Source organism: Faecalicatena orotica, from assembly GCF_003149245.1.
Lineage (GTDB): Bacteria > Bacillota > Clostridia > Lachnospirales > Lachnospiraceae > Faecalicatena_A > Faecalicatena_A orotica.
This window is the reverse complement of record NZ_QGDL01000001.1, coordinates 328,432-386,102: the sequence shown is the minus strand read 5'-3', so window position 1 is coordinate 386,102 and position 57,671 is coordinate 328,432. Positions and strand designations below refer to the sequence as shown.

Genomic DNA, 57,671 nt, shown 5'->3' with positions numbered 1-57,671 from the left:
AAGAAAGCAAGCGCGTCTTCATCACATGGATGGGTATCCAGAAACAGTTTTACGTCATCGACAGCAAAGCTGACAACATTTATTTTATTCAGAAGATCTTTTTTACATGGACGTTCACTCATCGGTTACAGCCTCCTTTCCCACGGAATGGTTTCCTGAGTTCTTCGAAAATCGTACCGCACTGTAATGCTTTACATGGTTCAAAAATATTCTGCCATCTCTGCCACGGTACGTAAGCCATAGCCAGCGGAAAATCTTCAAGGGCGTCATAGCGGCACTGGCACGGTTCGGGAGTGCGGCGCTTCGGCATCTGGCATTCCGGGATACGGGCCTCCATAGTGTTTCTGGGTTTTGACATACAGTCATTATTACGTGGCTGCGGTTTCGGGCATCCGCATGGTTCCGGGGTGCGGTGCTGGCAGTCTGCTTTTGGCATTGGTGCAGGACAGCCGGTCTGACTGCCGCGAGACGGCATATTGCGGCATTCGGTGTTATTATTTATAGGCATATTGCGGCATCCGCTGTTATTGCTGTTTCCGGCAGGCGTGGCATTGCAGCCGTTATTGAAGTTCATCTGTCTGCCGTAACGCATATTGTTTTGACAATTCGCCATTTTTGCGTTAACTCCTTCCATTAATGTTTACACTAATATAATATGGGAGAAAAAAGAAAAGGTTCCACTTTACATTTGGGCAAAAGTTTTATATAATAGTAAAAGCAAAGGCGGGGTGTGGCTCAGTTTGGTTAGAGCGCACGGCTGGGGGCCGTGAGGTCGCAGGTTCGAATCCTGTCACCCCGATGCAGAGAGGCAGTGCACATAAGGCACTGCTTTTCTTGTTTCACAGCCCCTTTTTTAAAAAAGTTGTTTTTCTATGTAAAAAAAGCTATAATAAGGGGCAAGTTATGTACTGGGGCGTGTTTGATGTACAATCATGTTCCGGCGTACTTGAATAAAGGAGATGTTTATATATGTGTGGATTTGCAGGATTTGTAGGCGAAGTTGAGGATAGAGAACAGGTACTGGTCAATATGATGAACACGATTGTCCACCGGGGACCGGACAGTGAGGGCAGGTATGTGGACGAGGATGCGGCGCTGGGATTCAGGCGTCTGAGCATCATTGACCTATCGGCAGTGGGAGACCAGCCGCTTTATAATGAGGACAGAAGCATGGTGCTCATTTTTAACGGTGAAATTTACAATTATCAGGAACTGAGGGCGGAACTGGTGGATGCGGGGCATATTTTCGTTTCCAACACAGATTCAGAGACACTGCTTCATGGATATGAACAGTGGGGGGAAAGCCTCGTAGACCGTCTGCGCGGGATGTATGCATTTGCAATCTGGGATACAAAGAAGAAAAAGTTGTTTGCTGCCAGAGATATTTTTGGCATTAAGCCTTTATATTATGCACAAATGAATGGCACGTTGATGTTTGGTTCCGAGATAAAATCATTCATGGAGCATCCGAAGTTTGACAAGGTATTCAATGAGGCGGCACTGGGAAATTACCTTTCTTTCCAGTTCGTTCCGACGAATGAAACATTTTTTAAGGGTGTGTTCTGCCTGCAGCCGGGACATTATTTCACATATGAGAACGGTGAGATGGAGATTACCCGTTATTTCGAACCACATTTTACAGGTGACAGTAAGAAATCTTTTGAGGAAGTCGTTGAAGATGTGGAAAAGGTAATGAAAGAATCTGTTGAGATGCATAAGATCAGTGACGTAGAGGTCGCCTCATATCTGTCAAGCGGTGTAGACTCCAGTTATCTGACTTATTTAGGGCAGGTGGACCATACGTTTACGGTTGGATTTGATGAAGGTAAATATAGCGAGATCCAGGATGCGAAGGAGTTTGCAGCCAGCATCAATATGCAGAATGACGCGAAGATCATTACGCCGGAAGAGTACTGGGATAAGCTGTCAGATATTCAGTATTATATGGACGAACCTGTTGCGGACCCGGCGGCTATTGCGCTGTACTTCCTGAGCGGGGAGGCATCTAAAAAAGTGAAGGTTGTTTTATCCGGCGAAGGTTCGGATGAGCTGTTCGGAGGATACAATATTTATTGCGAACCTTTGGAGCATACCGGGTTTAATAAGATTCCATTTTGCATTCGCAGGGTGCTGGGCAAGTTTGCAGAATATTGTCTGCCCCGCGGGGTTAAGGGAAGAGGTTTCCTGATGCGCCACGGAAAGACACTGGAAGAACGGTATTTTGCCAATGCGACGAATATTTTTACGGAGCGCGAGGCCAGCAGGATTCTGAAAAAGGGATGTGAACCGGGCATCCAGAAAGTGACTCATCCGCTTTACGAACGGGTAAAGGGAAAAGACCCGGTTACAAAAATGCAGTATGTGGATCTCCACCTCTGGCTTGTCCATGATATCCTGATGAAGGGGGACAAGATGGGAATGGCAAATTCACTGGAGGTACGTGTGCCTTTCCTCGATAAAAAGGTACTGGAGCTGGCGGAGACACTTCCTCTTAATTACAAGGTACGTGCCCCAAAGACAAAGGTTGCGCTTCGCGCGGCCGCAGAGAAGGTAATCAGGAGTAAGACCGCCGAGAAAAAGAAGCTGGGCTTCCCAATACCGATCCGTGTATGGCTGAAAGAAGACAAGTATTACACGATTGTGAAGGACATGTTTACGTCTGGGGCGGCAAAGAAGTTTTTTAACACCGATATGCTTGTGAAGATGCTGGATGACCACAGAAATGGAAAGAATATGAACGAAAAGACGGACAACAGCCGTAAGATCTGGACCGTATATATTTTCCTCGTGTGGTATGACAGGTACTTTGAACATGGGAAACCGGTGCATCCGGCGATGAATGCCAGATAATATATGCTACAAAACAACAGTAATAAGCGGGATGTTATTCAGACAGGGGAGATACTATGAAGAGCAGAACAGTACGGCCAATCCGCAATAACAGGCAGGAAAAGGCAGTTTCCCGGAACGAAAAGGTAAGACCGATACGAAGCGCAGAAACGGGACGCAGTGTATCCGGGAAAGTACAAAAGAGAAGACTGGACAATACACAGCCGTTACGGGGTGTACCTCCTGTACCACCTCCCGTTTCAGCGGGGAGAAGCAAAAAGGCGGGAGCAAAAAAGGGAACGGCATATTTTGACTTTGATTTACTGCTTGTGATCATATTCCTGATGTGCTTCGGACTGGTGATGTTGTACAGTACAAGTGCTTACAGCGCGCAGTCAGACTTCCAGAACGACATGTATTATTTTACAAAGCAGGGAGTCATCGGTATATTAAGCTTTGTTGTTATGATTGTTGTATCGAAAATCGATTATCATATTTACGGTGCATTTGCATTCGAATGCTATATGTTTTCGATGGTTATGATGCTTCTTGTAAAAACACCGCTTGGAATTGAAGTTTACGGGGCCAGGCGCTGGATACAGCTTCCGGGAAATCTGACACTGCAGCCTTCTGAGATTACTAAAATCGCAGTGATCCTGTTTATTTCCTACGAGCTGTGCAGGATGGGTAAGAAGATTAATACAAGGGACGGTTTCGTGCGTATCATGGCCTTTGGCCTGATTGCTGCCGGCGGGGTCATGTTTTTGACAGAGAACCTGAGTACTGCGATTATCGTTTTTGCAATCACATGTATCCTGTTTTTTGTGGCACATCCGAAGACAAAGCCCTTTATCAAAATCATCGGTGCAGTGGCGGTTGTGGCAGTAGTGGGGATTTCGATTATGGCGGCCACGATTACAACAAGTGAAAATTTCCGCCTCCGCAGGATTATCACATGGCTGGACCCGGAGAATCACGCGGACAGCGGCGGCTTCCAGGTTATGCAGGGACTCTATGCCATAGGCTCCGGGGGCTTCTGGGGAAAAGGGCTCGGAAACAGTACACAAAAACTCGGAGTTATACCGGAAGTACAGAATGATATGATCCTGACAATTGTATGTGAAGAACTGGGGGTATTCGGTGCAATTGTGATCCTTGTTTTGTTCGGGCTGCTTCTGTACCGCCTGATGTTCATAGCAAGAAATGCGCCTGACATGTTCGGGTCACTGATTGCAACTGGGATATTTGCACATATTGCACTGCAGGTAATCTTAAATATCGCGGTAGTAACCAACCTGATCCCGACAACAGGAATCACACTGCCGTTTATCAGTTACGGGGGAACGTCGATTTTGTTCCTGATGACAGAAATGGGAATTGCGCTCGGCATATCCAGAAAAATAAAACTCAGTGAGGGATAGAGGAGGGACGCCAATGTCAAGGCGGGTCCGGATGCAGGCAGGGCGGTGTCTGCTGGCTTAAAGTCGGAGGCGTTTCGCTAAGAAGATGTTAAAGAAAATGGAAGAAAAATAGAGGTACATGCCGCATTCAGCCCAAAAACCGATGTTTTTGCGCCTCAGGCGACAACAGAATTTACTTCGGAAGTAAATTCTGCCCTCTATTTTTCTTCCATTTTCTTTAATATCTTCTACAGCTTACTTAACGGACTTTTCACCAGCAGACACCGCCCTGCCTGCATCCGGACCCGCCTTGCCACTGGCTGGTGCATCCGGCCGGGTATCCGTACACGATAAGAAAATCTGATTGCGGGATACTATGCTCACTGAAGCATAAGAAAACGGAGATTTTGCGGAGATTTTGAAAAAAATCTCTTTCAATACTATATAAAGTGTGTTATATTAGTATGTAGTATTTAAAACTACATATAATAGATGCAAAATGCATCAGGTGTAGTGTGGGAGGAACTGATATGAGTTATAAAGTAATAGTAGACAGCTGTGGGGAATTGACGGAGGAGATGAAAGAGAGCGGGATTTTTGAAACTGCATCACTCAGCATGGAAGTCGGTGGTGTCCGTATCGTAGATGACGAGACATTCGACCAGGCTGATTTTTTGAAACGTGTTGCAGCGAGTCCGGAATGTCCGAAGTCATCCTGCCCGTCTCCGGAAGAATATATGGAAAGTTATCATTGTGATGCCGAGCGTGTATACGCCGTGACATTATCTGCGGAATTAAGTGGTTCCTACAATAGTGCAGAGCTTGGCCGAAAGCTTTATGAAGAGGAGTATGGAAAGAAGGATATCTATATCTTCAATTCACGTTCCGCATCAATTGGAGAAACACTGATTGCGCTGAAGATTCAGGAATGTGAAGAAGCGGATATGAGTTTTCAGGAAATAGTCAGTACGGTAGAAAAATATATCGAATCCCAGCATACTTATTTCGTACTGGAAACATTGGATACACTCCGGAAGAACGGAAGACTTTCCGGGATTAAGGCGATCGTGGCAAGTGCACTTAATATTAAGCCTGTCATGGGGGCAAAGCCGGAAGGTGTCATCTGCCAGCTCGGACAGGCAAGGGGGATGAAGAGGGCTCTTGCCAAGATGGTGGACCACATTGTGGAAGATGTAGAGAATTCAGAAGAAAAGATACTGGCGATTTCACACTGTAACTGCAAAGAAAGAGCACTGGAAGTAGAGAAGAGTCTTCTTGCCCGGGCAAAATTTAAAAGCAGTTTCATCATCGACACGGCCGGAATCAGTACAATGTATGCAAGTGACGGCGGAATAATAGTTGTGGTATAGAACACTTTGTGATAAAATGCTTTATAGAACGTAAAAGCACGAAGGAGTTTATAAAGATGAGTCAGGAAAAAGTAGAACGATATAAACAGGAAAAGGCCAACAGAAAGAAGATTATTAAAAAGCAGCGTATCATGAGTGTTGTACGTAAATGTGTACTCGGACTTGCAGCGCTGGCGTTAGTGGGCTGGCTTGGATTCTCAGCATACCAGACACATGAAGCAAATCAGGAAAGGGCAGTGGCTGAAGTGAATTACGATGCAGTCAATAACTACCTGAGTCAGTTATCTAAATAGGCAGAACATTTCAGGACAATTAAATTATTTTAAACAAAGACGAAAAAGCAGGACCAGAACCATGATATCGAATCACGGTTCTGATTCTGCTTTTTCTTTTTTATGTAAAAAATCAAATCTATAATCTAAAAAAATGGGTCCTAAAAACATCTAAAACCCAAAATACATACAAAAAAGACACACAATCTCAAGAAAAATCCACCATGTCCCCCACTCGCCCCCACTAATGCAAAAAATCCCCCACCATCCCCCACCTGTCGGAAAACGGGAAAATAATTTTTCCATTTTTTTCCTCATCCCCCCGCTTATCCCAGTAAATTGCCCCAAATCCGCGTATTCCCGCTTCCCACGGCATCTCCTTCTCTGGAAATCTGTTCCATCCCCATAAAAAATTAAGAAAAAAATACTTGAAAATGGAGAGAGTGTGGTTTACAATGGTGACAAGTGGTAAGAAAGTGGTAGATAGTGGCACAAAGTGGGGTGGAATGTGGAGGCCCACTTAGCAGAAGGGGTTCCGGATGTTATTAGGAGAGTTTAATCACACAATTGATGAAAAAGGCCGACTAATCATCCCAGCTAAGCTGCGAGACGACTTGGGAGATAGTTTCGTAATCTGTAATGGCTTGGAGGGCTGTCTATTTGTGTACTCTATGGACGAATGGAACAACTTTGTTGCCGAATTGGAAACCTTACCACGTATGAATAAAGATGCCAGAATATTCAAGCGTTATTTCTTCGGAAGTGCTTCAGAAGGCAGTTTTGACAAGCAGGGGAGAGTATTGGTACCACCTTCTCTGAGAAAAGCGGCCAATCTGGAAAAAGATGTTGTCCTTGTAGGGGTACAGGACCGCGTTGAAATCTGGGATAAAGCACTTTGGGAAGAACGGAGCATGGTCAGCGAAGAAGATCTGGATGCAATTGCAGAACGTATGGAAGCAATTGGGATCAGAATCTAAAAGTAATGGCAGCTTTCGGATGAATATGGAGGATTTTATGGCATTCAAGCACACATCAGTTTTACTTGAAGAAACGGTAAATGGTCTGGCAATCAAGCCGGACGGAATTTACGTGGATGCTACACTCGGCGGAGGCGGACATGCCTTTGAAGTGTGTAAGCAGTTAAGCAGCAAGGGGAGTTTTATAGGAATAGATCAGGACGCTGCTGCTATAGAAGCAGCCAGCGTTCGGTTACTCGACTTCGGGGAGAGAGTTACAATAATCAGGAGCAATTATTGTGATATGAAGCCGAGGCTCCATGAGATAGGCATTGACAAGGTCGATGGGATCATCCTGGATCTGGGCGTATCATCTTATCAGTTAGATACGGCAGAACGGGGCTTCTCCTACCGCGCAGATGCCCCTCTGGACATGAGAATGGATCAGAGGCAGAAGATGACAGCGAGGGACATCGTCAATGACTATAGCGAAGCGGATCTTTACCGCGTGATCCGGGATTACGGAGAGGACAGGTTTGCGAAGAACATCGCAAAGCATATCGTAATGGAGCGCGGTAAGGGACCGATTGAAACAACAGGACAGCTGAATGAAGTAATCAGCAGGGCGATTCCGATGAAGATTCAGAAAACATCGGGTCATCCGTCTAAAAGAACGTTTCAGGCAATCCGGATAGAACTGAACCATGAATTGGATGTTCTGAAGGAGACGCTGGATACGATGATTGATTTACTGAATCCCGGAGGCAGGATATGCATCATAACATTCCATTCACTGGAGGACCGGATCGTGAAGAGTGCCTTCCGCAAGAATGAGGATCCATGTATCTGTCCGAAGAATTTCCCGGTATGTGTATGCGGGAATGTATCAAAGGGAAGAGTAATCACAAAGAAACCAATTCTGCCGGGTGAGGAGGAATTGGAGTTCAACAGCCGTTCAAAGAGCGCTAAGCTGAGGATATTTGAACGGGCTTAATTTTCAGGAGTATAGCAAATAGATACCGTCAGGAAGGGGAGAGCCTGACGGAAACAGTATCAAGAAAGGGGCAGACTAGGATGGCTGCAAGGAGACAAGCGTCAGGTTACAGACAGGCATATAACAAAAGCAGCTATAGACAGGCATATGTTTATGGTAATACAGTACCTAAGCCGGAAGTTCTGCCAAAGAGAAGGCCGGAGGCACAGCCGGAGAGTCCGAAGAGGATAAGCCGTCAGGTTCGCAGGAACAGGAAACGTGCAATGAACACGAGTCCTGCATATACGATTTTTCTGGCGGCAGCAGCAATATGTGCGGTTTTGATCTGCGTAGCTTACTTAAAGCTCCAGTCCGATATGGTCAGCAGATCAGAGAATATTTCTGCATTGCAGGAAGAACTCGCAGATTTGACCGAAGAAAATGATACTGCATATAATGCAGCGGAAGATTCTGTGAATCTGGAAGAGATCCGTGATAAGGCAATGAATGAGATGGGGATGGTATACGCTTCCCAGGGCAATGTAATAGAATATAAAAGCCCGACAAGCGATTATGTGAAACAGTACAGTGATATCCCGTCAGACGGAGTTCTGGCCAAGTCGAAGGATGTAACAGATTAAGGATAACGAATATGGCAAAACGTAAAAGACAAAATAGATTTCAATTTTTAACTAAAAAATTCCCGAAGAGGATGCAGAAAAAGCTGGTAATGCTGTTTATGGCAATTATACTGGCTTTTGTTGTTCTTGTAGGCAGGATTACTTATATTAATGCATCCAAGGGAGAAAAGTATACGAAGATTGTACTGGACCAGCAGGAGTATGACAGCCGTGTCATCCCGTATAAGCGGGGGGATATTGTAGACCGTAACGGGACAAAGATGGCAGTCAGTGAGAGGGTTTACAATGTCATACTGGATGTGAATGTCGTGTTGTCTGATGAAGACTACATCGAACCTACGATTAAAGTACTGGAAGATGTATTTGATATTAAGGAATCAGATGTGAGGGAACGGATCAAGGAGAATCCTGAAAGCAGGTATGAGATTCTTGCGAAAGGTGTATCCTATGAAAAGGCCAAAGAATTTCAAAAAATAGAAAAGAATACGAAGAAATACCCGAATGTAAAAGGTATCTGGCTGGAGGACGATTATCAACGGTCTTATCCATATAATTCACTTGCGAGTGATGTGATCGGGTTCAGCGTTGCCGGCAATCAGGGGGCAATAGGGATAGAGAGTGCTTATAATGAAGTCCTGAACGGCACGGATGGACGTGAATATGGATATTTTGACAGTGCGTCGACCGTAGAACGCACCGTAAAACCGGCGAAAAACGGATATACCGTCGTATCCACTATTGATGTCACACTACAGAGTATTGTAGAAAAGTGTATCAAAGAGTTCAATGATGAGCATACCGGAGAAAAACGTGAGGGAGAGCCGGGAAGTAAGAATACGGCAGTTATGATCATGAACCCCAATACAGGGGAAATTCTGGCAGAGGCGTCTTATCCGAATTTTGACCTGAATAATCCGAGAGATTTAACCGGGATTTATACAGAAGAAAAGTTGAAAGCCATGACTGACGATGAAAAGCTGGAGGCCATGAATGAGCTCTGGAGAAATTTCTGCGTCAGTGATGCATTTGAGCCGGGTTCTACTGCAAAACCGTTTACGGTTGCAACAGGGTTGGAAACAGGTGCCTTGAAAGGGAATGAAACATATGTCTGTGGGGGTTACCTCCATGTGGGTGATTATGATATAGCCTGTCATTTGAGATCAGGGCATGGGACAGAGACTATTGAACAGGCAGTCGCGAACTCCTGTAATGTGGCGCTGATGCATATGGTGGAGGCCATCGGGGCAAAGGACTTCAGCCGTTACCAGCATATCTTTGGTTTCGGTGAGTATACCGGGATTGACCTGCCGGGGGAAGCATCAACAGCATCCCTGCTCTATACAGAAGAACAGTTAAACCCGTCGGAACTTGCGACCAGTTCTTTCGGACAGGGCTTCAATGTTACAATGACGCAGATGACAGCGGCGTTCTGTTCCCTGATAAACGGGGGAAATTACTATCAGCCCCATATTGTAAAACAGATTCAGGACGAGAGTGGAAAAGTAGTAGAAACGAAAAATCCTGTGCTGCTGAAAAAGACGATATCTGCAGAGACATCAACACAGGTCAAACAGTATATGAAGGCGGTTATGACAAGCGGTACAGGTCAGGGGGCTAACGTTGAAGGGTATGATATCGGCGGAAAAACGGGGACGGCTGAGAAACTCCCGCGAGGTAATGAGAAGTATGTGCTTTCATATATCGGATATGCACCGCAGGAAAATCCGGAAGTCGTCGTGTATGTCGTAATCGACGAGGCAAATGTAGCCGACCAGGGGACCAGCTCTTACGTACTTGACCTTTCGAAAAAAATTATGTCAGAGGCATTCCCTTACCTGAATATTACAACAATGGAAGGATATACGGGAACGACGAACGGCGCCGTGCCGACCGAGCAGCTCCAGCAGCAGACAGATTATCAGGATTTTGACGCGAATTATGAGGACGATTATGACAAACCGGATGGATCTTATATAGACGATAACTACGATCCGGATCTGGCCGACTGGGCAACCGGTCAGGATGCACAATAGAAATGAAATAGCAGTAACTGGGAACAGATACGAATAACCTTACAAAAGATGTAATATGTTATAAAAACATCTTTTGTAAGGTTTTTATTTATGAAGAACAAAACATATAATAAAAAGAAAATACTCGTTGTGTTCCTATGCGCTTCTGTAGTATTGTTGGCATTGATCGGGAGACTGGTATACCTGATGGTTTTTGACGCAGAATATTATCAGGAGAAGGCAGAATCCCTGCATGAAAGGGAGCGTTCGATTAAGGCTGCAAGAGGCGAAATCGTAGACAGAAATGGGACAGTGCTAGCGACGAATAAAACAGTCTGCACGATTTCTGTCATACACAATCAGATTGAAGACCCGGAACTGGTCATCCAAACACTCATGAAAGAGCTTGAACTGGACGAGGAGACGGTAAGAAAGCGTGTGGAAAAGGTTTCTTCTATGGAGAAAGTAAAAACAAATGTCGACAAGGAAACCGGGGACCGGATCCGGAATTATAATCTGGCCGGAGTGAAGGTGGATGAAGATTTCAAGCGCTATTACCCCTATAATGAAATCGCATCGAAGGTGCTGGGATTCACAGGCGGGGACAATCAGGGCATCATCGGCCTGGAGGTAAAATACGAGGAGTACTTAAAAGGGATCAACGGGACAATTCTAACCATGACTGATGCAAGGGGGATTGAACTGGAGGGAGTTGCGGAAGACAGGATTGAGCCGGTGGCGGGGAATACGCTAAAGGTCAGTCTGGATTACAACATCCAGTCGTATTGTGAGCAGGCGGCACTGAAGGTGATGGAAGAAAAACAGGCGGACAGCGTATCCATCCTGCTTATGAATCCCCAAAATGGAGAAATACTGGCAATGGTCAATGTACCGGAATTTAATTTGAACGAACCGTATATACTGAATACAGGAGCAGATATGGACACGTTGACGGATGAGCAGGTGCAGGACCAGTTAAACCAGATGTGGAGGAACGGGTGTATCAATGATACATACGAGCCGGGATCGGTTTTTAAAATCATTACTGCTTCTGCGTGTCTGGAGGAAGGTGTTGTGAAGCTTTCTGATACCTTTTCATGTCCGGGCTACCGTGTGGTGGAGGACCGGAAGATCAGGTGCCATAAAGTCGGCGGACATGGCTCTGAGACCTTTGTGCAGGGAATTCAGAACTCCTGCAACCCGGTTTTTATAGATATTGGCCTGAGGCTTGGATCTGATCGTTTCTATGATTATTTTAAACAGTTCGGTTTAATGAGCCTGACGAATGTTGACCTGCCCGGGGAGGCCGGGACGATTATGCATAAAAAAGAAGATATTGGTACAGTGGAGCTTGCAACCATGTCTTTCGGACAGTCGTTTCAGGTGACCCCGATTCAGATGGCGACAACTGTCAGTTCACTGATCAACGGGGGGCGGAGAGTGACACCTCACCTTGGGGTGGGCGTTTTGGACAAAGACGGGAATGAGATCGAGACATTTAAGTACAAAGAAAAAGACGGAATCGTATCAGAAGAAACTTCCAAGACGATGCGCGCGCTTCTGGAAAGCGTGGTGTCTGAGGGCTCCGGCAAGAATGCTTATATTGAAGGTTATACGATCGGGGGAAAAACAGCGACGTCACAGACACTGCCGAGAAGTGCCAATAAATATATTTCATCCTTCCTCGGATTTGCCCCGGCAGAGAACCCTCAGGTTCTTGGCATGGTGCTGATCCACAACCCACAGGGTGTCTATTATGGAGGAACAATTGCGGCACCCGTACTTAAGAGCATCTACGATAATGTGCTGCCTTATCTGGGTATCGAAAAAACCGGAACCATACCGGAAAACACAGAAGAAACGGGAGAAAAACAGGAAGACAGCGCGGATTGAGTTAGGGATTAACAGTTGTTTTCTAGTTGAAAAACAGAAGCTAATGAGGTATACTGTATGAGATGTTCTGCTGGCATTTTCAGGCAGGACAGCAGCAATGATAAGAATAAATAAGTTTTTATTTAACAAAAGAGATGAAGAGGTGTATGTATGAGTTATCATGTAGTGATTCCGGTATTGATTTCATTCGTGCTTAGTTTGCTGATGGGACCAGTTGTGATACCGTTTCTTAGAAAACTGAAGATGGGTCAGACCGAGAGAGAGGATGGAGTGAAGTCCCATCTGAAAAAAGCGGGTACTCCGACGATGGGCGGGGTGATCATCCTTGGCAGTGTTGTGATTACTTCCTTATTATATGTAAAAGATTATCCGAACATCATCCCGATCCTGTTCCTGACAATTGGATTTGGACTGATCGGATTTCTGGACGATTATCTGAAGGTCGTCATGAAACGTTCCGACGGGCTCTACCCGAAACAGAAGATGGCGCTTCAGATCGTGGTGACTGCCATCTTTGCCTACTATATTATAAAGGTGGCTAAGATTCCGCTGACACTGCTTGTTCCATTCTCAGGCGGCAAGTACTGGGATATCGGATGGATTGCGATCCCACTTTTATTTATTGCAGTAATCGGTACTGTAAACGGAACGAACTTTACAGACGGCCTGGATGGACTCGCATCAAGCGTAACCGTACTGGTAGCGACTTTCTTCACCGTGGTGGCGATTGGAACGAAGAGCGGCGTTGAACCGATCACCTGTGCTGTGGTAGGTGCCCTGCTTGGATTCCTCCTGTTTAACGTATATCCTGCCAGTGTTTTCATGGGGGATACTGGTTCCCTTGCTTTGGGGGGATTTGTCATAGGAACGGCTTATATGATGCAGATGCCGTTGTTTGTAATTATCGTAGGGCTGATTTATCTGGTCGAAGTCGCTTCCGTTATGATCCAGGTAACATATTTTAAGAAAACGGGAGGGAAACGGTTCTTTAAAATGGCGCCGATTCATCATCATTTTGAATTATGCGGGTGGTCTGAGACGAGAGTCGTTGCTGTATTTTCAATCGTAACGGCGATTCTCTGCCTGATTGCACTCATGGGGGTATAGATTATGGACTTAAGAGAGAAAAAAGTGCTGGTATTCGGTTCTGGTATCAGCGGGATAGCGGCCGGCAGACTGCTTGTGAAACAAGGGGCAGATGTGATTTTATATGATGGCAACGCTTCTCTGGATGCGGGGAGTATCCGCAATGAAATACTGACAGGACAGACAGAAGGGGCTGATATGCAGGTGGTTCTCGGAGAACTGCCGCAGGAGATTCTGGACACACTATCTCTGACAGTCATGAGTCCGGGGGTTCCTACCGATCTTGCAGTTGTAGGGCAGATGAGAGAAAAAGACATCCCCATATGGGGTGAGATAGAGCTGGCCTATGTATTCGGAAAAGGCGATGTCCTTGCGATTACAGGAACAAACGGGAAGACAACGACGACCGCACTCTTAGGTGAGATCATGAAGAATTACCGGGAAAGCACATTTGTTGTCGGAAATATTGGAAACCCTTACACGGCCATTGCATTGGAGACAAAGGAAGAATCAGTGATTGTTGCGGAGATGAGCAGTTTCCAGCTGGAAACCATACATACATTCCGCCCGCGGGTGAGTGCGATTCTGAATATTTCACCGGACCATCTGAACCGTCATCATACGATGGAAGCCTATATCGGGGCAAAGCAGAATATTGCAAAGAACCAGACGGCAGAAGATACATGTGTTTTGAATTATGAAGACGAAGTAACAAGAAAATTCGCGGAAAAAGTAAGTGCAGAGGTTCTATATTTCAGCAGCCGGCGTAAACTAGATAAAGGTATCTATCTGGACGGCGGCAGAATGCTCTTAAATATGGACGGCAAACCGGAGGTGGTCTGCCATATTGATGAGCTGAAGCTTCTGGGGACGCATAATCATGAAAACGTCATGGCAGCAGTTGGGATGGCAGCGGCATATGGAGTTCCGCTGGACATTATCCGCAGGACGGTCATGGATTTCCAGGGGGTTGAGCACCGTATAGAGTTTGTTGCCGAAAAGAATGGAGTTGCCTATTATAATGACTCCAAAGGAACCAACCCGGATGCAGCCATCAAGGGGATTCAGGCAATGAAACGCCCGACGCTCCTGATAGGCGGCGGATATGATAAAGATTCTTCTTATGAAGAATGGATACAGGCTTTTGACGGCAAGGTGAAAAAGCTGGTCCTTTTAGGGGCGACCAGAGAGAAGATAGATGAGACAGCCAGACGGCTTGGTTTCACCGATACGGTTCTGGCTGATACATTTGAGGAAGCAGTGGATATCTGTGTGGAAAATGCTGTTCCCGGGGATGCCGTACTCTTGTCACCGGCGTGTGCGAGCTGGGGAATGTTTAAAAATTATGAAGAACGTGGAGATAAATTCAAAGAACTTGTAAACCAGTTATAAGGAGTGAATTTATATTGGAGCGTCCTGCTAAAAAGAAGCGGTATGATTATACACTGCTGATTGTTGTGTTACTACTGGTGATAATCGGACTGGTCCTTTTATACAGCACCAGTGCCTACAACGGACGGGTTAAGTTTCACGATTCTTTCTATTACCTGAAAAAGCAGGGATTTGCAACTGCACTCGGGATGGCAGGGATGCTGATTGTGGCGAATATCGACTACCATAAATGGGCTCCTCTGGCAAAGCTCGGGTATCTGACAGCAATCCTTTTATCGGTAGCGGTTATGTTTATAGGAGATGAGTACAACGGGTCCAAAAGATGGCTTTCTTTGGGCCCGATTTCTTTTCAGCCCTCGGAGTTTGCAAAGGTGGCGATTATCCTTTTTCTTGCCTGCCTTGTCACAAAGAATGTGAAGCAGATGGGGAAATTCCGTACGCTTGTTAAGGTGATGATACCGGTGCTGCCTATTGTGGCTCTTGTAGGGGCGAGCAACCTAAGTACCGCGATCATAATCATGGGCATCGCGGTAGTGCTGATCTTCGTGGCAAGCCCAAAGTATGCCCAGTTTCTCTGGATGGGCGGTGCCGGGATAGGTTTCATGGGAATCTTTCTGGCACTGGAGAGTTACAGGCTGGAGCGGCTTGCAATCTGGAGAAACCCGGAGCAGTATGAAAAGGGATACCAGACACTTCAGGGGCTGTATGCAATCGGATCAGGAGGCCTGTTTGGAAGAGGGCTCGGGGAAAGTGTGCAGAAGCTTGGATTCCTGCCGGAAGCGCAGAACGACATGATTTTTTCTATCATATGTGAAGAACTGGGGCTGGTAGGGGCCAGCCTGATTATCCTGTTGTTTTTGATCCTGATCTGGCGTTTTTTTGTGATTGCAACCCATGCGAAAGACCTTCTGGGGGCATTGATTGCGGCAGGGGCAATGGCACATATGATGATTCAGGTGATTTTGAATATTGCGGTTGTAACAAACTCCATTCCGAACACCGGAATCACACTGCCCTTTATCAGCTACGGGGGCACCTCGGTCATGTTTCTGCTGTTGGAAATGGGACTCGTGCTGAGTGTATCCAATTCGATTGAAAAAAGCGAGTAAGCGGTTTGGGAAAATAGGTCTTGTATAAAATGGCTTGTATTTGATAGAATAGGGCAGGGGAAGATCTTATTACCGTACGCACCCGAAGGGGCAGACGGCAATAAGATAAGTAATATAAGGAGGACGATCGATGAAGCGCGGAAAGCAGAGTAAGAAGAGCAGACGTGAGAAATATGAACAGTTTGATGATGAAGCATATATAAATGAAGTATTATACAAGGAAGGGTACCGTCCTCCTGAGAGAAAAAAGAAGAAGAGAAAGGGTGTATTTCTGGGACTTTTGACATTTGTCTTAGGGATAGCAATCATCGTTTTTGCTTTTCTCCTCCTCTTCCATATACAAAAGATAGAAGTGAAGGGAAACAAATATACAGCTGAAAATGATGTGATCGAGTGGATCAGGAGCGATAAGTACGGCATGAATTCCGTGTATGCATGGTGGAAGTTCAACAAAGCAGATACAAAGCAGCTGCCAACAATAGAATCGTCCAGGATCACCCTGAAAGCACCCTGGTCCATACGTGTGACAGTAAAGGAAAAGGAAATAAGCGGATACATAGATTATAATAACCAGTATCTTTATTTTGATAAAGAAGGGACGGCACTTCTGACGACAAAAGACAAAGTGGATGGGGCCGCGTATATAGAAGGTATGGATATCGATGCGTCCAAAGTAAAGATGGGAAAAATACTTCCGGTATCAGACAAAAATGTATTCCAGCGGATCGTAGAGATTTCACAGCTTATTGTAAAATACGAACTGACTCCTGACCGGATCACCTGTTCAGGCAGTGAACTGAACCTCTACTTCGGAACTGTGGAAGTCCTGCTCGGCAAGACCAATTATGAAGATCGTCTCGCACAGGTACCGCCGATCCTTGAGAAGCTGGCAGAAAAATATCCGGACGAGGAGGGAACACTCCATCTGGAGAATTTTGACGCCTCGGACAAGGCGGTCCGTTTTGTGCCAAAATCATCTCAGGACAAGTCAAAAGACGACGGTGGGACAGATCAGGATGATACAGGGGACGCTCAGGACGGACAAGACCAACAGGACAGTCAGGACCAGCAGGACAGCCAGAATCAGACGGACAGCCAGTATCAGGAAGATGGCCAGACGGGGGAGGAGTTCCCGTAATCCATACTCCGGCAGGCAGGTTTACAGAAAAGCTGAAAAATAAGCTGTAAAGCCTTCATGAATTGAATAAAAAAAAGAGAAAATAAGCAAAAATCTATTGATTATTTATGTAAAAGACTATATTATATACTTATTGAGTTATATCGTTCAATAAAAACGGCGGCATTGCTGCTGTGTCATTCCGCATTCATAATGAACCCGGAATGTAGATTGAAGTCAAGGTCCCGACAGCTGGCTGCCGGGGATTTGGCCCCGCGGCGGATGTCACAGTCATGCTGGCATGGCGTTGTGTCGATGCCTGTGGGAATAAGGGATGTATAAAATAATATTAATAGGACGACGAAGGAGGAAACACTCTTGTTAGAAATTAAAACCAACGAATCAGAAGCAGCTGCAAGAATTATAGTTATCGGAGTCGGCGGCGGCGGTAATAACGCAGTAAACCGCATGATCGATGAGCAGATTGCAGGTGTAGAATTTATAGCAATCAATACAGATAAACAGGCACTCCAGTTATGCAAAGCACCAACTTTAATGCAGATTGGTGAGAAGCTCACAAAGGGACTTGGTGCCGGGGCACAGCCGGAAGTAGGGGAGAAGGCTGCCGAGGAAAGTTCAGAAGAAATTTCAGCCGCACTTAAAGGTGCTGACATGGTATTCGTTACCTGCGGTATGGGTGGTGGAACAGGAACAGGAGCAACTCCTGTCGTAGCACGTATAGCAAAGGAGCAGGGAGCACTGACTGTAGGCGTTGTCACAAAGCCTTTCCGTTTTGAATCAAGGACACGTATGTCCAATGCCCTTGCGGGAATTGATAAATTAAAAGAAAATGTAGACACACTGATTGTCATCCCGAATGACAAGCTGTTGGAAGTTGTTGACAGAAGGACAACCATGCCGGAAGCTTTAAAGAAAGCTGACGAAGTGTTACAGCAGGGTATTCAGGGTATCACGGACCTGATTAATGTACCTTCTCTGATCAACCTCGACTTCGCAGATATCCAGACCGTTATGAAGGACAAGGGTATCGCCCATATCGGTATCGGCGCAGGACGCGGGGACGATAAGGCATTAGAGGCAGTAAAACAGGCTGTTGCCAGCCCGCTGCTTGAGACAACCATTCAGGGCGCATCCCATGTTATCATCAATATTTCCGGTGATATCACCCTTATGGATGCATCTGATGCAGCAGAATACGTACAGGAACTTGCAGGTGAGAATGCAAACATCATCTTCGGTGCTATGTATGATGATTCCAGATCTGATGAAGCAACAATCACAGTCATTGCTACCGGCTTACATAACGTAGGCGGAAGCTCTTCCAAGTTAAAAGCAAGACTGGAAGGACAGCAGAAGGTCGGTTCCATCCTCCCGTCAGGAGACATGGTAAGCGGCAGGACACAGATTGATCCGGAGCGCAGAACCGCGGCAGCAAGACCGACAGGGGCAACAAGCAGACCGTCAGGCGGAACAATTCCGACACTCGATCAGCCAAGGACACCTTCAAGCAAGGTAAAAGAACAGTCTATAAAAATACCGGACTTCTTCAAGAAATAAGTGGGGGGACGCTAAGCGGACAGACTGGGACCCGCCGTGGGTTTCGATGCCGTTTCAGGGGGCGAACCGTTTACTAAGAAAGTATAACAGCAAAAACGAGAAAAATGAAGGCACTAGCCAATATGCGGAGAAATCTTGATGATTTCTCCACAAGTTGGCTACAGAATTTGGTGTTGGGCACCAAATTCTGACCTTCATTTTTCTCGTTTTTGCTGTAACACTTTCTAAGTGCACTCTAAGCCCCCTTAAAACGGCATCGAAACCCACGCGGGTCCCAGACTGTCCGTCCACTTAGCTGTGCATCCCGGTATGGAGGGTGGGGCAGGAAAGTGGCTGGGAGAAAGCTGATCGCCAGAGAAGCATGTAGGTTAAGTCTCAAAGTCTGGAGTTCTGTCTGATTTCAGTTTTGTCCACCCAGCGAATCAATACGCTGCCACTCCTATAAAGACTTCCGGGGGAATCTTTTACGGCTGGATGCGACAGCCAGTATGGGGGAGGCGGGGGAGGGGTGTGGTGTTTTGAATTGCCTTAAGTGTGACTTAGAGTTCGTTATAGAAAATGAGCCTGCTATGCCGGACGAAATTTGATTCTCAAAATCAAATTTCGTCCGGCATAGCAGGCTCATTTTCTATTACAAACTCTTGTCTAAACGCCCGGCATTCAAAACACCACACCCCTCCCCCGCCTCCCCCATACTGGCGTCCCCTTCCCATAAAACAATTCCCCGTGTCGAAATTATTATTATTTTTCTGTCAGTTTCTGACAAATTTTCTTCCCTTCTTCCCTTTATAATAAATCTTGCTTGAGTGCCAAATCGATTTAGTACCAACGAGAAAGAGGGTGGAGCATGTACTATGAATTATACATAGACGTGTTGTTTCTGGTGAATTTTATGATGGATTCTCTAATACTGCTTACCGTAAATCAGGTGCTGAAATGTCCTTCCACACATGGACGCATTTATTTAGGGGGAGTAGCCGGGGCAGGGCTTACATGTGCTGTGATTGCTGTTCCGGTACCGGGAATTATAAAACTCATTTTGTTCCACACAACAGTCAATACAATAATGATCAAGACAGGATTAAAGGTCAAAGGAAAAAGTCAATTTTGGAAAGCATTTGGTTTGCTGTATGTCGCATCTTTCCTGTATGGGGGGATTCTGCAGGCACTGCACCCATACGTGCGTGCGGGAAGTCTGTTCTTTGCTGCGGCCGTCGGCTGCTATTACCTGATAAGGGGGATCTGGAAATTTCTTACAAGACTTAAGACATTGCAGGAAAAGATTTGCGAGATTACGTTATATACAAGTGCAGGCGAACAAAGAGTAAAGGCGTTAATTGACACTGGGAATGCTCTGGAAGACAATTTGTCGAAAGAGCCGGTAAGTGTTGTAGATAAAGCTCTGGCAAGGTCTATTCTGACAGATGATGACATGAAAAACGGTTTTCATTACATACCATACCGTACAGTAGGAAAAGAGAGTATTATGCCCGTGTTCCGCATCCGGAAAATGTGCATCCACTTAAAGGATGAGAGATGGGTAGAGAAGCCGTTTATAGGAGTTTGCGAAGAGTGTGTTTCAGAACAAGAAGAATATCAGATGATTTTAAATCCTGACCTATTAGGAGGCATATAAAATGGTTGTAAAAGTAGCAGTACCCCAGCAGTTTAAATTAAAAGTAATACCAGACTTTAGAAGTATTTTTTTCCCGAACCATAAAGAAATACATTACATCGGAGGTTCCGAGGTGCTGCCGGCCCCGCTGGAGACAGAGCGGGAAACCGAAGTGATACAGCATCTGGGTTCCGAATACGACGAGGAGGCGAAAAAACTTCTGATCGAGCATAATTTAAGGCTGGTCGTATACATAGCAAAAAAATTTGATAACACAGGGGTCGGTGTGGAAGATTTGATCTCAATCGGTACAATCGGGCTGATCAAGGCCATTAACACATTCAACCCGACCAAAAAGATCAAACTCGCGACCTACGCATCCCGGTGCATTGAGAATGAAATCCTCATGTATCTGCGTAGGAACAGTAAGACCAAGATGGAAGTCTCCATCGACGAACCGCTGAACGTAGATTGGGATGGAAACGAACTTCTTCTGTCCGACATATTAGGCACCGACGAGGATACCATATACAAAGATCTGGAAAACGAGGCAGAAAGAAAACTGCTCGTAAAAGCAATCAACAAACTGTCAAGCAGAGAAAAACTAATCGTAAAAATGCGCTTTGGCCTGGATAACCCCGAGGGGGAAGAAAAAACACAGAAAGAAGTAGCAGACCTGCTCGGCATATCCCAGTCCTACATATCAAGACTCGAGAAAAAAATCATGCAGCGGCTGAAACGCGAAATGGTGCGGTATGAGTAAAGCGGGGGGGAGGGCGGCTTGCCCGGACGCTTCTGAGAATCCGGATATGGCGTGCGGCGGGGCTGTCGGGGAATGGGTAAGCGGCTAAATGAAATCCCGGGGGAAATAGCGGACACCGTGGGCATGCGGCAAAAGTCCTGATGACTTTTGCCTGTAGCCCACTCACTTTCCGGACTTGTGGCCCGTAAAGTGGTCCACCATTTCCCCCGGAATTTCATCAAGCCGCTTATCCCATCCCCCTAAAAGCCCCCGCCGCACGCCATACCCGGATTCTCAGCGCTGTCTCCAGAAAGTCGCGGGGTCCCCATCGCTTTGCTCGGGGAGGTCCTCAATAGGAAGTGATAAAGCAAGTTGCATGACAGGCTTATGCCTGTCATATGACGATACCGTGCAAAGCACATTTGAACCGCGCCAGCCAGTTCAAATGTGCGATATTGGCAGAACTTACCGGCCGGAAGTGTGTGGAGTCCCGATTAGATGAACGTAGCCGTGTGGGAGGGGGGATGTCGTGTCGGGAGGCGTCTTTCAGGGATTACTGCCCTTTATCAAAACGGGAGGGGAATTGCGGGATACACACAGGACCACAAGTCCTGTGTGTAAGAAGGTTGCAGGCCGAACTCATCAGGAGTTCGGCCGAATACCTGCGGTGCCCGCATTTCCTCTCCCGTTTTGATTAGGGGCAGTTTCCCATGAAACCCGCTTCCCGATACGGCATCCCCCCTCCCACACGGCGGCCCTTTACCCAATCCTTCCCCTCCCCACATTTCCAAAAGTTCCTCTGTTAGTTTCGGGGGAAAGATGCTACAATAGAAAGAAAAGGGTTGGTGAAGCTTATGAAATTGACTTTTATCGGAGCAGCCCATGAAGTAACGGGAAGCTGTCATTTGCTGCAGGCGGCAGGGAAGAATATTCTTGTGGACTGTGGTATGGAGCAGGGGCCGGACCTGTATGAAAATCCGGGACTTCCGATTCCGGAGACGGACATTGACTATGTGCTCTTGACCCATGCGCATATTGACCATTCAGGGTTACTTCCGCTGCTGGCTAAGAAAGGCTTCAAGGGCGAGATATTCACGACTTTTGCAACTGCTGACCTGTGCAATATTATGCTTCGTGACAGCGCCCATATCCAGGAATTTGAGGCAGAATGGAGGAACAGAAAGGGGCGGCGTGCAGGACAGCCGGTATTCGAACCAATCTATGTGATGCAGGATGCACTGGATGCCATTGAACGGATTGTCCCCTGCCAGTATTCGGAAAGAATCAGGATCTGCGACGGGGTTGAAGTACGCTTTACGGATGTCGGGCATTTGCTTGGTTCAGCAAGTATTGAAGTGTGGATAACAGAGGGGGATATCTCCAAGAAGATTGTATTTTCTGGTGATGTAGGCAATACCAATCAGCCTATTATCAAAGATCCGAGTTATACAGAAGCAGCCGACTATGTTGTGATTGAGTCCACCTATGGCAACCGTGTCCATTCTACAGAGAAGATAGACTACCTGAAAGATTTTACAAAGGTCCTGAGGGAAACATTTGACAGAAAGGGAAATGTAGTCATTCCTTCTTTTGCAGTCGGCAGGACGCAGGAGATGCTGTATTTCATCCGGGAGATCAAGGAGCAGAATCTGCTGAAAGAGTATCCGGATTTTGAGGTTTATCTCGACAGCCCTCTGGCAATCGAGGCCACGAAGGTTTTTTCAAAAAATATGAGGGAATGTTTCGATGAGGATGCCCTGAAACTGGTCAATGCGGGGATTAACCCTCTTGTATTCCCGGGATTGAAGACATCTACAACAAGTGATGATTCAAGGATGATTAATCTGATTGAAAAGCCGAAGGTTATTATTTCTGCATCCGGCATGTGTGATGCCGGGCGAATCCGTCACCATTTGAAGCATAACCTGTGGAGGCCGGAGTGTACGATTTTATTTGTAGGTTATCAGGCAAATGGAACTCTGGGCAGGAGGCTTCTGGAAGGGGAAAAGAATGTCAGGCTTTTCGGAGAGCCGATCGAAGTACACGCAAGGATAGAGAGTCTGCACGGAGTCAGCGGCCATGCGGATATGAATGGGCTTTTAGACTGGCTTGGCGGTTTCAAGACGCCTCTGGAACACGTGTTTGTCGTGCATGGGGAAGATGGGGTTACAGATGAGTTTGCAGCGACGATAGAAGAGAAATTCGGATGTCCGGCGTGGGCGCCTTTCCCGAACGGAGAAGTAGACCTGGCGGCAAATGAAATCCTCAGCGAGGGTGTAAGGATACCTGTAAAAGCTAAAAAACCTGCACAAAAGAAAGCAGATGCGGCATTCGAAAGACTGCTTGCAGCCGGAAGGCGGCTTCTGGATGTTATCTACAGGAATGAGGGTATCGCCAACAAGGATAAGGCAAAATTTGAAAATCAGATCAATAACCTGGCAGATAAATGGGACAGCTGGGAATAGAGAAGTACGGTTATATATTTTAACAAAACTGGATGTGTTTTTATAACGTAGAAATCTTCTTTCTCCACATACTAAGTGTGCACAGATGTGTATTCATTTATGTGGAGAAAGGAGATTTTTTTATGCAGGAAGAACATTTGGCAATTGCGTCTATTCCGATTCAGCAATGGGGCGCGTTATATGATGAAAAAGAAGCGATGGCTGCAGGTACCATTTTCCGGGATCTGAACAAGCCGTTTTTTGCGGCGGAAATTGAAAAGAAGGATATCAAAGAAGCTGCACCGAAGTCTGAGGAGCAGAGGGAAAGAGAAACGCTGCTAACCAAAATAGCAGAGACAAGTTTTTTACTGGACGATCTGACGTTGTATCTGGATACTCATATGAGTGACACCCAGGCACTCGATATGTACAGTCAGAAAACGAAGGAGAGGGATGAGCTGAAAAAACAATTTGCAGCAAAGTTTTATCCCCTGACGAGAGACTGCATCATTTACTGTGAGAGTGGCGGGAAGTTCTGCTGGCAGGACGGTCCCATGCCTTGGGAAGGAGCGTGTGTTTAAATGTGGATATATGAAAAAAGATTACAGTTTCCGGTTAAAATTACAAAAACCTGTCCGAAGACGGCCCAGATGATCATCAGCCAGTACGGCGGACCCGACGGAGAGCTCTCCGCATCCATGCGGTATCTTTCACAGAGGTATACCATGCCTGTGAAACAGGTGGGCGGTCTTTTGACAGATATCGGTACAGAAGAACTGGCGCATATGGAGATTATCTGCGCGATGGTTTATCAGCTGACAAAGCATTTGACAATTGAGCAGGCAAAAGAGGCAGGATTTGATGCCTACTATATCGACCATACGACCGCTCTCTGGCCGCAGGCCGCATCCGCGCTGCCATTTACGTCCATCGAATTCCAGTCCAAGGGCGATGCCATTACAGACCTGACGGAGGACCTTGCGGCAGAACAGAAAGCAAGAACAGTATACGACAACCTGCTGCGGATGATTCCCGACCCTGAGGTCAGAGAACCACTGAAATTCTTAAGGGCAAGAGAAGTCGTGCATTTCCAGAGATTCGGGGAAGCATTAGAAAAAACGAAAGAAAAATTGGATTCAAAGAATTATTATTACTTCAATCCTGAATTCGATAAAGGAATGATGAAAACAGAGTTGTAAGACAAAAAAATTATAAACTGGCGCTATATAAAACAATTCCCGATTTATTAAATGGCGCCAGTTTATACATATTAATTAAATGAATCTCTAAATTCAACTTGCGTTATCCCACCAGAGCCGAATTGTATTGTCAAGGACTAAAACTTTTTTTAATTTTCTCCCCAAAGAATAACTGCCGGCCAGAATGAGAATGATTTTACTAGATCAAATTTTCGTCTAGGAGGATTTTTATTATGGCTTTGAATAAAGTGGAATTATGTGGTGTCAATACAGCGAAGCTCCCACTCTTGAAAGAAGAAGAGAAGGTGGCTTTGTTTTCCCGTATTAAGGAAGGGGACGAAGAGGCGCGGGAACAGTATATTAAAGGGAATTTAAGGCTGGTCTTAAGTGTGATTAAGCGGTTTTCAAGCAGTAATGAGAATGCGGATGACCTGTTCCAGATCGGCTGCGTAGGACTCATGAAGGCGGTGGACCATTTTGACCCGGACAGGGCGGTGAAGTTTTCTACTTATGCAGTTCCCATGATTATCGGGGAAATCAGAAGGTATTTAAGGGACAATAATTCCATCCGTGTCAGCAGGTCCTTAAGGGATACCGCTTATAAGGCAATCTATGCGAAGGAAGGCTATATGAAGAAGCATTTAAAGGAGCCTACCGTGCAGGAGATTGCTGAGGAGATCGGAATCTCCAAAGAGGATATCGTCTTTGCTCTGGATGCCATACAGATGCCTATGAGCCTGCATGAGCCTGTGTACTCGGATGGGGGGGATACGCTGTATGTCATGGACCAGGTGAGCGATAAGAAGAATAAGGAGGAAAACTGGGTAGAGGAGCTGTCACTGGAAGCCGCGATGGAGCGTCTCAATGAGCGGGAGCGCTATATCATTACCCTCCGTTTCTTTGAAGGAAAGACCCAGATGGAAGTGGCCGAGGAGATCAAGATATCACAGGCACAGGTCAGCCGTCTGGAGAAAAATGCACTGAAAGTAATGAAGCAGTACCTGCTTGGATAAACACATTCAGAAAAAATCCCTATTTATGGTTGAAATTTCCATGACTTCATACTATGATAAACGTAGATTATAAGTAACTGTTCTATACAGATACGATAATAAGGAAGGTATGGAGAGGAACCATGTATAAAGCTTGCATTTTTGATTTAGACGGAACATTGACAGATACTTTGGATTCTTTGACTTTTTCTGTGAATGAGACACTGAAAGAGATGGGACTTCCACCGATCACCCGGGATGAATGCCGGATGTTTGTCGGCAACGGCGCTAAGGTGCTTTTAGAGAAATCCCTGAAAGCGTCAGGTGAGAAGAATCTGGCACGGCTTGACGAGGCCATGCAAAGATATGACCGCATATTTAAGACCGGATGCACATATCATGTAGTACCGTATGACGGGATCATGGAACTGCTATCAAAGCTTAAGCCGGCGGGAATCAGGATGGCGGTACTGTCCAACAAGCCGGACAGAGATGCTTTGAGTGTCGTGGAAGAGATTTTCGGCACGGATACATTTCAGTGGATACAGGGCCAGAAAGAGGGCGTACCAAGAAAGCCGGACCCTGCGGCAGCGCTCGATATTGCGCGGAAGCTACAGGCAGATGCGTCAGAGACGTTGTATATCGGCGATTCTGAAGTGGACATTGCGACAGGGAGAGCGGCCGGGATGAAGACCATAGGAGTATCCTGGGGATTCAGGGGCAGAGAAGCCCTCAGAGAAGCGGGAGCTGAACTGATTATGGATTCGCCGCTTGAGATCTTTGAATTTATCAATGATAGGGAGGTGGAAAGTCATGAATGAATACGATGAGGAATGTTTACTTACATTTTTGCAGAAGCAGTCCCAGCTGTTTGACGAACCTGTGGCTGAGACACTGGAGGAGGCAGAAGCCTTCCTGGAAGACTGCATGGCAGTGGTTGTTGATTCCATTGACGAGGTAAGGGAATATTTTGAGGAGAGCGGGATCGATGTCGATGCGATGACTCCGGAAGAACTGGAAGAAGCGTCAGAAGTTTTCGCACTGCAGAATGGTCAGTATCTGATCGTGGAAGGATAATCCACACATACAAAAGCCGCAGAATTATTTCACTGCGGCTTTTTCTGTGGCTTCTTTTATTGCATCCAGGATCACCTGGGATGTGTACGGGGTATCATCGGATAACGAAATTTCCTCGAGCGACTGCTTATCATAGACCTGATCAGCAATTTCTTCGATTGCCGGCTGGATGAGCGGGAACATGGTTGTCATCGCCTCATCCAGATTGGAGAACCGGATGGAGTTGATATGTGACTCATCCACGGATACTTCGACCTCCAGGTTTGTGTTGTTCAGAGTCAGTGTTGAAGTGTAGACCCCCGGAGTGTACTGTTTTTTCGCATCTGCACTTTTATCTTTCCCTCCGGGACGGAACATAACTACCAGCAGAATGACAAGCAGTATGCCCAGTGCCACAAAAACTGCGGTATAAATGATTTCTTTCATATGCAGAACGATGATTTTAGTTTTAGAACCCATGAAAAAGACCTCCCATGTTAGCCATTTTATTTCCATTTCGCTTTTTATAAGTGTATGACGGGAAACCGAAAAATATTCGCGGCTTTTACGTGACAAATAGGATGCAATCCTGTAAAATGTATGGAGATGCGGCGTATCAGCCACATTTGGAAAATTCAGGCTGTGTTTAATTTTTAATTACGGCCCTGCATGAAGAGGTGAAAGTTATGTATATTATTGCTGGATTGGGAAATCCGGATAAACAATATGAAGGAACAAGGCATAATGTGGGATTTGAAGTCATTGATGCCATTGCTGGCCAATATAATATATCAGTGGACACGAGGAAGCACCGTGCATTCATAGGGAAAGGCATTATCGGGGGCCAGAAGGTGATTCTGGCAAAGCCCATGACTTATATGAATCTCAGCGGTGAGAGTATTATCAGTCTCGTGGATTACTACAAGGTGGATATTGAGCAGGAACTGATTATTATTTATGATGATGTGAGCCTCGGCGTCGGACAGCTGCGCATCCGGGCAAAGGGAAGTGCCGGAGGGCACAATGGGATCAAGAGCATCATTGCACATCTGGGAAGTCAGGTATTTCCACGGATTAAGGTTGGCGTTGGTGAAAAGCCGCCGAGGTATGATCTGGCAGACTATGTGCTTGGGCATTTTACAAAAGCGGAGCATGAATTGATGGAAGAAGGCTACAGTCAGGCGGTACATGCCGTGGAAATGATTACGGCCGGGGAGATTCAGGCCGCGATGAATGAATATAACCGCAAAAAGAAGGAAGAGTAGACTTATGCAGGCTTTTTTAGCGCCGCTTTCCGAGCTGGCGGAGTATAATGAGATTTTTTCAAAACGAAAAAAGGAAAAAGGAATCCTGCAGATCGCGGGATGTGTCAACTCACAGAAGACGCACCTGATGTATGCATTAAGCGATGGTTGTTTTTACAAAATCATCGCTTTTTCCAGTGATGAAAAGGCGAAGAAAGCCTATGAGGAATATCGCTTTCTGGATGAGGATGTGTACCTTTACCCGGCAAAGGACCTGCTCTTTTACCATGCTGATATCAAGGGCAAGTATCTTGTAAAGCAGCGCATGGAAGTGGTAAAGGCAATTTTTGAGACCGGAAATGAAGGCAGTGCTTCAGCAGGAGATGCCGGGGGGACTGAAAACGGGATTACTATCATTACGACGATCGATGCTTTTCTGGATGGAATGTCCCCGCTTAATGACATTTCTGAAAAGAGGATTCATATTTCAGGAGAGGGGGCCGTTGATTTTACAAAACTCCAGAAAAAACTTTCAGCGATGGGGTATGAGAGAGAGACAGAAGTCGAGGGGCCGGGACAGTTTGCCGTGAGAGGCGGGATTCTGGACGTGTTCCCCCTGACAGAAGAGCTTCCCGTCCGTATAGAACTGTGGGGCGACGAGGTGGACTCGATCCGTACGTTTGACGTGGAGAGCCAGCGTTCGGTTGAGAATCTGGACGAGGTCGTGATTTACCCCGCCGCAGAGCTTCAGGGGGACAGTGCAGACTGTGTTTCCTTTCTGGATTATTTCCCGGTTTCAAAAAGTATATTATTTCTGGATGAACCTGTACGACTTCTGGAACGTCTGGACGAGGTGGAGGAAGAATTCCTGAACAGTCAGAAAAACAGGGAGGCCGCGGGAATTCAGGATGAGGAAGAGGATCTGCGTGTGTTTTCCACAAAAGAGCTTGTGGAGAAGATGAACCAGTATTACGGAATCGGACTGACGACGCTGGAGTCAAAATGCGGTTCTTTTCATGTGCGGGATACTTACAGTCTTCAGACAAAGGGTGTAAATCCGTACAATAACAGCTTCGAAATGCTGACGAGGGACTTGAAGAGGCTGAAAAGAAATGGGTACCGCGTGATCCTCCTTTCCGGCTCCAGGACGCGTGCACGGCGTCTTGCAGAGGATCTGCGGGATTATGACCTGAGCAGTTTTTACAGCGAGGATATGGGCCGCATCGTACAGCCCGGGGAGATCATGGTTGCGTACGGGCATGTGGAAGAGGGATATGAATATCCGATGCTGAAGTTCATGGTCATCTCAGAGACCGATATTTTCGGGAAACACAAAAAGAAGAAACGCCGGAAAGTCTATGAGGGGCAGAAGATCCAGAACTTCTCGGAACTGAAGATCGGGGACTATGTTGTACATGAAAACCACGGTTTGGGAATTTATCAGGGCATCGAAAAGATTGAAGTAGACAAAATCACGAAAGACTACATGAAGATTACCTATGCCGGGGGAGGCGCGCTTTATATTCTGGCGACCCAGCTGGACCTGATCCAGAAGTATGCGGGGGCGGACGCAAAGAAACCAAAGCTGAACAAGCTGGGAACGAGCCAGTGGGCGAAGACAAAGAGTCAGGTACGCGGAGCAGTCAGGGAGATTGCGAAGGACCTGGTAGAGCTGTATGCGGCAAGGCAGCAGGCCGAAGGGTATGCCTATGAGACGGACACCGTATGGCAGAAGGAATTTGAGGAGATGTTTCCTTTTGAGGAAACGGACGACCAGCTCCAGGCGATTGCCGATACCAAACGGGATATGGAAAGCAGGAAGATCATGGACCGTCTGATCTGTGGGGATGTCGGGTATGGGAAGACTGAGATTGCAATCAGGGCCGCCTTTAAAGCGATTCAGGAGGGAAAGCAGGTCGTTTATCTTGTGCCGACTACGATTCTGGCCCAGCAGCATTACAACACGTTTGTACAGAGGATGAAAGACTTCCCGGTCAGGGTGGACCTCCTGTGCAGATTCAGGACTTCCACGCAGCAGAAGAAGACGGTGGAAGATTTAAAGAAAGGCCTTGTGGACATTGTGATCGGAACACACAGGGTCCTGTCAAAGGATGTCATGTTCAAAGACTTAGGCCTGCTGATTATTGATGAGGAGCAGCGTTTCGGGGTCACACACAAGGAGAAGATCAAGAAGCTGAAAGAAAATATAGACGTACTGACCCTGACAGCCACACCGATTCCCAGAACGCTCCATATGAGCCTGATCGGAATCAGGGATATGAGCGTGCTGGAAGAAGCCCCGATGGACCGTATGCCGATTCAGACCTATGTAATGGAATACAATGACGAGATGGTCAGGGAGGCCATAGAAAGAGAACTGTCCCGTGACGGACAGGTCTACTATGTATACAACCGTGTCAGCGACATCGCAGATGTGGCGGGCAGGATCCAGAGGCTTGTCCCGGATGCCGTAGTATCGTTTGCCCACGGCCAGATGAACGAGCGGGAACTGGAAAATATTATGTATGACTTCATTAACGGTGATATTGATGTCCTCGTTTCCACGACGATCATTGAGACGGGACTGGATATTTCCAATGTAAATACAATGATCATCCACGATGCGGACCGGCTGGGACTCTCCCAGCTCTACCAGCTTCGGGGGAGGGTCGGGCGTTCGAACCGTATGGCATATGCGTTTCTTCTGTACAGAAGGGATAAGATGCTCAAAGAAATTGCGGAGAAGCGCCTCGCCGCGATCCGTGAATTTACGGATCTTGGTTCCGGGTTTAAGATCGCCATGCGGGATCTGGAAATACGCGGGGCGGGCAACCTCCTAGGCGCCCGGCAGCACGGCCATATGGAGGCCGTGGGGTATGACCTGTACTGTAAGATGCTCAATGAGGCAGTGAAACAGCTGAAGGGGGAGATGGAAGAAGATGTGTATACAACCTCCATCGACCTGAATATCGATGCGTATATTCCAGAGTCTTATATTGCAAATGAATTCCAGAAGCTGGATGTCTATAAACGGATTGCCAGCATTGAGAATGAAGAGGAGATGGACGATATGATCGAAGAACTCATCGACCGTTTCGGCGACATCCCGAGGAAGGTGCAGCAGCTTTTGAACATTGCAGGCTTAAAGGCGCTGGCTCATTCTGCCTATGTAACGGCAGTGGAGCAAAAAGGAGATGCATACCAGCTTACCATGTATGAGAAAGCAAAGGTACAGCCGCAGAAAATACCGGGACTTCTCAAGGCCTACAATGGCAGCCTTGTATTCAAGGCAGACACACCGCCGTATTTCCTGTACCAGAAGAAGGGGCGCAGTGGGAAGACAAAGGACGAGGACGTTCTGGAATTGGTGAAAAAGCTGTTAAATGATATAAAAGGCTTGTTAGAATAATAAAAAAAGGCTATAATAATGAAGTTAGAATGTACGTAGGAGGATATTATGGGACAGTTCAGAAAGAAATTGATAATTATGGCGGCAGCGGGAGCCCTTGCAGTGTCATCTCTGGCAGGATGCAGCCGTTCTATGGATAATGATGCGGTCGTGGCAGAGGTTGGAAAGGATAAGATCACACTGGGTGTTGCCAATTTTTATGCCAGAATGCAGCAGGCTCAGTATGAGACCTATTATGCGGGTATGATGGGGATGACTGGTGAGGACATGTGGAAGCAGGAGGTTGAGGATGGCAAGACCTACGAAGACGGTATGAAAGAAAGCCTCCTTGAGGCTCTGGAGAACATGTATCTTTTGAACCAGCATGCGGCGGATTATGATATTGAACTGACTGATGATGATAAAAAGGCGATTGATAAGGCAGCTAATCTCTTTGTAGAAGATAACACCCTGGAGGACAAAGAGGCGGTTTCCGGGTATGAGAAGAATGTAAAGAAGTACCTGGAGCTTGCTACCATACAGAGCAGGATGGACCAGCCGATGAAGGAAGGCGTTGACGAAGAGGTGTCTGATGAAGAGGCCGCGCAGAAGAGCATGCAGTATGTTTTGTTCTCTTATAATAAGACAGATGCGGATGGTAATTCAGAGGCCATGACTGATGACGAGAAAGCGGCCCAGAAGCAGAAGGCACAGGAATTTGCAGACAGCTTAAAAGCAGGGGACAATCCGGATATAGGGGCTTTGGCACAGGAAGCAGGACAGGAAGTAAAGACAGCTACATTTGATGCCGATTCCACATCTCCGAATGCAGATCTGGTGAAGGCAGCGGATGCTCTTGAGAATGAAGGGGACGTCACAGACATCGTTGATACGGATTCAGGTGTTTATGTGGCAAAAGTGACCAGTTTCCTTGACAGAGAAGCTACCGATGCAAAGAAGGAATCCATTGTGGAAGAGAGAAAGCAGGAGCAGTATGATTCTCTTCTGAAGAAGTGGAGAGAAGACACAGAGATAACAGAACATAAAAATGTTTGGAAGAAAGTCAATTTTGAAAAGCAGGGTGTCACTGTAAAGCAGAGTGAAGACGACTATTCGGATAATGAATAAATAAAATACTTGAAATTGCAGTCTTTGGATGATAGAATACTAATCAGTCCGTGAGGGAGTAATTGGCGCAGGATATGCGTGGTAAGTCAACATACTGACTGGAAAGTCTGGCTTATCTTAATTAATGAGACTCATGTACAGTTTATTTGCTGTACATGTGTCTTTTTTTTGCCCTTTTATTCTAACCCACGTCAGATTCATTACACAGGAGGAAAAAAGAATGGGATTTATAGAATTATTTTTACTGGCAGTAGGATTATCAATGGATGCATTTGCGGTGTCCGTCTGTAAGGGCCTTGCGATGCCCAGGATTACCGTGAAAAAAGTATCTATTGTTGCACTGTGGTTTGGAGGGTTTCAGGCACTGATGCCGCTCATCGGTTACATTCTGGGCGTACAGTTTCAGGATAAAATCACGGCTGTAGACCACTGGATCGCCTTTATCCTGCTTGGAATCATCGGTGTGAACATGGTCAGGGAATCACTCTCGGGGGAATGCGAAAATACAAGTGATTCCCTGGACATAAAAACGATGTTTGTTCTGGCCGTGGCAACCAGTATAGATGCACTGGCGGTGGGAATCACCTTTGCATTTCTCCGTGTGAATATCATCCCCGCCGTATCTTTTATAGGAGTGACTACATTCATCCTGTCGGCCGCCGGAGTAAAGATCGGGAATGTGTTTGGGACAAAATACAAATCAAAAGCAGAGCTCGCAGGAGGAATCATCCTGATCCTTCTGGGGGTGAAGATCCTGCTGGAACATCTGGGGGTCCTGTAAAACGATAGTATTTCCAAATTTTGTTACAGCCTGTATTCTTCCAGAACTTCCCGTGCTACATACAGGGACCTGTCTTCCCGGGTGCGCAGCGTCCACTTGACGAGTATCATCATCCGGTTCTGGATTTCAATACAGGTGATGCACCGGGGGTGTACGCAGCTTCCCGTGTTAAAATAGGGGGCCTGTGAACTGCCAATCATCGGACGGTGTGTATGCCCGGCCACGAGTATCTTATGCTCCTGTATGGCCCAGTCTGTCAATCGTTTCTCCACTTTTTTCTTTTTCGTATAATTTCTTGCCGCACTCGTAGGATCGGACACCCCGATTGCTTCGAGCGGCTTCCAGATATAACGGACGAGCAGCTTTGCCAGAGGGGCGAGTGTGCTGTTTAAAAAGTCTGCCTGATGGCCGTGGATCAGATACAGGTCATTTCCATGCTCTGTATCTTTTAAAATCAGCCCCTGCAGATAGCAGTCACCGGGAAAAAGGGGCGATTCATCGTTCTGGCCGCTTACATGGTAGGTGGAACAGTGCTTCTGGCAATAATGGCAGTGGCGTTTGCTGTGGTCATGGTTGCCGTACAGCAGATAGAGCCTGTTTTCTCTCCGGTATTTTGAAAGCAGCCAGAAGACGTCACTGTGAATATCAATAATCTGGGAAAGCGAACGGTTTTCCCACAATTCATCCCCATCTCCCAATTCCATATAGGTATAATTTTTTTCATAATAATAATTTAGTGCGGCAAAATATACATTCTGGTTTTTCATAAAGTTATCATTGTGATTGCCGACCCCCCTGTGACAGTCGCTCATCAGCACGAAGCGGGACCTGCTGTTTAAGGGGACGACAGGCGCCTGTACAAATGCCCGTGAAATACGCTCATACCAGCTCATTGTCTTTTCCTCCTGTGCTTCTGAAACATTCTGATACAGAGAATCCTCTCAAAAAGGCAGGGATGTGTGTAGTAAAGGTAAAGCAGCCGGTCCACGGTCGTAAAAAAAGGATTGGTGAGCCACAGGAAAAGCTCACAGAAGATATCACCCTGCAGGAGCCTGTATTTTTCCAGAAAGACATCGGGTGCCATGAGCGGAGCTGATTTCGGCCTTGTGAAGTAGAACTGTACTGTATTCTGGTATGTGAGCAGTTCACTGCTTTTGTAGCCGAGGCCGTTCATGGCGCGGGTGAAGGCTGTACACATGTCCGGATCGGGGAATGTTACGGCTGCTTCGAGAATCAGATCCTCTGGGGCGGTGAAAGTACCCATGACAAAGCCGGATACGCGCCATTGTTTTTGAGAAATGGAAAAAAGCGGGCAGTCAGGCCCGGTCAGCCGCAGTTTAACAGGCAGAACCTCATCCTCTGCGGCGGCTGTAAAGACCGTCTGGGGCCGGAGCGCCGGGGGCACGACCGAGTCTGCGTGGTAAATACCGGCTTCCGCGCCTGTATTAATCCCGTACTGTCCCTTACAGAATTCGATCAGCCAGGTTTTCCCATGATAGTTGAAGTATACAGGTTCGCAGTCCAGTATCATGTGCATGGACAATGCATTCAGATCATAAAATTCCCCGTACCCGAACTCTTTCTGCCATGCATCGTCCCTGAAAGTAAAGATATCCTGGACAAATTGATAGGAAAAGCCAAAAGGAACGGCGAGTTCGTTCAGCAGGTCACATTTCCATGCATAAGACATCCGGCCGACTTTCTGGACGGCCTGCTTTTTTCTGTGGTAATACGACAAGAATAAAACAAAAAACAGTACAATTATAATAGGGATAAGGAGATACATACTCAGAGTCCTGAAAAAGTTCTTATTACACTATATGCAGATTCCAGAAAAATGGACTTGAAAAACAAGACGATTCCATTTATAATAGCGAAGTTTAGAGAACCTTTTTTAAGGGAAAGATTTGAAAAGGAGAAGAATGATGGGATACGATTATGGGAAGATATGGGTTGCAGGGGCAGCCGGACGAGTGGGGACCATGATACGCAATATGCTGGATATGCGTGATGTTGAGCTTTTTGAGACGGACATCGAGGACCTGGATATCACCTGTGCCGGGGATGTGAACCTGTTCGGAAGCAGGAACCGCCCGAACACAATCATCAACTGTGCGGGTATGACAGATGTACAGGCGTGTGAGGGAAATGTAGAAGAAGCATATAAAGTAAACGCCCTCGGGGCAAGGAACCTGAGTGCGATTGCAAGAAAGATAGACGCGAGAATCATCCAGATATCCACGGACGATATTTTTTGGGATACAAACGAGCAAAGCCACCATGAGTTTGACACACCCAATCCGAGAACAGTATATGGAAAGTCAAAACTTGCAGGCGAGAACTTCGTGAAAGAGCTGGCGCCGAAGCACCTGATCATCCGGAGCTCCTGGGTTTATGGGGCAGAAGGAAGTAACTTTGTAAATTCGATCATTGAGCAGGCTGGGAAAGGAATGCGGATCGAGGCAGCCGTGGATGACTTTGCATGTCCGACAAGCGCGAAGGAACTATCCAGGGTGATCCTGCGCCTGATTCAGGCGGAACAGGAGGGCATTTACCATGCGGTCTGTGCCGGACACTGCAGCAGATACGCTCTGGCACAGGAAATCCTCAGACTGCTTGGGAGAGAAGAAGTAGAACTGGTCCCGATAAAAATGGGCGGAAGACAGCCGGGATTCGAGGGGCCGGAGTATACAGTACTGGACAATATGATGCTTCGGATGTGCGGCATACAGCAGCCGTCAGGATGGAAGGAAGCACTGAGAGAATATGTGGCGGATTATGTTTCCGATTATAGTACAGCTAATGAGAACAAGAGAAAAGAAAGGGGAATGTAGATGAAAGAAACGAAGAGGAAAAAACCAGGACTTACGACACTGATCTTTATCAGCCTCCTGCTAGGGGCTTTTGCGGGAATCGTTCTGCACTACTGGGTCCCGGAGGGATATGTCAGAGATACAGTGATTATAGACGGAATCTTTTATGTAATCGGGAACGGTTTCCTGCGGGCCATGCAGATGCTGGTCGTGCCGCTTGTATTCTGTTCCCTGATCTGCGGAAGCATGGCAATCGGGGACACAAAGACTCTTGGAAAAGTCGGTGTGAAAACCATAGGGTTTTATCTGTTTACCACGGCGGCAGCGATTACGCTGGCACTGGGAATAGGCAATCTGATTAACCCGGGCGTTGGTCTGGACATCAGCAGTATCGAGACGGCAGAGACTTCGGCCGCAGAGACGGCAGGATTTGCAGATACCCTGCTGGATATCATACCGAAGAACCCGATTCAGGGACTTGCGGAAGGCAACATGCTGCAGATTATTTTCTTTGCTATTTTTATTGGGATTCTTCTGGCTAAAAGAGGTGAGAGGGCTGCATCTGTTGCCCAGTTCTTTGCTGAATTTAATGATCTCATGATGGATATGACGATGGCAGTTATGAAAGCCGCACCATTCGGCGTGTTCTGCCTGATTGCAAAGACATTTGCGGGAATTGGTTTCGACGCGTTTATACCGATGCTGAAATATATGGCGGCCGTCTTCCTCGCACTGCTGCTGCAGGGCTTTGGGGTCTACCAGATACTGCTGAAGTTATTTACGGGATTAAACCCGATAAAATTTATCCGCAAATTCCTGCCAGTCATGGGATTCGCGTTTTCCACGGCAACCTCCAATGCGACGATACCCCTGTCCATTGAAACGCTGGATAAAAAAATGGGGGTATCCAAGAAAATTTCATCTTTCACGGTGCCGCTGGGAGCGACCGTCAATATGGACGGAACCTCCATCATGCAGGGAGTCGCGGTTGTGTTCGTATCACAGGCATTCGGGATCGCACTTTCCCCGGCAGACTATATTACCGTAATCGCCACGGCTACCCTTGCTTCGATAGGAACGGCCGGAGTCCCGAGCGTAGGCCTGATCACACTGTCAATGGTCTTCAATTCCGTAGGGCTTCCGGTAGAAGGGATCGCTCTGATTATGGGAATAGACAGGATTCTCGATATGACAAGAACCGCTGTCAATATAACCGGGGATGCAGTATGCACCACGATCGTTGCCTATCAGAACAAATCCCTGAACCGGGAAGTATTTGACAGAATGGAGTAACCAGATCTTTAGATATATTCCAGCTTTTCGAAGTACTGCATGAGGATGTCCGCACAATTTTCAACGCCGAGCTCTGACGTATCGAGTATCATATGGTAATCGTTCACGTCACCCCATGTCTTGCCGGTATGCTCGTAATAGTATGCGGCACGTTCCTTGTCAGTATGTTCGACCTTTTCCTTCGCCTCTTCATAAGAAAGCGATTCGAGTCCCATGATCCTCTGTATACGGTCTTCTTTATCTGCACAGACAAAAATATTCAGTACATTCAGTTTATCCTTCAGAATATCGGAGGCACAGCGGCCAAGGATGATGCACGGGTTACCAGCCAGTTCACGAATGGCCTCTGCCTCGCTGTCATACATATGGTCGTCTATCTGCTGTTCAATATATGCCTTGTCGTATACAGGGATATCAAGCCTTTCGGAAAGTTCCTTTGCAATCACGCTTGCGCCGGTGCCGAAACGGCGGCTCATTGTAATTACTAATTTCATAATGTATTCCTCCTTCGTGTGTGCCTCTGAGAGTTGCAAAATTTTAAAAATCCACATTTCAGCCTTTTATAAGAACCCAAAATGATACAGAAGCGGTAATGCCGCTTTTGGTGGATATTTGAGTTTTATTATAACACCTATAGAGAGAAAAGTGTATGCTATATTTATTAAGCATTTATAAAAGTGTTTATAAACAGTAAAATAAAGAAAGTCTATCATATATCGTTAACTGAGAAATACACGTTTGCCTCCGCTGATGGAACAACAGAGAGTTTGTCGAAAAATGTCGAAATTGTTTGTCGAAATAATTTTAATGATTCTATTATTTAAAAAATAATAGAAAACATTGCATGTTTTTCGGAAAATGGTAAAATAGAATCATGTAGTCGTGCAACAATTACCGTTAACTCAAGATATAAGGAGGAGTATTATGATTCAAATCAACGAAAAATCAGCAATAAGTTACCCTAAGGAGATAATTTCAGAATGCAGAGAAAATGTAAACAACATAACCCGTAAAAGGAGAGCATCAAGATTGCTGGGAGCTGATTCTGTAAATCCAACTTTATTGGAAGTTGAACGGCCCCAGCTTTATCAATTTTATGATGTATTTGAGATTGAGGAGTTTACATTTTCTGAAAATAGTGCGGCGGGGCATCTCAAAATACAAATATCTCTGCTCAATACATTTAAGGATTTGAAAATATCAGCACAGATTCTGGATTTAGGCAGTGAAAAAGTAATTGCAGAAATTTCTCCGAAGACAGCCTCAGATACGAATTATCTGATTGTGGAGGAAGACTTTACCGTAGGTGCAGATATTGAAATAAAACAGCTAGGGGTGATTGCCTATGGAGACTGGGGAAATATAACGCCTGAGGATAACCAGCTTTCTGCATTTAAAAAAGCAAATTCTACAGACTATGATTATATCTATCGCCATGTATATCCAAAAAAAGAAAAGGAAGCCGTGATTCTGGGAGAACTGGAGAGCAGATATGCGGAGCGTGGAGTTACAGGGGATAAGGATCATATTGTGATAGCTTTAATCAGACGTCCTGATGATGTCAGTGATGTGGATTACATATGTGGATTCGGACGGGATGAAAAAACGGGCAATACTCCGAATTTGTGTGTGCCGGGGCAGGGAGATTTAGTGTTTGATAAAACAGAGATCCCCAAAGAGGATGAGGGTCACAAAAATTCTGCTGTCTGTAGACTGTACAGAAAGGGCGGAGGCGCTGCAGTAGTTGCAGCAACACCGGATTATGAATGTGACCAGATTATAGAAATTATGCCCATGGAACATGGATACCACTATGAATTTGTATCTTGGGGAAAAGGATATCACGACCCGGCAGGATGGAAAAAGACGGAATTTGATTATAAGCTTGAGATGAAGGTCTATACGGTAGTGAAAAAAGAGGAACAGGAAGACGAACAGGAAGACGAACAGGAAGACTGGAGAATCCATGAACTAATTGTTACCTCTTTAAAAGGCCTTGCCAGCTTTACAGAAGAAGTTCCTTCTCTGCAGATTATGTACGGATGTATGGCGCCTGACACTCTGATACGGATGGCGGACGGGACAGAACAAGAAATCCGCTGTATAACTATAGGAGATAGAGTGATGGGCAGGGACAACAGGCAGATGAGAGTGGTTAATGTATGGAGAGGCCCGGAAATGGAAAATATGGTGGAAATTCACGCAGAGGGGATGCCATCAAAAGGTCTGTTCCTTACCAAAGCTCATCCGGTTTGGGTAAAGGATGAGAATGGAACAGAAGGCTGGAAGCAAGCTGGACAGTGTACTACAAAAGATATGGTATTAGTGAAAGAAGGGTATAGAGGCGGAGAGGAAATATATAGACGTATTCTGGAAATTAGGGAAAAAGAACCCAGCAGTGACGTGTATAACCTAGATTTGGAACCTGATGATGGCAGACAGTCAGGGGCTGATTCGGTAAATATGTTCTGTGGCGGAATTTTAACAGGAGATAACAAGGTGCAAAACAACCTTTGGAGGTAATTGGATGGGAATGGTTAACAAGATAGAAATCTATCAGGCAGAGGTGGAAAAAGAGGTATCCGATAATACTTATCAGATTAAACTTTACTGGAAAACTGAAGAATCAGCCCAGAAGTATCAAGGAAAATATCTAGTAGAACTAAAGAAGAGTACAGAGATAGTAAAGTCGGAAGAAGTACAAGATAAGAACTGTGTGTTTAGCAACATTCAGTTAGATGACAAGCTTTATTATACGGTATCTGTTACAGTGAAGGACCAGCCTGACAAGAGCCATTCCACTCCCCTGCTGCTCAAAACATATGAGAGGCTTACAGGGAGTTATGACGGAAGCAGTCTGGAACTATCCTGGGATAAGCCGGATATTAATATAGGCTCAGGAAAATGTATTGTCAAAGTAGATCATTCCGGTATCTATACTTATGAGATTTCCCCATATGTCTGTGGTATGGAGATACCTATGGAGGAAAAGCACTTTGGTGAAAAGATCAACCTGACAGTTACTATGCAGCCGTATATCAATAAGTTTTCTTCAGGGCCGTCCGCAGAGATTCCTTCCCTGTTCTGTCCTGTGTATACTGCGGAAGAGTCAGCAGAGGGAAAGAAGCAGGTATGCTTCAGAAAACAGGGAATGGATGAGAAGATTCTTAGTATCCCCCTTGATGGGGAAATTTATGCTGCAGACCAGGAAGGAAAATTAAAAAAACCAGAATCGCCAATAAGTTCCGGATCTCTGGAACTAGGAATTGTATCTCCTTATATGCTTACTATCCGAAGTGACACTGTTTTGGAAAGAGCGGACTATGATACTTTTATTGCCAAAGTTTTTCAGGTGACAACAACAAAGGCCATGTATCAGATTATGGAGATGATTGCCAGAGGAGCCAGACAGAATATAGAGGATATGCTATATTTTCACTGCGGTCTGAATCCAGATAAAAGATGTACGGATGTGCGTCCAGGGTTTTCGCTGAAACTGGAACAGGAGCTATATATGCCGGAAGATCAGATGTCGGGCGGGGATGCAGCAGGATTTGTGGGAAACCATACAGCCTTCTATGAGGTTTCTCTTGCACGGGGCAAGAATATGGAATATCTGGAGTTTGACAGCTTTGTTCATCTCATGGAAGAGGAAATTTATCCGCCTTCCAGTGAAGAGACGGTAAAGCCGGTAGGAGCTGGCATTATTGACCTTTGTGCTGTGAGGATGCGCCAGCCTTTTTACCGGATTCAATATCCGGAAGCCCTGTTTTCCAGTGAGGCGGAGCCAGATATTTATGCGGGAAATCATGTACTCATGCTTGCTGCGCCTGGCTTTCAGGAAGTGCCTCTGCCGCCGGAGAATTCGACGGTTGTACCTTATCTGCTGTTTCGGGGAAGAAGTGCGCTGACGCTGCAGATTACCGTAGTGGTATGCGGTGTGGAGAGAAAGCTGCCGGCGGGAACTACTGTGGGAAAACTGATGGGGTTTATGGGAATACACGGAAAGGGAACAAAGAAACTGGTACTGTACAGGAGAAGTCCTTCTGGAGAGCAGACGAAAATCTCTTTTTCAGGAGAAGTATGGGAAGACTTTCCTTTGTTTCACGGGGATAGAATAGAGGGATAAGGATGGAACTGAGTCGTATTTATCAAGGAGAATACGGGGTTTATCAAAAGGGAGTCATGTACTGTTTTTTGAAGGGAGACTATGAGCAGTCGGTTATAGGATTGGAAGACAGCTTTTTAAAGGGGGGACGGTATCTGTTTTGCCCCAGGGAGGCGGCTGACGGCCATGTCTTGTCGGAGAAAGGAATCCAATATCTGAGAAGGTGGAACAGAGAACTTTTGTTCTTATGGGTGGAAAATCCAGAAGAAAATTATTTCGACTGGAAAGTCTTTAAGATGGAAAATACAGATGAGGTTAAAAATCTGGCATTTGGTGGATACTCCCTGACGATAAATCCCTGGGAGAGTCTTTCTGTCAGGAATGATACTTTTTTGTTTGTGTTTCCGGGAACGGGAAACTACAGTCTGTCCACTGGAAAAATCCGGCTTCTGGGGGATACCCGGGAGTTGGAATTGCATACAGCCGGAGAGGAGTGCGGAACATTTAAGGGAGCTTTTTCTGTCAGGGAGGATGCATGTGAAGACTTGATGGAGAGGCTGGATGCAGGTATCCGGCATGCTAGAATTATGGAGGAGCAGGAGGAACTGGCAAAGGAACAGGGATTTCTTTCCCAGGCAGTGAGCCGCGTATTGATCCCGGAAACTACGTTTTACACCGAATTTAAGATTACGCCCCAGGCATTGTTGGATACAAAGAGGACCAGACTTTCCTTAGCCGGCAGCAGTTTCCGGTCTTTTTTTACAACCCATACAGGCAGAGCAGTAAAATTGAAGGCGGAAGAGGACTCTGCACTGGTATTCCAGAGAAAGCCTGTCCTTGCCTACAAAAACAAAAAGGGAGAGGTGGTGACAAGAAAAAGGCTGTACCTGGGAATAGAGGGAAATTTTTCTGTGGACAGAGAAGTAAGAAAACTCTTATGTGGCCTGTCTGGAACGGAAAATATCGGACTTCAGGAGGGGGCGATGATTCAGTTTACCCCTTCTATGCCTGCGGTCTTTCCTTATGAAGAGGAGAAGACAATCCTTGGCACCACTTCCTGGATTGGTGTGTTGGGAGAGGCATTTTATTATTGCCAGCCAGAAGGGGCTGCCCTGTTTGCTGCGCCTGAAAATAAGCGACTGTGTTTTCTGGAAATACCGGCTGCCACTTTTCCTAACAAAATGCCTGCCGTTCCCATGACTCTTTTTCGGGAAATACATATGGAATCATGGGAGGACAGGGATGTTCTGGAGAAGGGACTTTATGAAAAAAGAAGAGAAATCTTAAAGAAAAAGGCATCAGAAAGAGGAGGCCTGTGGACGGAATCTATGCGCGGAGTGACACCCCAGAGCCTGATGGCGCAGGTGTCGCCCAAGGGAGAATATGAGTGGATTGGATTGGCTGACTTATCAGGAACAGGTACACTTCCAGATTTACGCTTCACCCATATCTATTCGGAACTGAGGGAAAAGTTTCAGCACAAAGAGTTTTTATATGCTATTCAGGACCCCGGAGAATTTGATAAAGCAGGACCTTCGGATGGATTCTGCTTTCTGGTGGAAGGCATCCGGTTTTTACTTTTGCCGGATTATTGGCGGGGGCAGCACACAGGCAGCAGAACAATGATCTTTCTGAAATATGCAGGAGAAAAAAGCATTGAGGAAGATCAGCGGGAAAATCTGTCATTCAGGGAAACGGCTAAAAATGCATATACAGAAGATGGGGAAGTAAAAGAGGGATGGGAGGAATTTATAGAGGCAGCGGGGGATAAAAAATTTCAGGGAATACTGGCCGTCAATGTATCGGTGTCTATGGAAGAACTGCCTCCTGAGATTGGCGTTATCATGGAGAGTGTGGAGACAGATCAATTTTATGCCTCTTATCTTGTGATCCGGGCCGGACAGATTCACAGGGAGGAACAGAAGGGGATTTATCTGGAGCAGTCAGAGATAAGCGGACTGATTGATTATACGTCAGACAAAAAGCTGGTCTATGAGAGTATGCCGCCGGATTATGATTATCTGACCCGGGAAATCAGGGTGAGGATTCAGGCAGGACATATTGTGTCATTTACAAGCAGTTCGGAAATACTGGTTAACCGGTTGTTTGAGGTCTCTGCGGTTTCAGAAGGAAATACAGACGGAAATTGTCTGATACTTCAGGGGCAGATGGCAGAAGAGGACGGGGTAAGGAAGTATCAGTATCATTTAAAACAGAGTGTCTGTTACGCCCTCTCCGGTTCGGGAATCGAAAAAGTATGGATTCAGAAAATGAACCTGACAGTGGGAGAGGAAGGAGAGGGATGTTTTGATTTGACAGGCGTATTTTCCTGCCGAGAGCTGAGCGAGGCAGATTTGCTGGGATACGGAGGGCAGGGCGCTGAAGAGGGAATGCCTTTTTACCAGCTTTTTATCAGAATGCCCAAGTCAGGCCCTATGAACATGGAATATAGTCATCTGGGATATATCAGGGAAGAAGCATCCTTGAGGGAAAATTCCTTCCCTGAAAAATTTGCAGTTTCCTTTGATTCCCTGATAGTTGAAACTTCAGGCAGGACACCTCAGGAGAAAGGGTTTCTCCCCATTACGGCGCCCCTGTCCCAGGGAGTGCCGCCGGAATGCTATCAGGGTCTGCTGTGGAGAATCCAGCTGGGCTCTCTCGGTGCCCTGGCGGATCAGGATATGATTTCAATACAGCTATTAACTGCTTTCTGGGAAGAGGACGGGATGCCCCAGTATTATGTGGGAGTAAACCTTCCGGGGGCACTATCGGGAGAAGGCGTTAAGCTACAGGGAATCTTTCAGTTAGGATTTGGCTCCATAACCCTGGAAAAGCAGGAAAACCAATACGTATTCAGACTTCACAATTTCCAGATCAAGGTGCTGGGGGCATCTTTTCCAAAAGGCAGCAGTGATATCTTTCTGTTTTCCGACGGAAAGAATGTAGGGTGGTATGCTGCATACCAGAGGGAGGAAACATGAGCGGCGTAAAAGTTACTATGCTTCCGGTTGGCCAGGGGGGCATGAATCTCATTGAAATCTATGATGATATTGGAGGCGAGGAATGTCTGGTGAACCTTACATTGATAGACTGTGGGTTTGATCGTACCAGACCAGTAAAGCTTACGTCCCTTCCGGAGAATAATAAGAAATCGGTAGAATATACAGTGGAAAAAATGAAAGAACGCCAGGATATGGGAGACGGGGTATTCCTGGATAATGTGTTATTTACCCACCGTGATACAGACCACTGGATTATGTTTGATAACCTGTGGGAAGAACTCAGCGGAGGAGAGTATTCCATCAGAAAAACCAGTCCAGGAAAGCTGATAGGTAATAAATTTATAAGTAAAGATAAGGTAGATTTATCCTATTTTATTAATACTGCCCAAAAAACATATGAGTATCAGGCAGATTTCACCAGTCCTTGTATTATGTTCCAGCCATATTATGAAATCTGGGGAAAACTCTCCTATCAGGATGATATCACAAAAACAAGTATTCATTTTATTAATAAAAGAAACAATAACGCCTGTTTGGCGAATTGGATTGACTGGGACATGAAAATCCGTTTGTTTTCAGCGAAGGAAGACTGTGACATTATGCATGCAGAACTTGTGTTTGAAGAGTCTCCAGCCAGGTTTTGTGGAACGTGGCAAAATGAGTCATTTAGCTGGACATCAGATTTACCTTTTCCTGAAAATGAATCTATGAGGAGAGAATTATTTTTGAACTTTATAAATGAAGTGGTGGGGGAAGAACTTGGATTTGAAGGAATCTTGGGTATAGGGGAGTTTCTGGATCAATTTGAGCACATATCCCGTCAGGAGATAAAGGATATTGTAGATTCTGATGATGGATATTGTGATGTAATTGAAAATGCTTATGTGGGCGGAAACCCTAATGCCAATTACACCAAAAATGCCCGTCTGTCCGGTGTTGGACTTATGCTTCAGAGACTGGAGATTCTGACAAAAAATGCAGTGATTGAAATGACGGCAGCGGCAAATATACCGTTATATGACCCTCTGAAACTGTATGTGGTGGAACGCCTTTCTGTAAAAGAATTAACTGAAATAGGGGGAGGCGTAGAAGGAGAAAGTGTATCCAGTCCTGCAATATTAAATAATGGAACTTCAGGTGTAACCGTGTTGATGAACACAGAAGATACGGAATTTCTCAAATTTTTCTTTCCGGGAGATGCCACAGTACATACTTTTTATTCAATTGCAATAAACGATGCCTGTTCAAACTTTATGAACGCAGTCTGGACAGTTCCCCATCATGGCTCTTATACGACTAATTATGGTCAGTGTCAAAATGGTGAGGGACAGACGATAGACCTGTTTCCAGCTATGCTGGGAAATACAGAGCCAGAGGCAATGGTGATATCGGCAGGTTTAAAAAGCAGTCATGGACATCCAAATTATACTATCGTGGAATGGATGGTAAATTATTGTGAGGCGATGGGTAAATCGGCGGACAGCCATAACATTTGCTTTAATAAAAGCGATACAAAATTGGGGGATTGGGCATACACTTCAAAAGAGCTTCCAATCTACACAATTCTGGAGGCAGTTGATGGGAAGCGGGAGATAGCTTATCAGGCACACTGCTTTACCTGGGACGGGGATTGTTATGAAATAGAGTATTCTAAAACAGAATACTGCAAAGCCTCTTGTTCTGAATATAAGAAGCTGGGGGAGGGTAACCAGTCACAGGATACAGAATTGCTTCGGACTCAGGGAGATGGTTCCGGCGTTCCGGTTCCGCCGGAGCGTCTGTTTGTGCGAAGACATTAGAGAAGGAGGTAGGGTATGAGGCTGGAGGAACTCTATGAGATTTTGGAAGCAGAGAAAAGGGGAGGAAGTCTGAGCGTTGGCCCGGAAATCTGTCAGGGGGCATTTATTAGATTGTTTCTGGCAGTTGGTGTCGTTACTCTGGAGGACTGTGTGATTACATTACAGTCTGAACGGGTAGTGATTAAAGGCAGGGCACCTGTCCAGAACTGGAATCACGGCGAATATTTTTCTGCAGAAATAGTATGCAGGGAGCAGGAAAAAGAGCGGATAGAGTATCAGGTGACTTTCTGGTGTGATTTAAAGGGAACCCTTCAGGATTTCTTCGGAAATGTAGGCCCTACACTCATATGGGATGAGAGGGGGCGCAGGGAGGAAAGTTATCTGGCAGCAGATTTTCCGATTTTTATGCCTGTTTTATCTTTTGACAGCGCAGCATATGATTCTTATTTTCCCCTTACTTTTTCTGGAAAAACAGAGATGCCTTCAGAACGCCATTGGGAAAAGTACGGAAATTTTCTTACAGGAATCCAGTCTGTTGAGGGAGTCGTGAATAAAGAAGGGAAGTTTAAACTGGACATTCCTTTGTTAAAATCAGTATCCGGCCTGTTTCCCTGTGGGAGGATGTCATTGCTTCTGCAAAATGGCGGGGAGTATGAGGAAAGTTTTGATTATTCTGTGATTTCAGAAGCAGGCTTGAAAATCATCCTGACACTTCCCCGGGTTTCACAGGTAGAGTTTACGCTGCCACTGTTTTCTGTTTCCCGACAATGGGACCTCCATACTTATTTCCCGGATGGATTTGGAATAGCGGATATAGTGGGTTTTTTCATGGACGTATTTGGGATTGGGGGAAGTGCAGCCTCCCTGTGTCTGCCCACGGATTTGCCGCTGAATGAGTTCAAATTATACCGGATGGACTTGGTGGCGGATCAGAAGGACCTGAGTCTGACCATGAGACGTCTGCTCATAGAATTTGCTCTCTCACAGCCCTGGAAGCTGCCCGTGCCTTATGTGACGCTGGAACACCTGAACGTAGGGTTTCAGGTGTCATTGGGGAAAACGGGGAGTTTGGGGAATATGCTGACCGCGTCAGTGGCAGGGGGCCTCAGTATTGCCCTTGGCCGCTACAGTCTGCTTATGGATCTGGAGATGAATCTGCCGAGTCTGGACTTTGTGGCACAGGCCAGGCTGGAAGGAAAATCCGCGTCGGGTCCGGGAATCCGGGATCTGGCGGAGACTTTTGGTGCACAGTTTCCGGTTTCGTGGAAAACAGATGAAAATTTATTGGGGCAGGTTACTGTTTATGGTTCCGGCAGCAGCAGAGAGTTTTCTATAGAGGCGGAAGTAGGGAACATTCTGTCCTTTTCCATCGGAAATCTGCCTGTCAATATATCCAGAATAGCGGCAGGTGCCAGGGCAGCAACTTTCCATCACAGCTTTTATTTCCAGGGGGAGATGGAATTTGGGGAAGGAGAAGATTTCTTTTCCATTTTCCTGAAAGCAGTATATGAGAATCCGGGATGGATCTTTGAGGGGGGACTATACCGTGGAGAAGTCAAGATTGGAAATCTCCTTTCCCAGATGTTCGGCGTATCGCAGACACCGGACGATATCTTTTCTTTAAAACTTAGTGTACTTAATGTTTCCTATGCTACCCAGGGAGGCATATTTTTGGTGAGTACTGCTTTTGAAGCCGGATGGAATATTACTATCCTTCAGAAGAAATTAACTCTGGGAGGCAGAATTTTGGTTGAAAAACAGGAGAAGACTGAGACAGATGTCTCAGCTTTGGCCTATATGTCTCTGGGAAGTTTCAAGATTCTGGTTCAGATTGACCATATACAGACAAAGGAAAACAGAAACTTTCTTTTCCGGGTAGAGTATGAAAAGGTGTATCTTAAGGCCGCCTGGTTTTGGCGGGAACAACATGAAATTCTATGTATCAGTCTGGGGGGAATGACTCTGGGTGACCTGGTGGAATCCCTGGTAAATATGATAAACCCAAACAAAAAGTTTTCTTTGGATGCGCCCTGGAATCTGCTGAATAAAATTGATTTGGCAAGGTTTCTTTTTGAACTGGATGCTACAGACAATCAGGCCTGGTTTTTATATCAGGCAGAGCTGGATATTGCGGGTCTGATGTACATAGATAAGCTGGGGGTCAGGTATGACATGAATACCCGGAAGATTTTCTTTGTCTTAACAGGGAAAATGCTGGGTGTCACTTACGATGAAAATAACCCTGTCACATGGGACGCCATTGACGGCCAGCCACCCCGGGAAAGCGTGGAAAATGAAAAAAAATTTGTCCTGGATTATCTGGGGATGGGCCAGCACCTGAAAAATGATGGGATTTCAGAAGCAGACAGTATAACAGAGGCAGTCCAGGCTCTGAAAGACCAGATTACGCCTCCAAAAGAACCGGGACTTCTGCCGGGGGATGTGTCTTATGATGGAGAGAGCAAATGGCTGTTTGGTGCTGACTTTACTATTAATGAAATGCTGAATATTAAGATTGTCTTAAATGATCCTGTACTCTACGGTATTCTTGCTACAGTGAAGGCAAAACCGGGAAGTGCTATGGCCTCTTTTGATGGATTTGGAATCGAACTGCTCTATAAACGGGTGACCAGTGAGGTATACATGTTCCGCGGCGAGATGATAGTTCCCCAAAAGTACAGGAGTTTTCAGCTTGGGGTGATAAGTCTCACTTTGGGGACAATCCGCGTGGAAGTCTATACAAATGGTGGTTTTTATGTGGATCTGGGATTTCCTCATAATCTGGATTTTTCCAATTCTTTTGTACTTCAGTGGAGCATTTTTACGGGAAGAGGAGGGATTTATTTTGGTGTCCTTAAGGACATTACAAGACCAAACCTTCCGTCTGTCGTAAACGGAAACTTTTCTCCCATTGTGGTTCTGGGACTGGGACTTTCTGTGGGATTGGGACGCTCCTTTGATTTGGGTATTGTAAAGGGAGGGGTATCCTTAGAGGTTTTCGGTATCTTTGAAGGAGTGGCGGCTGTTTTCCATGAAAAAGATACAGGAAAAGAAGATACTTATTATTATGTAAAAGCAGTGGCCGGAGTAGCCGGACGCCTTTTTCTGAGTGTTGATTTCAAGATTATCACTATACAGGCTTCCGCAGAGGTATCAGCTTGGGCAGCTCTCACCCTGCAGGCGTATAAAAAGACTCTGGTGGAGGTGGATTTGTCACTTAAGCTGCAGGCAAGCATTAAAATATTGTTTATAAAAATTAAATTTTCTTTCTCTTTCCATCAGCATGTGACTTTTACAATGGGTGAGGACCAGCCGGCCCCCTGGATAGAAGAAGGGGATAATAGAATGCTTCAGCCGGTGCAGGCCCGTCGGATGGCAGGGCGCCTTCAGGTGAGGCAGATAGAGGCGAGAGTAGTTCATCTGGAAATCGTCCCTATGTTTTATATACAGGAACCTTCCATTAACGGAGAACAGCAGTACGGGGCAGCATTTTTAATGATGATGGATACTGAGGGACTAAGCCGGCTTACCTCTCTTCTGACAGAGTGGATTTTATCACATTTTCCAGGTGATTCTGTGGACAGCCATGAGGCTTATGGATTATCAATGGAGCTGGCTGACACTATGACATATGAGGTTTTGGAAGGGTTTCTGGGGAAAAATCTCTCTGTGACCTATGATATCTGCAGGTTAGAGGAAAGTGGCTTACAGGATGAAAGGGAGGGGTATATATTTCCCATGCTTCCTTCACTGGCGCTTACTTTTGGTTCAGAGGGACATGAAAAAACGGTCAGGTACTGGGAAGAAATTCTGGTGGATGAGAATTATTTTAATGAGATGACCAGATACTTCACACAGTTAAATCCAGACCCCTCTTATAAAGAGGACGGAAGAAGGGAAACAGGAAGTACAGATGGTACTATGTCTGTTGCGAAAGCATTTTTTCAGGATTATTTCCGTATGTTTTTAAGGGAGATAATCGGAAGAATCCATGATATTTACCAGCAGTGCAGTACAGAAAAAGGAATTCTGGAGACTTCGGAAGAATTTCAGGTTTCTGTATCAGATTTGCTGTATCAAAATCAAAATCTTGTATTTTCAGATGGGAAAATTTTACGTTTTCCATCGCTTGAGTATAATGTGAAGGATGGAGATACCCTTGAAGATATTCGCAGGAGATATGGGGCAGACATAAATGAAATCTGGGAATCTGTGAAACATGTTACTTTTCTTCTGCAGCAGGGAAGCGGGATCCTTTTTGGAGAGGGGATTTTTGACAACAGTGTGGCGCAGCTTTCTTTGAAGGAGGCGGCGGCTGTGATTTTTGTACGCTTTTATGAGGAGTACATTCCGGAGGATATGTTCTATGCACAAGAGGTGCTGAATATGAATCCAGGGTTGGCTATGGACTGGGAAGAGACAGCTTATGGAGGAAGGAAGCTGAATCTTCCTGGCAGAGAAAGGGGGTATTATACCCTGTGCGGAGACACACCTGTGAGAATCGGTCAGTACTTGTCTTTGTTTCATGCAGAGAGAGGAGAATGGCAGAAGTGGGATGATTTTTATGATGATATCTGTAACCGGAATCCGAAAGAGGAGTACCATCCAGAGGTTCATTTTTATGTGCCAGAGGTTATAGTATACCGGGATTTAGACCTTGCCGGACTTTGTGCCAGACTTTATCCGGACAGCAAAGAGGGAAGCGGACCCCAGAATAAGATTTTTCAGGCCAGAATATTAAAAGCCAATACTCCTGTCATCATTCCCAATGCAGTATATCATACGGCAGGTACGGTTACCGTGTCCCAGGTGTTGGAAGAGCTTCCCTGTACTCTTATTGAACTGGAACAGGCTGTATCAGAGAACGGTGTATTAAAACCAGGACAGAGAATACAGGTTAAGGAAGCTGCCCTCATCAAAAAGGAGGAGATTGAAAGGCAGATCGGGGAACAGGCATCTGTGGTTGGTTCCATGCTTTCCCGCTTTTTGCTGCAGGGTCTGAAAGTGTTAGATCCGTGTACCCAAAACCGTGTGGGGGAGAGGCTTGTACCCCTCTATCAGGCACTTGGACAGCAGTTTGCCATAGAAAATAAAGATGTGGCTTTGAAGGTGGCTTCTTTAGAGCCAAATTGTACATGGGTGGAACAGGGAGAGAAGCAGATAACCATGTTATGGGAGGAGATTGCCAAAAAGCTTCCTGCCGGGGATTTTTCAGCCTTGCCAAAGGCGTTCATCCAAATGGAGGATTTTTTAGTGTCACCCCAATATTTTACTATTTCAAAGACGGCATCTTATTACAGAGGGCAGGAAGTCTTTACCATTCAGAAATTTTCCGAAGCTATGGAAGAAGTGCTGCATACAGGCAAGAGCGCACCGCAGCTGAGGGATGAAGAAGGTATCCAAAAGAGTGCCATGTGGGGATGTCTGATCCCTTTGGAAATCGGGTTGTGTCAGGAGGAAGGAATATTTAACGTCTATGGTGCAGATGCCGGGAAACGTCTGATTCTCCATGAACTTCTGGGACTTACAGGAGCAGAACTTCATTTTATGTATCAGGCATCTGAGGTCAGTAAAGGAGAGCAGAATTTTCAGGAATATGAGTGGTCTGCCGAGGAATCTTTTCTGGCTAAGACAAATCTTTCTGTGGAAACCCATATGGAGCCTCTGGGTGTTCTGTCAGAGGCAGGAACAGGTTCTTATACTGCTGATTTGACGCAGCCAAAAGATATGCTGCGGCTTTTGTGGGAGTGCAGTACAGTAGGCGGCGGAGGTTATTATTTCAGGCTGAAAACGGCAGATAATGGTACACTGCCCAGAGATATTTTCAATGAAGACGGTGGGGGGACTTTGTGGCTGCTGGTGGAATGCATGGAATATTCCCCAATTGCGGCATATGTAAACTGTGCTGTTACCAGAGTCTCTTCGGGAAAGAAAAAGACTCTTACGTTGATGACAACGGATTTGGAACAGCAGATAATGATTCCCCGGTTTCCTGTGGGATGTATCGGCCTTTCAACTGATGCGTCTGTTCCTCCTGAAGAAGATACCCCGGAAGCTTATATGCGCAGGTTGTACCAGATAGTCGGTTATCAGCTGCGGGAAGTATCCGGGCGGTATGAGGGAAGCAACTTATCGGCGCCCATAGTTCCCAGTGAAGAGAATGGGAGGTGGATATACCGTCCTGTTGTACCTGTTTACAGGTATATTTCAGGAAAAGGGCAGGAAAATCCTTATCTTGCTGTGGGAAAACCGGGAAAAATCGCTCTGGAAGTCAGAGATGTTCTGGGAAATTTCCTGGAAATGGGAGAAACGGGATTTGTACCCAGTTACAATGATGTCCTGATTGGTACAGGCCAATGGGCCGGAGCAGGTCTTTCTTATGAGATTACAGGGACTGTGGAGTCCCCTGTACTTCGTCTGTATTTTGAAACTTCTTTTGAAGAAAAGTGGGGAGAGGAGCTGGCACAGTTTCAGAGGAAAGCCTTCTGGCAGCTTCAATGTGAGGATATTGAAGTGGAACTGGATTCTCCAGTTAATGATGCCTCCTATCGGTTCTCGGAGCTGAAGCAGGGAGATAAGACGTACCTGGAACTCCTCAGAGAATATGCAGATGCCCTTGCATGCTATTTAGAGGGAGAAGAAATTCCAAAACCGGAAACATGGCATCTTGATTTTTTATTGGATTTGGACAAATACCCGCTGCCGGACAGTGTTTTTAAGTTAAAGGGAGTACTGACAGTGAAAAGAGATGCGGGATTGGCAAAAGAACCTGCGGTGAGAGAAGGGAGTTCGGTAGTCTGGCCTCGCTGTGAAGAGAGTTCGATTTCTTTCTGTGAGGAAGCATCCAGAGTGCTCCCGGGCCTGCTGTTTGCCCGGAAAGCCCAGGGAGATAGTGAATTCTACGGGATTACATATGGCAGGGACGGCTTTTTAAAAGAGTTGGGAATACAAAACTTTACTTATTATTATGGCGAAAATCAGGAAAACAAGGTGGAGGCACCGGAATTTTATGCGCTGAGACCTTTATACCCTGGCCTGCTCAGCCGCAGGGCAAAAGTCAGGAGCCTTCTGGGGGATAAAACTTTTGACATTTTGTTTACTAACCGGGACATTTCGGATGTGGATATGGAAATCTGGGCTGTCAGCTTTTTAGAAGATTTGGAGTCGCTTCTTCTGCCAGAACAGGTTCTGAGAGCCGGTCTGCTTTGCAGAGACAGTATGAACCGCCTTGTAGAGGCAAAAGGCAGGCTGGCGGAGGCCATAGCAGAACAGGTTATGCCGCTCAGGCCGGAAGGACGTCCAGGGGGGACAGAACTAAAAAAGAATGTGGCGGACAGGCTGAAACGTTCTTTAAAAGACGGATATCTTATGGATGTTATCGCTGGATTCCATTTAACTATGAAGGCAAAAGAACACTGCCGGTTGACGGCTATGACGAAAGAGGGACTCACAGATACGCAGGTCACAATGGGGAAGGCAGATACATCAAAAGAAGAGATTTATTTATTTTTCACTAATAGTTTTCGAGGGAAGAGTATTCCTTTGACAGCGGATATCCTAATGCCTGAGCTGGAATATCATATCGAGAAGGATGGAGGATATGAAAGCTCAAAGTGGCTGAAATTTGTAACCCCTATAGAACTTCCGGTGCCAAAAGACAGAAAACATTTGTTGGAATCTGACATTGATCTTCCCAATCCGTTGAAGTCATGTCCCCAGCCTCCTGTTTTGGAGCGACATAGTTGCAGAATAGGATTTTCAGAGTCAGAAATGGACAGGGGGAGAACGTTAGACCATATGAGTCCGAGAGCAGGATGGGATTACAGTTTGTCTTTGAGATATCTCTGGAGAGAACAAGATACCTTGCTTATCCGTGTTGTGTTTGAGAGTCTTTCCACTCTTAAGTATGCGCTTTTGGAACAGGATTTATTTGATGTTTTAGCAGAATATAGTTTGGTAAAAGAGGCACTCTGGGATGGACTTAAGTCACCGAATGAGATTCTTTACAGGAACGCATATACCAGCTTTGCAGAGTTGGCGGAGCATGCAGCTGGGGTGTGGAAGGAATGGCTGGAAGGGGGAGCACAGATATTAAACGGGGACAATCCTGCTGGCGGGCAGGCATATTCATGCAGTGTCCGGGGAACCATGACACCTTCCGGATTTCAGTTCAGGCTGGAATCAAGTGAGGAAGGTCTGGAATTTTTAGAAAAGATGCATATACAGACTCCTCTTCTGGAAATTGAGAGAGAGGAAAGTTCAGGAGAGACAGAGATTCGATTTGTAATGAAATGTCTTCCTCTTTACCAGTGCGCCCAGGCAGAGCCTCAGGTGAGAATTGTACGCAACCAGAATTTGCTGTTTGACAAAACTAGGGGAAAATATCTCCCTGTCTGTGAAGAATTTATATACCGGACCCCGTTTGTCTCCATTCCTGCATTGGGGGTTTCAGGTGAGTATACAGGAGAATACCTTCTGGGAACCGTGGAGTCAGAGGCAATCACACAGAGCCATATGGAAAGGGCAGTATCTCTTCTGTTTGATGCCCTGCAGTTGGAAAATGAATATCTGACGGTGGTGCTGTCGGTATCGTACTATTACGGTCTGGATAAAGGGAAAGAGCAGCCCAGGATACTGCTTCCTGTGACACTTCTTCCCATGACAGAAACCACAGACGAATCAGGCAGATCTCGGATATTTATAGAGAATCTGGGAGCAGATTTGTATTTCTGGTATAAAGAAGAAAAACCTGTTACTAACTGTTGCGGGCTTCTGTTCGATTTAAAAGTATATCAGCGCAATGGGGAGCGGCAGATACTGCACTTTTCAAACCTGAATGTAAAATTCATTCTTAGGTCGGATTTCAAGGTAAGTGCAACCTTATTAGAGTAAAATAATCATTGCACACCTATAGTGGGAAGAGTGTATGCTATTAATTAATAGTTGTGCGGAGAGGGAAGACTCGTTATAATGAACCTATAGATCGAATAAAAAGGTAAAGGAGGAGCACTATGAAGACTAAGGCAATAAAATTAATGAAAATTATAGTTCTGGTACAGATTGTGCTCCTATGCCTTTTTATTGAGAGTGACCGCAGGCCGCATAATGTAACAAACCATGTGCAGTCTGAAACAGGCTCCGGCAGTGAGCAGACGGTTCTAGATTCAGGGAACCGTTTGGCTTCGGGCATGCCCGATGTCCTGCCGGCAGCAGAATCAAGAAATGTCTCAAGTATCAGAACGGGCAGACCGGAAGAAGAGTCTGTCCTGATTTTCTTTAATCTTTTTTTAGTTTTCTCAATGCTTTTATTTCTGCCGGATGGAAGAGTGTGGTCTGCCATTCAGTCTGTCAGCATGGCTTTTCAGAGCTATGCCATGCATCAGATACGAATACTCCAGTTAAGGGATGGAAAAAAGAAGGGGTTCTTTTATTCTTAAAATGAAAATAGAATAGGAGGACTTTACTTTGAAAGTAAATAAAAGAAATATATGGATTGTGCTGTGTGTAATTGCAGTATTCCTTTATGCTGCCATTTTCGGGCTGGGCAGTGACTTTAAGGGCGCAAAAGATATGCGTTTCGGGATTGATATCCGGGGCGGTGTAGAGGCTGTTTTCGAGCCGGAAGGAGTGAAAGGAATTCCGTCAGCGGAAGATATGGAGTCCGCCAGAACTGTTATAGAAAACAGGCTGGATGCACAGAATATTCTGGATAGGGAAGTTACGGTTGATAAAGAGCATGGAAATATCATCGTCAGGTTCCCGTGGAAATCGGATGAGAAAGAATTTAATCCGGAGTCTGCAATCGCAGAGCTGGGAGAAACGGCGAGGCTGACTTTCCGTGATCCGCAGGGGAAGGTTCTGGTAGAAGGTCAGCACGTGGCAGACAGTTCCGTTGTAAAGAACCAGCAGACGGGAGCCTATGAGGTATCTCTCCAGTTTGATAAAACAGGGGCCGATGATTTTTATAAGGCAACAAAAGAACTGACAGGGCAGCCAATTGGGATATATATGGATGAAGATATGATCTCCAACCCAGTCGTGCAGGAAGCAATTCAGGGAGGAGAAGCTGTTATCAACGGCATGAAATCTCAGGAGGATGCCAAGGCACTTTCGGAGAAAATCAATGCTGGTGCGCTGCCGTTTTCCCTGAAGACAACCAACTATAATACAATCAGTCCGACTCTGGGAAGCGGTGCATTGAGAGCCATGACAATGGCGGCCGCGACTGCATTTATTCTCGTCTGTATCTTTATGATCCTGTATTACCGGCTTCCGGGATTCATTGCGTGTCTGGCGCTGGTATTCCAGATGAGCCTTCAGGTACTGGCACTTTCGGTTCCGCAGTATACCCTGACTCTTCCCGGGATCGCCGGACTGATTTTGTCCCTGGGAATGGCCGTGGATGCCAATGTCATCATAAGCGAGCGCATCGGTGAGGAAATCCAGAAGGGCAGCAGCCTGAGAACGGCCGTGAGAAAAGGATATAAAAATGCTTTTTCATCGGTGCTGGACGGAAATGTAACAACGGCGGCAGTTGCGGTGATCCTGATGATATTTGGTTCAGGAACGATGCTGAGCTTTGGGTATACCCTGCTGTCAGGGGTACTGATCAATTTAGTAGCTGGTGTCTGGCTGTCAAGGACGATGTTGAGTTCAGTACTCCTTTATCCGAAGTTCCAGAACCAGAAGTTGTTCTATATAAAGAAAGTGAAAAAGCCGATTGATTTTCTTGGCAAAAGAAAGGCCATCTTTCTCTTTACTGCCGCTGTGCTTCTGACGGGCACGGTCATCAGTGCAGTCCGGGGTGTGACACTGGATACCCAGTTTACGGGCGGAGTCATCTTAAAATACACGTGTGACAAGACTCCGGATATCAGTAAGACATCTGCGGCGGTGGAGGCGGTTCTGAGCCGTCCGGTCAGTGCACAGGCAGGAGAAGATTTTGTCTCCGGGCAGAAAAAACTGGTACTTAATCTGGGAGGCAATCAGGGAATCACACCAGAAGAACAGGCGAAGGTACTAAAAACGATACAGGAAACAGAGCCGGATCAGAAATACCAGTCATCCGAGACTTATGCGGTGGAACCGTATATTGGGGCACGCGCACTGAAAAACTCAGTGATCGCCATCGTCCTTGCTGCATTGTTTATCGTGGTGTACATCAGGATCCGTTTCTCTGCGCTGTCAGGGCTTTCTGCGGGCGTGTCCGGAGTGATCGCACTGATGCACGATGTGTTTATTGTATTTTTAGTATTCGGTGTGTGCAAAATACCTTTGAACGATGCGTTTGTATCGGTAACCCTGACGATCATTGGATATTCGATCAATGACACCATCGTCCTATATGACAGGATCAGGGAACATATGAAAACACACACGAAAGAAGGGCTTGTGCCTCTGGTCAACAGAAGTATCACGGAAACACTGGGGCGGTCAGTG

General features: G+C 46.0%; 41 protein-coding genes and 1 tRNA gene (2 of these 42 only partly in view). 36 read left to right on the top strand and 6 right to left on the bottom strand.

What is annotated here, in order from left to right; all coding sequences use genetic code 11:
• Both A8806_RS01665 and A8806_RS26820 read right to left on the bottom strand, forming a co-directional pair.
• A protein-coding gene (locus A8806_RS01665; RefSeq protein ID WP_109729415.1) for a spore coat protein CotJB crosses the window boundary here: on the bottom strand, positions 1 to 122 show its start. It extends 148 nt beyond the left edge of the window; only the first 122 of its 270 coding nucleotides appear in the window; the start codon lies at positions 120 to 122; its stop codon lies off the left edge, out of view.
• Positions 119 to 613: a spore coat associated protein CotJA gene (locus A8806_RS26820; RefSeq protein ID WP_330405222.1), complete on the bottom strand. Its 495-nt coding sequence runs from the start codon at positions 611 to 613 to the stop codon at positions 119 to 121. The genes A8806_RS01665 and A8806_RS26820 overlap by 4 nt, the downstream gene beginning before the upstream one ends.
• Positions 614 to 724: 111 nt before the next feature.
• On the opposite strand from A8806_RS26820, the gene A8806_RS01655 reads away from it, so the two are divergent.
• From A8806_RS01655 to A8806_RS01540, 23 genes are all read left to right on the top strand, one after another.
• A tRNA-Pro gene (locus tag A8806_RS01655) sits at positions 725 to 799 on the top strand.
• A 170-nt stretch (positions 800 to 969) separates the two neighbouring features.
• Positions 970 to 2,850 carry an asparagine synthase (glutamine-hydrolyzing) gene (asnB, locus tag A8806_RS01650; protein ID WP_109729414.1) on the top strand — a complete coding sequence of 627 codons (1,881 nt, stop codon included), beginning with the start codon at positions 970 to 972 and terminating at the stop codon, positions 2,848 to 2,850.
• A gap of 56 nt (positions 2,851 to 2,906) precedes the next feature.
• Positions 2,907 to 4,250 (top strand): FtsW/RodA/SpoVE family cell cycle protein, encoded by a 1,344-nt coding sequence (locus A8806_RS01645; protein WP_109729413.1) that lies wholly within the window; start codon positions 2,907 to 2,909, stop codon positions 4,248 to 4,250.
• Positions 4,251 to 4,759: 509 nt separating this feature from the next.
• Complete coding sequence (locus A8806_RS01640) at positions 4,760 to 5,599, top strand: DegV family protein (protein ID WP_109729412.1); 840 nt, start codon at positions 4,760 to 4,762, stop codon at positions 5,597 to 5,599.
• Positions 5,600 to 5,655: 56 nt separating this feature from the next.
• Positions 5,656 to 5,892, top strand: a complete 237-nt coding sequence (locus tag A8806_RS01635; RefSeq protein ID WP_109729411.1) for a hypothetical protein — start codon at positions 5,656 to 5,658, stop codon at positions 5,890 to 5,892.
• Positions 5,893 to 6,410: 518 nt separating this feature from the next.
• Entirely contained in the window at positions 6,411 to 6,848 is a 438-nt protein-coding gene (mraZ, locus tag A8806_RS01630) for a division/cell wall cluster transcriptional repressor MraZ (protein WP_109729410.1), read from the top strand.
• A gap of 37 nt (positions 6,849 to 6,885) precedes the next feature.
• Positions 6,886 to 7,821 (top strand): 16S rRNA (cytosine(1402)-N(4))-methyltransferase RsmH, encoded by a 936-nt coding sequence (gene rsmH, locus A8806_RS01625; protein WP_109729409.1) that lies wholly within the window; start codon positions 6,886 to 6,888, stop codon positions 7,819 to 7,821.
• Positions 7,822 to 7,901: 80 nt separating this feature from the next.
• Positions 7,902 to 8,441: a hypothetical protein gene (locus A8806_RS01620; RefSeq protein ID WP_109729408.1), complete on the top strand. Its 540-nt coding sequence runs from the start codon at positions 7,902 to 7,904 to the stop codon at positions 8,439 to 8,441.
• A gap of 11 nt (positions 8,442 to 8,452) precedes the next feature.
• Complete coding sequence (locus A8806_RS01615; protein WP_109729407.1) at positions 8,453 to 10,474, top strand: peptidoglycan D,D-transpeptidase FtsI family protein; 2,022 nt, start codon at positions 8,453 to 8,455, stop codon at positions 10,472 to 10,474.
• A 90-nt stretch (positions 10,475 to 10,564) separates the two neighbouring features.
• Positions 10,565 to 12,346, top strand: a complete 1,782-nt coding sequence (locus A8806_RS01610) for a peptidoglycan D,D-transpeptidase FtsI family protein (RefSeq protein ID WP_109729406.1) — start codon at positions 10,565 to 10,567, stop codon at positions 12,344 to 12,346.
• A 150-nt stretch (positions 12,347 to 12,496) separates the two neighbouring features.
• Positions 12,497 to 13,453, top strand: a complete 957-nt coding sequence (mraY, locus tag A8806_RS01605) for a phospho-N-acetylmuramoyl-pentapeptide-transferase (protein ID WP_109729405.1) — start codon at positions 12,497 to 12,499, stop codon at positions 13,451 to 13,453.
• 3 nt (positions 13,454 to 13,456) lie between these two features.
• Entirely contained in the window at positions 13,457 to 14,824 is a 1,368-nt protein-coding gene (gene murD, locus A8806_RS01600) for a UDP-N-acetylmuramoyl-L-alanine--D-glutamate ligase (RefSeq protein ID WP_109729404.1), read from the top strand.
• Positions 14,825 to 14,838: 14 nt separating this feature from the next.
• Positions 14,839 to 15,933, top strand: coding sequence for an FtsW/RodA/SpoVE family cell cycle protein (locus A8806_RS01595; protein ID WP_109729403.1), 1,095 nt, complete (start codon positions 14,839 to 14,841; stop codon positions 15,931 to 15,933).
• A gap of 130 nt (positions 15,934 to 16,063) precedes the next feature.
• Entirely contained in the window at positions 16,064 to 17,071 is a 1,008-nt protein-coding gene (locus A8806_RS01590; protein ID WP_109729402.1) for a cell division protein FtsQ/DivIB, read from the top strand.
• Between the two features lie 357 nt (positions 17,072 to 17,428).
• Positions 17,429 to 18,628: a cell division protein FtsZ gene (ftsZ, locus tag A8806_RS01585; RefSeq protein ID WP_109729401.1), complete on the top strand. Its 1,200-nt coding sequence runs from the start codon at positions 17,429 to 17,431 to the stop codon at positions 18,626 to 18,628.
• Between the two features lie 847 nt (positions 18,629 to 19,475).
• Positions 19,476 to 20,264 carry a sigma-E processing peptidase SpoIIGA gene (locus tag A8806_RS01580; protein WP_109729400.1) on the top strand — a complete coding sequence of 263 codons (789 nt, stop codon included), beginning with the start codon at positions 19,476 to 19,478 and terminating at the stop codon, positions 20,262 to 20,264.
• Position 20,265: 1 nt separating this feature from the next.
• Positions 20,266 to 21,006 (top strand): RNA polymerase sporulation sigma factor SigE, encoded by a 741-nt coding sequence (gene sigE / locus A8806_RS01575; RefSeq protein ID WP_109729399.1) that lies wholly within the window; start codon positions 20,266 to 20,268, stop codon positions 21,004 to 21,006.
• An 833-nt stretch (positions 21,007 to 21,839) separates the two neighbouring features.
• Positions 21,840 to 23,450 carry an MBL fold metallo-hydrolase RNA specificity domain-containing protein gene (locus A8806_RS01565; protein WP_109729836.1) on the top strand — a complete coding sequence of 537 codons (1,611 nt, stop codon included), beginning with the start codon at positions 21,840 to 21,842 and terminating at the stop codon, positions 23,448 to 23,450.
• Positions 23,451 to 23,572: 122 nt separating this feature from the next.
• Positions 23,573 to 24,010, top strand: a complete 438-nt coding sequence (locus A8806_RS01560) for a spore coat protein CotJB (RefSeq protein WP_242995920.1) — start codon at positions 23,573 to 23,575, stop codon at positions 24,008 to 24,010.
• The gene (locus tag A8806_RS01555) at positions 24,011 to 24,628 is read left to right on the top strand and encodes a manganese catalase family protein (protein WP_109729397.1); all 618 of its coding nucleotides are present in this window, start codon (positions 24,011 to 24,013) and stop codon (positions 24,626 to 24,628) included.
• Positions 24,629 to 24,861: 233 nt separating this feature from the next.
• Entirely contained in the window at positions 24,862 to 25,641 is a 780-nt protein-coding gene (gene sigG, locus A8806_RS01550) for an RNA polymerase sporulation sigma factor SigG (RefSeq protein ID WP_109729396.1), read from the top strand.
• A gap of 122 nt (positions 25,642 to 25,763) precedes the next feature.
• Positions 25,764 to 26,441, top strand: coding sequence for an HAD family hydrolase (locus tag A8806_RS01545; protein WP_109729395.1), 678 nt, complete (start codon positions 25,764 to 25,766; stop codon positions 26,439 to 26,441).
• Entirely contained in the window at positions 26,434 to 26,697 is a 264-nt protein-coding gene (locus A8806_RS01540; protein WP_109729394.1) for a glyoxalase, read from the top strand. Before A8806_RS01545 ends, A8806_RS01540 begins: the two co-directional genes overlap by 8 nt.
• 24 nt (positions 26,698 to 26,721) lie before the next feature.
• Here A8806_RS01540 and A8806_RS01535 read toward each other — a convergent pair whose 3' ends face one another.
• Complete coding sequence (locus A8806_RS01535) at positions 26,722 to 27,156, bottom strand: hypothetical protein (protein WP_109729393.1); 435 nt, start codon at positions 27,154 to 27,156, stop codon at positions 26,722 to 26,724.
• Between the two features lie 206 nt (positions 27,157 to 27,362).
• Between A8806_RS01535 and pth the strand changes: the two genes are divergently transcribed.
• The 4 genes from pth (at position 27,363) to A8806_RS01515 (ending at position 33,217) form a co-directional block, all read left to right on the top strand.
• Positions 27,363 to 27,941 (top strand): aminoacyl-tRNA hydrolase, encoded by a 579-nt coding sequence (gene pth / locus A8806_RS01530; RefSeq protein ID WP_109729392.1) that lies wholly within the window; start codon positions 27,363 to 27,365, stop codon positions 27,939 to 27,941.
• A gap of 4 nt (positions 27,942 to 27,945) precedes the next feature.
• Entirely contained in the window at positions 27,946 to 31,329 is a 3,384-nt protein-coding gene (gene mfd / locus A8806_RS01525) for a transcription-repair coupling factor (protein WP_109729391.1), read from the top strand.
• 48 nt (positions 31,330 to 31,377) lie between these two features.
• Positions 31,378 to 32,436 (top strand): peptidylprolyl isomerase, encoded by a 1,059-nt coding sequence (locus A8806_RS01520; protein WP_109729390.1) that lies wholly within the window; start codon positions 31,378 to 31,380, stop codon positions 32,434 to 32,436.
• Between the two features lie 220 nt (positions 32,437 to 32,656).
• Complete coding sequence (locus A8806_RS01515; protein ID WP_109729389.1) at positions 32,657 to 33,217, top strand: manganese efflux pump MntP; 561 nt, start codon at positions 32,657 to 32,659, stop codon at positions 33,215 to 33,217.
• Between the two features lie 23 nt (positions 33,218 to 33,240).
• Here A8806_RS01515 and A8806_RS01510 read toward each other — a convergent pair whose 3' ends face one another.
• On the bottom strand, positions 33,241 to 34,110 hold the full coding sequence (locus tag A8806_RS01510) for a metallophosphoesterase (RefSeq protein ID WP_109729388.1): 870 nt from the start codon (positions 34,108 to 34,110) through the stop codon (positions 33,241 to 33,243).
• On the bottom strand, positions 34,107 to 34,907 hold the full coding sequence (locus tag A8806_RS01505) for a DUF4474 domain-containing protein (RefSeq protein ID WP_242995919.1): 801 nt from the start codon (positions 34,905 to 34,907) through the stop codon (positions 34,107 to 34,109). Before A8806_RS01505 ends, A8806_RS01510 begins: the two co-directional genes overlap by 4 nt.
• A gap of 217 nt (positions 34,908 to 35,124) precedes the next feature.
• Between A8806_RS01505 and rfbD the strand changes: the two genes are divergently transcribed.
• Together rfbD and A8806_RS01495 are read left to right on the top strand one after the other, a co-directional pair.
• Positions 35,125 to 36,051 (top strand): dTDP-4-dehydrorhamnose reductase, encoded by a 927-nt coding sequence (gene rfbD, locus A8806_RS01500; protein ID WP_242995918.1) that lies wholly within the window; start codon positions 35,125 to 35,127, stop codon positions 36,049 to 36,051.
• Positions 36,052 to 37,323 (top strand): dicarboxylate/amino acid:cation symporter, encoded by a 1,272-nt coding sequence (locus A8806_RS01495; RefSeq protein ID WP_109729385.1) that lies wholly within the window; start codon positions 36,052 to 36,054, stop codon positions 37,321 to 37,323.
• Between the two features lie 8 nt (positions 37,324 to 37,331).
• On the opposite strand, the gene A8806_RS01490 is transcribed toward A8806_RS01495, so the two are convergent.
• Complete coding sequence (locus A8806_RS01490) at positions 37,332 to 37,817, bottom strand: cytidylate kinase-like family protein (protein WP_109729384.1); 486 nt, start codon at positions 37,815 to 37,817, stop codon at positions 37,332 to 37,334.
• 535 nt (positions 37,818 to 38,352) lie between these two features.
• Between A8806_RS01490 and A8806_RS01485 the strand changes: the two genes are divergently transcribed.
• From A8806_RS01485 to secD, 7 genes are all read left to right on the top strand, one after another.
• Complete coding sequence (locus A8806_RS01485; RefSeq protein WP_181368543.1) at positions 38,353 to 39,846, top strand: Hint domain-containing protein; 1,494 nt, start codon at positions 38,353 to 38,355, stop codon at positions 39,844 to 39,846.
• Positions 39,847 to 39,850: 4 nt separating this feature from the next.
• Positions 39,851 to 41,452, top strand: a complete 1,602-nt coding sequence (locus tag A8806_RS01480) for a hypothetical protein (protein WP_109729382.1) — start codon at positions 39,851 to 39,853, stop codon at positions 41,450 to 41,452.
• Positions 41,453 to 41,454: 2 nt separating this feature from the next.
• Positions 41,455 to 44,412: a hypothetical protein gene (locus tag A8806_RS01475; RefSeq protein ID WP_109729381.1), complete on the top strand. Its 2,958-nt coding sequence runs from the start codon at positions 41,455 to 41,457 to the stop codon at positions 44,410 to 44,412.
• Complete coding sequence (locus tag A8806_RS01470) at positions 44,409 to 46,232, top strand: ComEC/Rec2 family competence protein (protein ID WP_109729380.1); 1,824 nt, start codon at positions 44,409 to 44,411, stop codon at positions 46,230 to 46,232. Before A8806_RS01475 ends, A8806_RS01470 begins: the two co-directional genes overlap by 4 nt.
• Positions 46,233 to 46,247: 15 nt before the next feature.
• A complete protein-coding gene (locus tag A8806_RS01465) occupies positions 46,248 to 55,124 on the top strand; it encodes a hypothetical protein (RefSeq protein ID WP_109729379.1) in 8,877 nt (2,958 codons plus the stop codon).
• 119 nt (positions 55,125 to 55,243) lie between these two features.
• Complete coding sequence (locus tag A8806_RS01460) at positions 55,244 to 55,669, top strand: hypothetical protein (protein ID WP_109729378.1); 426 nt, start codon at positions 55,244 to 55,246, stop codon at positions 55,667 to 55,669.
• A 28-nt stretch (positions 55,670 to 55,697) separates the two neighbouring features.
• Positions 55,698 to 57,671 carry the 5' portion of a protein translocase subunit SecD gene (secD, locus tag A8806_RS01455; RefSeq protein ID WP_109729377.1) on the top strand. Its footprint extends 183 nt past the window's final position, so 1,974 of the gene's 2,157 nt are visible here — the first part of the coding sequence; its start codon is at positions 55,698 to 55,700; its stop codon lies beyond the right edge, outside the window.

What these genes read in the sequence shown, in the direction of transcription:
- A8806_RS01495 (WP_109729385.1), top strand. Translation starts at nt 36,052, where the DNA reads ATGAAAGAAACGAAGAGGAAAAAACCAGGACTTACGACACTGATCTTT.
- A8806_RS26820 (WP_330405222.1), bottom strand. Translation starts at nt 613, where the DNA reads ATGGCGAATTGTCAAAACAATATGCGTTACGGCAGACAGATGAACTTC.
- pth (WP_109729392.1), top strand. Translation starts at nt 27,363, where the DNA reads ATGTATATTATTGCTGGATTGGGAAATCCGGATAAACAATATGAAGGA.
- A8806_RS01480 (WP_109729382.1), top strand. Translation starts at nt 39,851, where the DNA reads ATGGGAATGGTTAACAAGATAGAAATCTATCAGGCAGAGGTGGAAAAA.
- A8806_RS01610 (WP_109729406.1), top strand. Translation starts at nt 10,565, where the DNA reads ATGAAGAACAAAACATATAATAAAAAGAAAATACTCGTTGTGTTCCTA.
- A8806_RS01545 (WP_109729395.1), top strand. Translation starts at nt 25,764, where the DNA reads ATGTATAAAGCTTGCATTTTTGATTTAGACGGAACATTGACAGATACT.
- A8806_RS01560 (WP_242995920.1), top strand. Translation starts at nt 23,573, where the DNA reads ATGCAGGAAGAACATTTGGCAATTGCGTCTATTCCGATTCAGCAATGG.
- A8806_RS01640 (WP_109729412.1), top strand. Translation starts at nt 4,760, where the DNA reads ATGAGTTATAAAGTAATAGTAGACAGCTGTGGGGAATTGACGGAGGAG.
- mraY (WP_109729405.1), top strand. Translation starts at nt 12,497, where the DNA reads ATGAGTTATCATGTAGTGATTCCGGTATTGATTTCATTCGTGCTTAGT.
- asnB (WP_109729414.1), top strand. Translation starts at nt 970, where the DNA reads ATGTGTGGATTTGCAGGATTTGTAGGCGAAGTTGAGGATAGAGAACAG.
- A8806_RS01565 (WP_109729836.1), top strand. Translation starts at nt 21,840, where the DNA reads ATGAAATTGACTTTTATCGGAGCAGCCCATGAAGTAACGGGAAGCTGT.
- A8806_RS01465 (WP_109729379.1), top strand. Translation starts at nt 46,248, where the DNA reads ATGAGGCTGGAGGAACTCTATGAGATTTTGGAAGCAGAGAAAAGGGGA.
- A8806_RS01475 (WP_109729381.1), top strand. Translation starts at nt 41,455, where the DNA reads ATGGAACTGAGTCGTATTTATCAAGGAGAATACGGGGTTTATCAAAAG.
- murD (WP_109729404.1), top strand. Translation starts at nt 13,457, where the DNA reads ATGGACTTAAGAGAGAAAAAAGTGCTGGTATTCGGTTCTGGTATCAGC.
- A8806_RS01515 (WP_109729389.1), top strand. Translation starts at nt 32,657, where the DNA reads ATGGGATTTATAGAATTATTTTTACTGGCAGTAGGATTATCAATGGAT.
- A8806_RS01490 (WP_109729384.1), bottom strand. Translation starts at nt 37,817, where the DNA reads ATGAAATTAGTAATTACAATGAGCCGCCGTTTCGGCACCGGCGCAAGC.
- A8806_RS01615 (WP_109729407.1), top strand. Translation starts at nt 8,453, where the DNA reads ATGGCAAAACGTAAAAGACAAAATAGATTTCAATTTTTAACTAAAAAA.
- A8806_RS01470 (WP_109729380.1), top strand. Translation starts at nt 44,409, where the DNA reads ATGAGCGGCGTAAAAGTTACTATGCTTCCGGTTGGCCAGGGGGGCATG.
- sigE (WP_109729399.1), top strand. Translation starts at nt 20,266, where the DNA reads ATGGTTGTAAAAGTAGCAGTACCCCAGCAGTTTAAATTAAAAGTAATA.
- mfd (WP_109729391.1), top strand. Translation starts at nt 27,946, where the DNA reads ATGCAGGCTTTTTTAGCGCCGCTTTCCGAGCTGGCGGAGTATAATGAG.
- A8806_RS01580 (WP_109729400.1), top strand. Translation starts at nt 19,476, where the DNA reads ATGTACTATGAATTATACATAGACGTGTTGTTTCTGGTGAATTTTATG.
- sigG (WP_109729396.1), top strand. Translation starts at nt 24,862, where the DNA reads ATGGCTTTGAATAAAGTGGAATTATGTGGTGTCAATACAGCGAAGCTC.
- A8806_RS01555 (WP_109729397.1), top strand. Translation starts at nt 24,011, where the DNA reads ATGTGGATATATGAAAAAAGATTACAGTTTCCGGTTAAAATTACAAAA.
- A8806_RS01620 (WP_109729408.1), top strand. Translation starts at nt 7,902, where the DNA reads ATGGCTGCAAGGAGACAAGCGTCAGGTTACAGACAGGCATATAACAAA.
- A8806_RS01645 (WP_109729413.1), top strand. Translation starts at nt 2,907, where the DNA reads ATGAAGAGCAGAACAGTACGGCCAATCCGCAATAACAGGCAGGAAAAG.
- A8806_RS01540 (WP_109729394.1), top strand. Translation starts at nt 26,434, where the DNA reads ATGAATGAATACGATGAGGAATGTTTACTTACATTTTTGCAGAAGCAG.
- A8806_RS01520 (WP_109729390.1), top strand. Translation starts at nt 31,378, where the DNA reads ATGGGACAGTTCAGAAAGAAATTGATAATTATGGCGGCAGCGGGAGCC.
- A8806_RS01635 (WP_109729411.1), top strand. Translation starts at nt 5,656, where the DNA reads ATGAGTCAGGAAAAAGTAGAACGATATAAACAGGAAAAGGCCAACAGA.
- rsmH (WP_109729409.1), top strand. Translation starts at nt 6,886, where the DNA reads ATGGCATTCAAGCACACATCAGTTTTACTTGAAGAAACGGTAAATGGT.
- mraZ (WP_109729410.1), top strand. Translation starts at nt 6,411, where the DNA reads ATGTTATTAGGAGAGTTTAATCACACAATTGATGAAAAAGGCCGACTA.
- A8806_RS01590 (WP_109729402.1), top strand. Translation starts at nt 16,064, where the DNA reads ATGAAGCGCGGAAAGCAGAGTAAGAAGAGCAGACGTGAGAAATATGAA.
- A8806_RS01460 (WP_109729378.1), top strand. Translation starts at nt 55,244, where the DNA reads ATGAAGACTAAGGCAATAAAATTAATGAAAATTATAGTTCTGGTACAG.
- A8806_RS01505 (WP_242995919.1), bottom strand. Translation starts at nt 34,907, where the DNA reads ATGTCTTATGCATGGAAATGTGACCTGCTGAACGAACTCGCCGTTCCT.
- A8806_RS01535 (WP_109729393.1), bottom strand. Translation starts at nt 27,156, where the DNA reads ATGGGTTCTAAAACTAAAATCATCGTTCTGCATATGAAAGAAATCATT.
- A8806_RS01510 (WP_109729388.1), bottom strand. Translation starts at nt 34,110, where the DNA reads ATGAGCTGGTATGAGCGTATTTCACGGGCATTTGTACAGGCGCCTGTC.